Origin of the sequence: Candidatus Tisiphia endosymbiont of Xenochironomus xenolabis (assembly GCF_964264705.1) — a bacterium.
Lineage (GTDB): Bacteria > Pseudomonadota > Alphaproteobacteria > Rickettsiales > Rickettsiaceae > Tisiphia.
Genome location: NZ_OZ183473.1, coordinates 1,326,447 through 1,384,117, shown reverse-complemented (window position 1 = coordinate 1,384,117; position 57,671 = coordinate 1,326,447). Strand labels below are relative to the sequence as shown.

General features: G+C 33.9%; 49 protein-coding genes and 3 pseudogenes (1 of these 52 only partly in view). 31 read left to right on the top strand and 21 right to left on the bottom strand.

The genetic code is table 11. The annotated features are described in order from the left end of the window. The 6 genes from ACFELY_RS06755 to ACFELY_RS06730 all read right to left on the bottom strand — a co-directional run. Window positions 1-402, bottom strand: the 5' portion of a protein-coding gene (locus ACFELY_RS06755; RefSeq protein ID WP_375334003.1) for a hypothetical protein. 90 nt of this gene lie to the left of the window's left edge; the window shows 402 of its 492 coding nt (coding positions 1-402); the start codon lies at window positions 400-402; its stop codon lies beyond the left edge, outside the window. 83 nt (window positions 403-485) lie between these two features. Continuing rightward, a complete protein-coding gene (locus ACFELY_RS06750; protein ID WP_341748867.1) occupies window positions 486-1,154 on the bottom strand; it encodes a glutathione S-transferase family protein in 669 nt (222 codons plus the stop codon). Between the two features lie 15 nt (window positions 1,155-1,169). After that, complete coding sequence (gene ychF / locus ACFELY_RS06745; RefSeq protein WP_375334002.1) at window positions 1,170-2,267, bottom strand: redox-regulated ATPase YchF; 1,098 nt, start codon at window positions 2,265-2,267, stop codon at window positions 1,170-1,172. Window positions 2,268-2,516: 249 nt separating this feature from the next. Then, window positions 2,517-2,951, bottom strand: a complete 435-nt coding sequence (locus tag ACFELY_RS06740; RefSeq protein WP_375334001.1) for a GNAT family N-acetyltransferase — start codon at window positions 2,949-2,951, stop codon at window positions 2,517-2,519. 3 nt (window positions 2,952-2,954) lie between these two features. Beyond that, window positions 2,955-3,599, bottom strand: coding sequence for an aminoacyl-tRNA hydrolase (pth, locus tag ACFELY_RS06735; protein ID WP_094648827.1), 645 nt, complete (start codon window positions 3,597-3,599; stop codon window positions 2,955-2,957). Between the two features lie 294 nt (window positions 3,600-3,893). After that, entirely contained in the window at window positions 3,894-4,505 is a 612-nt protein-coding gene (locus ACFELY_RS06730) for a 50S ribosomal protein L25/general stress protein Ctc (RefSeq protein ID WP_375334000.1), read from the bottom strand. A 138-nt stretch (window positions 4,506-4,643) separates the two neighbouring features. Between ACFELY_RS06730 and ACFELY_RS06725 the strand changes: the two genes are divergently transcribed. From ACFELY_RS06725 to ACFELY_RS06705, 5 genes and pseudogenes are all read left to right on the top strand, one after another. Then, window positions 4,644-6,956, top strand: a complete 2,313-nt coding sequence (locus ACFELY_RS06725) for a WH2 domain-containing protein (protein ID WP_375333999.1) — start codon at window positions 4,644-4,646, stop codon at window positions 6,954-6,956. A gap of 170 nt (window positions 6,957-7,126) precedes the next feature. Then, window positions 7,127-7,579, top strand: a pseudogene (locus ACFELY_RS06720) (IS110 family transposase); the annotation flags it as partial. A 75-nt stretch (window positions 7,580-7,654) separates the two neighbouring features. Beyond that, window positions 7,655-7,954 carry a transposase gene (locus tag ACFELY_RS06715; protein WP_375333998.1) on the top strand — a complete coding sequence of 100 codons (300 nt, stop codon included), beginning with the start codon at window positions 7,655-7,657 and terminating at the stop codon, window positions 7,952-7,954. 7 nt (window positions 7,955-7,961) lie between these two features. Further along, window positions 7,962-8,378: an IS3 family transposase gene (locus ACFELY_RS06710; RefSeq protein ID WP_375333997.1), complete on the top strand. Its 417-nt coding sequence runs from the start codon at window positions 7,962-7,964 to the stop codon at window positions 8,376-8,378. Beyond that, window positions 8,335-8,781, top strand: coding sequence for a transposase (locus tag ACFELY_RS06705; protein WP_375334163.1), 447 nt, complete (start codon window positions 8,335-8,337; stop codon window positions 8,779-8,781). The genes ACFELY_RS06710 and ACFELY_RS06705 overlap by 44 nt, the downstream gene beginning before the upstream one ends. A 74-nt stretch (window positions 8,782-8,855) precedes the next feature. Here the strand turns inward: ACFELY_RS06705 and ACFELY_RS06700 are convergent. Beyond that, window positions 8,856-9,038, bottom strand: a pseudogene (locus ACFELY_RS06700) (transposase); the annotation flags it as partial. A gap of 593 nt (window positions 9,039-9,631) precedes the next feature. On the opposite strand from ACFELY_RS06700, the gene ACFELY_RS06695 reads away from it, so the two are divergent. The 7 genes from ACFELY_RS06695 (at window position 9,632) to ACFELY_RS06665 (ending at window position 22,414) form a co-directional block, all read left to right on the top strand. Continuing rightward, entirely contained in the window at window positions 9,632-10,153 is a 522-nt protein-coding gene (locus ACFELY_RS06695) for a hypothetical protein (RefSeq protein ID WP_375333996.1), read from the top strand. A 4-nt stretch (window positions 10,154-10,157) separates the two neighbouring features. Continuing rightward, on the top strand, window positions 10,158-11,816 hold the full coding sequence (locus ACFELY_RS06690) for a hypothetical protein (protein ID WP_375333995.1): 1,659 nt from the start codon (window positions 10,158-10,160) through the stop codon (window positions 11,814-11,816). 26 nt (window positions 11,817-11,842) lie between these two features. Further along, window positions 11,843-12,199 (top strand): ankyrin repeat domain-containing protein, encoded by a 357-nt coding sequence (locus ACFELY_RS06685; RefSeq protein ID WP_375333994.1) that lies wholly within the window; start codon window positions 11,843-11,845, stop codon window positions 12,197-12,199. Window positions 12,200-12,279: 80 nt separating this feature from the next. Further along, window positions 12,280-13,032 carry an IS5 family transposase gene (locus ACFELY_RS06680; RefSeq protein ID WP_375334093.1) on the top strand — a complete coding sequence of 251 codons (753 nt, stop codon included), beginning with the start codon at window positions 12,280-12,282 and terminating at the stop codon, window positions 13,030-13,032. Between the two features lie 428 nt (window positions 13,033-13,460). Then, window positions 13,461-21,737: a DUF3737 family protein gene (locus tag ACFELY_RS06675; RefSeq protein ID WP_375333993.1), complete on the top strand. Its 8,277-nt coding sequence runs from the start codon at window positions 13,461-13,463 to the stop codon at window positions 21,735-21,737. Continuing rightward, on the top strand, window positions 21,734-22,057 hold the full coding sequence (locus ACFELY_RS06670; protein ID WP_375333992.1) for a DUF6980 family protein: 324 nt from the start codon (window positions 21,734-21,736) through the stop codon (window positions 22,055-22,057). The genes ACFELY_RS06675 and ACFELY_RS06670 overlap by 4 nt, the downstream gene beginning before the upstream one ends. Before the next feature lie 99 nt (window positions 22,058-22,156). Beyond that, window positions 22,157-22,414: a hypothetical protein gene (locus ACFELY_RS06665; protein ID WP_375333991.1), complete on the top strand. Its 258-nt coding sequence runs from the start codon at window positions 22,157-22,159 to the stop codon at window positions 22,412-22,414. 349 nt (window positions 22,415-22,763) lie between these two features. Here the strand turns inward: ACFELY_RS06665 and ACFELY_RS06660 are convergent, their stop codons facing one another. Then, window positions 22,764-24,455 (bottom strand): IS1634 family transposase, encoded by a 1,692-nt coding sequence (locus ACFELY_RS06660; RefSeq protein WP_375333990.1) that lies wholly within the window; start codon window positions 24,453-24,455, stop codon window positions 22,764-22,766. A 736-nt stretch (window positions 24,456-25,191) separates the two neighbouring features. Here ACFELY_RS06660 and ACFELY_RS06655 point away from each other — a divergent pair. Continuing rightward, window positions 25,192-26,076, top strand: a complete 885-nt coding sequence (locus ACFELY_RS06655; protein WP_375333989.1) for a pentapeptide repeat-containing protein — start codon at window positions 25,192-25,194, stop codon at window positions 26,074-26,076. A 181-nt stretch (window positions 26,077-26,257) separates the two neighbouring features. Here ACFELY_RS06655 and ACFELY_RS06650 read toward each other — a convergent pair whose 3' ends face one another. Further along, window positions 26,258-26,797, bottom strand: a complete 540-nt coding sequence (locus ACFELY_RS06650; protein ID WP_094648877.1) for a demethoxyubiquinone hydroxylase family protein — start codon at window positions 26,795-26,797, stop codon at window positions 26,258-26,260. A 159-nt stretch (window positions 26,798-26,956) separates the two neighbouring features. On the opposite strand from ACFELY_RS06650, the gene rpmH reads away from it, so the two are divergent. Beyond that, complete coding sequence (gene rpmH / locus ACFELY_RS06645; RefSeq protein ID WP_094648876.1) at window positions 26,957-27,091, top strand: 50S ribosomal protein L34; 135 nt, start codon at window positions 26,957-26,959, stop codon at window positions 27,089-27,091. Window positions 27,092-27,094: 3 nt separating this feature from the next. Beyond that, on the top strand, window positions 27,095-27,481 hold the full coding sequence (rnpA, locus tag ACFELY_RS06640; protein ID WP_341759198.1) for a ribonuclease P protein component: 387 nt from the start codon (window positions 27,095-27,097) through the stop codon (window positions 27,479-27,481). A 224-nt stretch (window positions 27,482-27,705) separates the two neighbouring features. Here rnpA and ACFELY_RS06635 read toward each other — a convergent pair whose 3' ends face one another. The 4 genes from ACFELY_RS06635 to ACFELY_RS06620 form a co-directional block, all read right to left on the bottom strand. Then, complete coding sequence (locus ACFELY_RS06635) at window positions 27,706-28,608, bottom strand: hypothetical protein (RefSeq protein ID WP_375333988.1); 903 nt, start codon at window positions 28,606-28,608, stop codon at window positions 27,706-27,708. Window positions 28,609-28,633: 25 nt separating this feature from the next. Further along, a complete protein-coding gene (gene lpxC / locus ACFELY_RS06630) occupies window positions 28,634-29,494 on the bottom strand; it encodes a UDP-3-O-acyl-N-acetylglucosamine deacetylase (RefSeq protein ID WP_341759197.1) in 861 nt (286 codons plus the stop codon). 243 nt (window positions 29,495-29,737) lie between these two features. Then, the gene (gene gmk / locus ACFELY_RS06625) at window positions 29,738-30,370 is read right to left on the bottom strand and encodes a guanylate kinase (RefSeq protein ID WP_375333987.1); all 633 of its coding nucleotides are present in this window, start codon (window positions 30,368-30,370) and stop codon (window positions 29,738-29,740) included. A 150-nt stretch (window positions 30,371-30,520) separates the two neighbouring features. After that, the gene (locus tag ACFELY_RS06620) at window positions 30,521-30,697 is read right to left on the bottom strand and encodes a DUF465 domain-containing protein (RefSeq protein WP_341759195.1); all 177 of its coding nucleotides are present in this window, start codon (window positions 30,695-30,697) and stop codon (window positions 30,521-30,523) included. A 110-nt stretch (window positions 30,698-30,807) separates the two neighbouring features. On the opposite strand from ACFELY_RS06620, the gene ACFELY_RS06615 reads away from it, so the two are divergent. Together ACFELY_RS06615 and ACFELY_RS06610 are read left to right on the top strand one after the other, a co-directional pair. After that, entirely contained in the window at window positions 30,808-31,386 is a 579-nt protein-coding gene (locus ACFELY_RS06615) for a UbiX family flavin prenyltransferase (protein WP_094648801.1), read from the top strand. A gap of 100 nt (window positions 31,387-31,486) precedes the next feature. Further along, window positions 31,487-32,092: a carbonic anhydrase gene (locus ACFELY_RS06610; protein ID WP_375333986.1), complete on the top strand. Its 606-nt coding sequence runs from the start codon at window positions 31,487-31,489 to the stop codon at window positions 32,090-32,092. A gap of 86 nt (window positions 32,093-32,178) precedes the next feature. Here the strand turns inward: ACFELY_RS06610 and trpS are convergent, their stop codons facing one another. Beyond that, window positions 32,179-33,168 carry a tryptophan--tRNA ligase gene (gene trpS, locus ACFELY_RS06605; protein ID WP_375333985.1) on the bottom strand — a complete coding sequence of 330 codons (990 nt, stop codon included), beginning with the start codon at window positions 33,166-33,168 and terminating at the stop codon, window positions 32,179-32,181. A gap of 115 nt (window positions 33,169-33,283) precedes the next feature. On the opposite strand from trpS, the gene ACFELY_RS06600 reads away from it, so the two are divergent. Then, window positions 33,284-34,060, top strand: a complete 777-nt coding sequence (locus ACFELY_RS06600; protein WP_341759192.1) for a lysophospholipid acyltransferase family protein — start codon at window positions 33,284-33,286, stop codon at window positions 34,058-34,060. Window positions 34,061-34,168: 108 nt separating this feature from the next. Here ACFELY_RS06600 and ACFELY_RS06595 read toward each other — a convergent pair whose 3' ends face one another. The 3 genes from ACFELY_RS06595 to ACFELY_RS06580 all read right to left on the bottom strand — a co-directional run bounded on the left by ACFELY_RS06595 (window position 34,169) and on the right by ACFELY_RS06580 (window position 36,715). Continuing rightward, the gene (locus tag ACFELY_RS06595; protein ID WP_375333984.1) at window positions 34,169-34,795 is read right to left on the bottom strand and encodes a superoxide dismutase; all 627 of its coding nucleotides are present in this window, start codon (window positions 34,793-34,795) and stop codon (window positions 34,169-34,171) included. Window positions 34,796-35,591: 796 nt separating this feature from the next. After that, window positions 35,592-36,059 (bottom strand): transposase, encoded by a 468-nt coding sequence (locus tag ACFELY_RS06585; protein WP_375333983.1) that lies wholly within the window; start codon window positions 36,057-36,059, stop codon window positions 35,592-35,594. Next, a complete protein-coding gene (locus ACFELY_RS06580) occupies window positions 36,008-36,715 on the bottom strand; it encodes an IS3 family transposase (protein ID WP_375333982.1) in 708 nt (235 codons plus the stop codon). Before ACFELY_RS06580 ends, ACFELY_RS06585 begins: the two co-directional genes overlap by 52 nt. Before the next feature lie 296 nt (window positions 36,716-37,011). On the opposite strand from ACFELY_RS06580, the gene ACFELY_RS06575 reads away from it, so the two are divergent. The 11 genes from ACFELY_RS06575 to ACFELY_RS06525 all read left to right on the top strand — a co-directional run bounded on the left by ACFELY_RS06575 (window position 37,012) and on the right by ACFELY_RS06525 (window position 47,900). Then, window positions 37,012-37,287 (top strand): hypothetical protein, encoded by a 276-nt coding sequence (locus tag ACFELY_RS06575; protein ID WP_375333981.1) that lies wholly within the window; start codon window positions 37,012-37,014, stop codon window positions 37,285-37,287. 271 nt (window positions 37,288-37,558) lie between these two features. Continuing rightward, entirely contained in the window at window positions 37,559-39,367 is a 1,809-nt protein-coding gene (locus ACFELY_RS06570) for a DnaA N-terminal domain-containing protein (protein ID WP_375333980.1), read from the top strand. Window positions 39,368-39,438: 71 nt separating this feature from the next. Continuing rightward, window positions 39,439-40,086: a Panacea domain-containing protein gene (locus tag ACFELY_RS06565; RefSeq protein WP_375333979.1), complete on the top strand. Its 648-nt coding sequence runs from the start codon at window positions 39,439-39,441 to the stop codon at window positions 40,084-40,086. A gap of 585 nt (window positions 40,087-40,671) precedes the next feature. Continuing rightward, the gene (locus ACFELY_RS06560; protein ID WP_375333978.1) at window positions 40,672-41,208 is read left to right on the top strand and encodes a hypothetical protein; all 537 of its coding nucleotides are present in this window, start codon (window positions 40,672-40,674) and stop codon (window positions 41,206-41,208) included. Beyond that, window positions 41,186-42,616, top strand: coding sequence for a hypothetical protein (locus tag ACFELY_RS06555; protein WP_375333977.1), 1,431 nt, complete (start codon window positions 41,186-41,188; stop codon window positions 42,614-42,616). The genes ACFELY_RS06560 and ACFELY_RS06555 overlap by 23 nt, the downstream gene beginning before the upstream one ends. A gap of 58 nt (window positions 42,617-42,674) precedes the next feature. Then, window positions 42,675-43,061, top strand: a complete 387-nt coding sequence (locus ACFELY_RS06550) for a hypothetical protein (RefSeq protein WP_375333976.1) — start codon at window positions 42,675-42,677, stop codon at window positions 43,059-43,061. A 16-nt stretch (window positions 43,062-43,077) separates the two neighbouring features. Next, entirely contained in the window at window positions 43,078-44,256 is a 1,179-nt protein-coding gene (locus ACFELY_RS06545; protein WP_375333975.1) for a hypothetical protein, read from the top strand. Next, a complete protein-coding gene (locus ACFELY_RS06540; protein ID WP_375333974.1) occupies window positions 44,249-45,799 on the top strand; it encodes a portal protein in 1,551 nt (516 codons plus the stop codon). Before ACFELY_RS06545 ends, ACFELY_RS06540 begins: the two co-directional genes overlap by 8 nt. 4 nt (window positions 45,800-45,803) lie before the next feature. Continuing rightward, window positions 45,804-46,097: a hypothetical protein gene (locus ACFELY_RS06535; RefSeq protein ID WP_341749863.1), complete on the top strand. Its 294-nt coding sequence runs from the start codon at window positions 45,804-45,806 to the stop codon at window positions 46,095-46,097. Between the two features lie 23 nt (window positions 46,098-46,120). Beyond that, entirely contained in the window at window positions 46,121-47,104 is a 984-nt protein-coding gene (locus tag ACFELY_RS06530; RefSeq protein ID WP_375333973.1) for an Rpn family recombination-promoting nuclease/putative transposase, read from the top strand. Window positions 47,105-47,108: 4 nt separating this feature from the next. Beyond that, window positions 47,109-47,900, top strand: a complete 792-nt coding sequence (locus ACFELY_RS06525) for a hypothetical protein (protein WP_375333972.1) — start codon at window positions 47,109-47,111, stop codon at window positions 47,898-47,900. 317 nt (window positions 47,901-48,217) lie between these two features. Here the strand turns inward: ACFELY_RS06525 and ACFELY_RS06520 are convergent, their stop codons facing one another. Both ACFELY_RS06520 and ACFELY_RS06515 read right to left on the bottom strand, forming a co-directional pair. Next, on the bottom strand, window positions 48,218-48,787 hold the full coding sequence (locus tag ACFELY_RS06520) for a transposase (protein WP_375334162.1): 570 nt from the start codon (window positions 48,785-48,787) through the stop codon (window positions 48,218-48,220). 131 nt (window positions 48,788-48,918) lie between these two features. Continuing rightward, complete coding sequence (locus ACFELY_RS06515) at window positions 48,919-49,197, bottom strand: hypothetical protein (RefSeq protein WP_375333331.1); 279 nt, start codon at window positions 49,195-49,197, stop codon at window positions 48,919-48,921. A 612-nt stretch (window positions 49,198-49,809) separates the two neighbouring features. Between ACFELY_RS06515 and ACFELY_RS06510 the strand changes: the two genes are divergently transcribed. Beyond that, window positions 49,810-53,988 (top strand): autotransporter domain-containing protein, encoded by a 4,179-nt coding sequence (locus ACFELY_RS06510; RefSeq protein ID WP_375333971.1) that lies wholly within the window; start codon window positions 49,810-49,812, stop codon window positions 53,986-53,988. A gap of 144 nt (window positions 53,989-54,132) precedes the next feature. Here the strand turns inward: ACFELY_RS06510 and ACFELY_RS06505 are convergent, their stop codons facing one another. Then, window positions 54,133-54,831, bottom strand: coding sequence for a 50S ribosomal protein L11 methyltransferase (locus tag ACFELY_RS06505; RefSeq protein WP_375333970.1), 699 nt, complete (start codon window positions 54,829-54,831; stop codon window positions 54,133-54,135). A gap of 510 nt (window positions 54,832-55,341) precedes the next feature. On the opposite strand from ACFELY_RS06505, the pseudogene ACFELY_RS06500 reads away from it, so the two are divergent. Further along, a pseudogene (locus tag ACFELY_RS06500) lies at window positions 55,342-56,654 on the top strand (MFS transporter). A 123-nt stretch (window positions 56,655-56,777) separates the two neighbouring features. Here the strand turns inward: ACFELY_RS06500 and ACFELY_RS06495 are convergent. Then, window positions 56,778-57,464 carry an HD domain-containing protein gene (locus ACFELY_RS06495; RefSeq protein ID WP_375333969.1) on the bottom strand — a complete coding sequence of 229 codons (687 nt, stop codon included), beginning with the start codon at window positions 57,462-57,464 and terminating at the stop codon, window positions 56,778-56,780. Window positions 57,465-57,671: the final 207 nt, after the last annotated feature.

Genomic DNA, 57,671 nt, shown 5'->3' with positions numbered 1-57,671 from the left:
AATCTTATTATCTTTGACGGCATTAATGGGTGCCTCAAATATTTTTTCAACTTTTTTTAATTGTTCTGTAGCAAAATCTTTTAAGCGACCTGTAAGAGTTAGTGAAGAGCTTAATTTATCTAGAGGTTTTTTATGATCTACACTATCAGCGAATTCCTTGAGTTTTTCAAATGAACTCATAAATTCCTCAAACACCTTTCCTGCTTTCTCAAATTCTAATTTCTTTACCCCAGAAAAAGCCTTACTAGCAGTACCAGAAAAACATTTACGTGCTTCCTCCAGATTCTTTTTTACTTCTTCTAGTTGTCGCAAGGCTAGAAAAGTACCAGGCATTTCTCCTATATTACTCTTTAGCTCTTCTGCAGACAAACTATCTTGAACTTCATCTACTTTTTTACCCATAATTTCCTCTGATTATTTAATTAAATTTTTTATCCATGGACTTCACTAGAAATTGTAGCAGAAAATTCCCCTTATCTCAATCATTAAAAATCTAAATCGGCGTAGCATGTGGGTGGAGTAAAACCTGGGATTTTGTCTTGTAGTAGGGAGCGAAAGCTAGGTCTGGATTTGACTATTGCATACCAATGACGAATAGATGACCATTTATCCCAGTTAACTTCACCGAAATAATCTAGAACGGAGATATGACAGGCGGCAGCTATATCTGCACAGCTTAAGGAATTTGATGCAATAAAGCTACGTAACTCCAATAAATTGGACATATAGTTCAAGTGATGTGACAAATTAGTCTTTGCTGCTCTAAGAAAATCGGTTCTAGGTCCCCCTAATTGGCAGGATGGTCTTACTATTTTTTCATCGATAATAATTTTTGTTACTTCGCGGTAAAATTTTTCATTAAACCAACTGAGTAATCGACGGATTTCGCATCTAATATCAAAATCTTCGTCCATAAAATTAAAATTTGGATATTTTTCATGGAAATACTCAGTGATCGGATAAATTCCTGCTATAATTAAATTGGATGCCTCTTGTAAGACCGGTAAAGTACCCGCCTGATTTAAAGACAAAAATTCCTGATTCCTCTGCCAATAATCCTCTTTAACCATAGTAAATTGAGCATCTAGTTCTTTTAGCAACACCCGAACCTGACGTGATAATGGACAAATAGGATAATGGTATAATTTTCTCAATTAACTACCCTTGATTTAAACATTAAACCTAAAATGCACTACATCTCCATCTTGCATTTTATACTCTTTGCCTTCTAAACGCATTTTACCCATTTCTTTGGCTTTTACTTCCCCATTAAACTTTATATAATCCTGATAGCTAGTGACTTCAGCCCGAATAAAACCTTTTTCGAAATCAGTATGAATAATACCAGCTGCTTTAGGAGCCAGTGTACCATTACTAAAAGTCCAGGCATGGGTTTCTTTCGGTCCAACAGTAAAAAAGCTTTTTAGATCTAATAAATTATACATTTCTCTTATAATTTTACTCAGACCTGTTTCCGCAAGCCCTATACTATTTAAGAACTCAATTTTTTCCTCTTTACTTTCCAAAACTGCAATATCCGCTTCAATTTTCGATGAAATGAGGACATGTTTTGCCCCTTCTTCTTCAGCTTTTTTTGCTACAAGCTCGGTAAATTTATTACCAGTAATCGCCTCATTTTCCAAGACATTACAAGCATATAAAACTGGCTTAGAAGTCAATAATTGCAATTGATCTAACATTTCTTTGCTATAAGCCTTGCTGATGCTGCGTACTGGCTTACCTATCGCTAGAGTTGCTTGAATTTCTTTTAATAACTCTACTTGATCTTTTAAAGCTTTATCGCCTGTTTTTAAACGTTTCTCAGCATTCGTTAAACGTTTTTCTACCGATTCAAGATCAGCTAAAATTAATTCTGTTTCTATTATTTCAGCATCATATATTGGATCAATCTTATTATGTACATGAGTAATATCTATATCCTCAAAACAACGTAATACATGCAAAATAGCATCGACCTCTCGTATATGAGATAAAAACTTATTACCAAGCCCCTCACCTTTACTAGCCCCTTGTACCAAGCCAGCAATATCGACGACTTCTATATAAGTAGGAATAATTTTAGTAGAATTAGCAACAACTGCCAACTCATTTAGCCTAATATCCGGTACTGATACTATAGCCGAATTTGGCTCTATAGTGCAGAAAGGATAATTAGCCGCTTCTGCTGCAACACTGGAAGTTAAAGCATTAAACAAAGTTGATTTTCCTACATTTGGCAAACCAACAATACCACATCTTAATGTCATAAATCTAATATCATAAATTTCTATTCATATAGTTAACCCAATTGGTATTTACCATGGATTGCTTCGTTGCCACCAAAGTGGCTTCTCATAATGACGCTGGGGGTATATATACGTCTATTAGCGATATTATATTTAAACGTCATTGCGAGAAGGCGTAAGCCGACGAAGCAATCCATTTCTAACCATTTTCTTGGATTGCTTCGTAGCCACCAAAGTGGCTTCTCGCAATGACGAAGTAATGCTAGGAAGCTATAAATCTTTCCTTAAATAATATACTTCCGAATCTTTAGCATAGCCACTTCTTACAAACTCTAATTTAAAGCCTAATTTTTCATAAAATGGTCTGGCTTGCCAATCGGTAGTGCATACAGTCATAAATTTACAATTACGCTCTCGTGCTACATCTTCCACCTTTGCCATCAGTAAAGTACCATAATTTTGACCACGAAAATTCTCAGAAACCCATAACATGTCAACATACAAACAATCATAAAAACTCTTGCCATCTACACCAGCAACAAAGTTTTTATCATTATCAAAACAGGCAAAGGAAAATGATTTTATAACATCAAGCCCCTTCTTGACTTTAGCCTGCTCATTTAAACCATTCTCCATTACCTTCATATATTGTGCATCTATGCTATTATCTGCATAGACTATCTCTAAATGTGATTGTCTCTCCATAATTTAAACTACACTCCTGTTAAATTCTTCTACTTTGCCTGAAAGCAATAAATGGAAATTATTGGTTATTACATCAATGGAACTAATAATAATTTTATATTCTTCTTTAGAGAAAGGAGCTAAGACGTAATCCGATACATCATCATATGCCGCTGGTCTTCCTACCCCAATTCTGATACGGTGATAATCATTCCCTATACACTGATCCAATGATTTTAAACCATTATGCCCACCACTACCACCAGCTAATTTATATTTTATTCGACCAATTTCTAAATCTATATCATCATGTAAAACGAAAATATTTGGTGGGTTGATATTATAGTAAGAACATATGGCTTGTACTGCTTTACCGGACAGATTCATATAAGTTACAGGTTTTGCCAATAGTAATTTCTGTCCGTCCACTATCCCTTGTGCCAGTTCTGCATGAAGTTTGGATTTTGTATTCCAAGAAATTTTATAGTATTCTGATAAATAATCGACAGCTATGAAGCCAACGTTATGACGAGTATTTTGATACTCCTTGCCTATATTTCCCAAACCTACAACAAGTACACTCTTCTGATTTGAATATATATTTGAAGGCTTTGAAGAATTGGCTTCGCCAATAATTGAGGGATATTCATGCGTTTTTGATAATGTCATTATTACGACCTTTTGTCATTTCCACCCACTATTGTCATTCTCGCCCACTATTGTCATTCCCGCGTAGGCGGGAATCTAGACCCCGCACTGAAGCAGGGATGACACAAAAACGGATTGCTTCGTCGACCTACGACCTTCCTCGCAATGACGTTTGAGATGCATACACGTCATTGCGAGCGAACATATGTGAGCGTGGCAATCCATAAATTGTCATATGGATTGCTTCGTCGACCTACGGTCTTCCTCGCAATGACGGCTAAAGCTTACACACTTCTCGCAATGACGATTATATAATTATTTTGCTTTTACTTCTTCAGTTGCAGTTTCTTCAGTTTCTGCCTTACTACCCTTACGCCCAATGATAGTAGCAATAATAAAATCACTTTTACTAGCTAGCTGAGTTCCTTCAGGTAATTTAATGCCTTTAGCTTTTAAAGACTGACCTATTAGCATATTGCTAACATCAATATTAATATTTTTAGGTATATTATTGACATCGCATAAAAGAGTTATAGTTCTTTTTATAATATTAAAGAATCCACCCCTTTTAACTCCCAAAGCTCTTTCTTTACCTTCGTAAACCACTGGGACTTCCATTGTTTGGGTTTTTTCTTCTAAATGGACAAAATCAACATGCCTAACTATGTCAGTAATCGGATGCAATTCTATAGCTTTTGGTAATACTTTATGGGTTTTGTTCCCCACTTTAATTTGAACAATGGATGATATAAAACCAGGCTTTCTATAGTGCTTAGTTATTTCTTTTTCTTCAATAGAAACAGCAAGTGGCTGTTTATTTGCTCCATAAACCACAGCAGGAACCATACCTCTTCTGCGTAGGTCTCTTGCAGCTCCTGTCCCAAATTTCTCCCGCATTTCCGCTGCAAGTTCTAATAGTTCACTCATCTTTTTCTCCCAAGAGATTTTAATAATATGAGGTGATGATAGTACTAAATGCTAAAAAATTCAAGTATTAATTTGACAAGACGTTTGACTATTGTTTACTATAGATGCTCATATCTAAAGTTATTAAGAGGTTATCATATGTCGAAAGTTCAAGAACAAAAAAGCATAGACGCTGTATTATCAAGTGAAGCAAATTCATTAACAAAGGTGCAAAATGCTATAGGTAAACTCCTAGATGCTAATCAACAATTAAAAGGTAGCATAGAGCTAAAACAGGAAGTGGAACAGCTAAAGAAAGAAGCACCATCTTTACCTTGGTTTAAAAGATTCGTACAAATTATTCCTCAAGTGAAATATCTTTTTATAAAAAATGACGAGCAGATTGCCGCAGAAAGGAGAGAAATCAACAGAGAGATACTTACAGATGTTGACGATACATTAAAAAAAATAGGAAAAAAATCTTCATCGTTACAAGTAATCATCGATAAAGAATTACAGAAAGGGTTGGATAAGATTTTGCAAAAAGAGTTATCGGATGAACAAAAAAAAATAGCAGCAGAATTACAAGAACAGTTGAACAACTTAGCTGTATCCCAAGAAAATTTTAGGGAAATTGTACCAAAAATTTATAATGCTAATGAAGCTGTAGCATTAATGCACGAAAGAACACAACTAACCCAAATACAAAAAGACATCACCAAACTGGTAAATGCTAATGATAAAGTGCAAGGGCTGATTGCTATAAAACAACAATTAGCAAAATTGCAACAAGACTTACCCTCAACTTGGTTAGATGGTCTTAAACAAGTTGTAACAAAAATCAAGCATATTTTTGTAAGTACTCCAGAAAAAATTCTGGAAAACACCGTAATCAAAAACAATGAAACGTTACGTCATATTGATAATGCTTTAAAATTCACTGGTAAGAACATAGAGAGTTCAAAACTAGCTAGAAAAGATAAGTTGCATAAAGAATTAGAGAAGTTGACAGAAAGAAAGTTATCAAACGAGCAGTCCGATGCAGTGAAAGTTTTAAGTAGTAAAATTGATTTAGCTTTTTCCAGAACAGTTTCTATTTCAGAACCATTACTAACTACGATTGGTCAAGAGCAGACTCAGTCGCAAACCTTGCACTCATCAATGCCTAATCTACAGACGGTGCCACTACGTCAAGCCCCGCCACCACCTCCTTTAGCTAACGCTTCATTACCAAACCAAGCTGTTCAGCAACAAAACACAATACCACCAGCACCGCCTCTACCTCATGGGGGTATAGGTTCTCAGCAAGCAGCCGGCTCTATACCACGACCAACACGTCCAGCTCCAGCTCCACCTTCTACACATACTACTTCGTTGCCGGATATAAATGCTCCACAACCAGAAGAACATGCTAGACGAGCATCTATGCCATCGTCAACAAAACGGCATGCTCCAGCTCCACCTCCACCTGTACGTACTACGTCGTTGCAGAATCTAGCTGACCCACAACCAAATATTGCAACGGAAATACCTCCACCTCCAGCACCGCCGCCATCACCACCACTACATGTACCAGGCTTACAACAAGGGGCTCATCAAGAACCCCAAATAATACCACCGCCACCACCATTGCCACCGACAGCAGCCCAACCAGCTCCGCCGCCTCTACCAGGAGGGTTTGATCAACCGATACCACCACCTCCTCCACCACCGCCACCACCTGGTCAAACTAACAACCCGGCAGCAGCAAACCCAATAGTAGGGCAGGAGAATCGTGGGCAGCTATTAGATGAAATTAATAAGGGAATACAACTTAAATCAGTAGTAGTGCCTAAGGAGAAACAGCCGGCAGTAGCAGTGCCTGAGGAGAAAGATGAAAGAGGTACTCTATTAGCTGCAATTAGAGCTGGAGTAAAACTTAAAAAGGTAGATGATATAGATAAACAACACAAAGATGCTGTAGATAAAACTAAAGCAGGAGAGGAACCTTCTATTGTTACATCTCTGAGAGACGCAATACTTGCTAGAGGAAAGGCAATACACGATGATGACGATGATGAACAACCACATGCTGACCTTGTGGAGTTTATTAATAATAAAGATATCGATCAATCTGCTCTTATTAATAAACTTGGTGCTGAGGATGACAAAGATATTAATAGCAAAGAAAAGCTAATTGAATTTATTGGGAAAGATTTTTATTTTGGTGATGATGATAGTGAGGACAAACAAACAGATATCGTTAAAAAACTAAAGGAACTTAAAGAGAAATATGAGAACAATACTCTTGACTTATCAGCTAAGCCTGTTGTTGAAGTGGCAGCAAAAAAAGAAGAGCTCCCTAAAGAGCTTCAGGCAGAAGTAAAAGCTATTGCAGCCACTATCCCTAAACCCGAGAATGTTACAGGAGCCAATAAGCCCCCTCCACCACCTCTTCCCCCTAAAATTCGACCTGTAGGTGGTCGTGTATAAGGGCAGTGTACACTAGTGTTGGGGTTAAGTAGGTGTATCAAAACGACGTCATTGCAAGAAGCCACTTAGTGGCAACAAAGCAATCCAGGGAAGTAATTAGAAATAATGGTATGGACCTACCCTATATACAGAATGAGAAGCAAATGCTAATCTTCTAGGATAGGAAATGAATCCTAAAAAACAATAAGGAGGTCCGTACGGAAGTTACCACAATTGGTATAGATATTGCAAAAAAATTTTTTCAAATTCACGGTGTAGATAAAAATGGTAAGACAATATTAAAGAAAAAATTAATGAGAGAGCAGGTTCTAACTTTTATGGCTAACTTACCAAAATGCTTAGTAGGCATAGAAGTTTGCGGTGGTTCTAGCTATTGGGCAAGAGAATTAACAAAACTAGGGCATACTGTAAAATTAATAGCCCCGCAATTTGTTAAGCCTTATGTTAAAACTAATAAAAATGATCAAGCAGATAGCGAAGCAATATGCGAGGCAGTAGCAAGACCTAATATGAGATTTGTGCCTATCAAAACTGCAGAGCAACAAGATATTTTATTTATTCATAGGGTAAGGCAACGATTGGTAAAAAACCGTACAGCTCTTGCTAATGAGATCAGGGGGTTATAATGGTTCCAATATTTTGGACAGAAAAATAAGAAAAATGAGATAGAATTCTTTAGCAAACAAGGAGAGCTAGAGATGAAAAAACAAGTAAGGCAATATAGTGCTGAGGAGAAAGGCAAAATTGTCATAGAAGCAATTAAGGGAGAGCTAACAATAGCCCAGATAACCAGTAAGTATGGTGTTCATGCAACACAGATAAGTAACTGGAAAAAACAAGGTCTTGAGTTGTTAGTACAAGGTTTTAAGAATAAAACACAGAGTGCTGACCCAAATCAGCAGGGGTTAATCAAGAATCTATATGAGCAAATTGGTCAGTTAAGCGTTGAGTGTGACTGGCTCAAAAAAAAATCTGCATTGTTTGGAATTAAAGGTTAGGTGTAATATGATAGAGCCTAATCATAATAAGTTAACAATTGTACAACAGTGTAAGTTATTGGATATTAGCAGGTCAACCTATTACTATCAACCTACTGGTATTAGTGAACAAGATATCAAGATTATGGCAATAATTGATGAGACCTATACTATGCATCCATATTATGGTATGCGGCGGATGGCTAAATATTTACAAGCCCGAGGTTTTTCGGTAGGTCGTAAAGCTGTTAGACGTTACTACAAGATAATGGGTCTTGAAGCTGTTTATCCTAAAATAAATTTAAGCAAGAGGAATCAGGCACATAAAATATATCCTTATTTACTAAAAGGATTAGAAATAGTATTGCCAAACCAGGTTTGGAGTGCAGATATAACGTTATATAAGACTGAGCCAAGGGTTCGTATATTTAGTAGCTATTATTGACTGGTATAGTCGTTATATTCTAAGTTGGCGAATCTCCATTAGTTTGGAAAGTGAATTTTGTGTAACAGCCCTTGAAGACGCTATAGAAAAATATGGTATGCCAAAAATATTTAATACTGATCAAGGAGTACAATTTACCTCGGAGAATTTTATTAGTATGCTAAAGCTACATAATATCTTGATTAGTATGGATGGTAAGGGACGAGCCTTAGATAATATTTTTATTGAACGTTTTTGGCGATCATTAAAACAGGAAAAAATTTATCGGATTATTTTAACAACAGTAAAGGAGGCAAAGACAGCAATTAACGAATATATGGACTTTTATAATAGACAAAGGATGCATCAAACTTTGGATTATAAAACTCCAGAATGTGTATATTTTGAAAAAAATATTGTATAAAAACAACAATTTAATTTTTGTGAATTATATCTCTATTTATCTAAATTTTTGTCTAGACAAAGGGGACCACCTTAGAATCTTCTGTGTACATTCTTCCAATTGCCATAATCAGGAGGCAAATCTCTCCATGGAGTTCCCGTTCTAAATATCCACATCACTGCATTTATAAAAGTTCTATTGTCTCTTGCAATACCTCCCCAACAACCTTTCTGACCAGGTAAATTACTTTCTATCTTATTCCAAAGCTCATCGCTTATATCATGTCTTCTATGTGCTAAACTCGTTGCTTCTTATCGCCTATTTTTATTACTACAATTATAATAACAAATCACATAAAATTATGCAATCACAATCTCGTGACGACATACCCTAACTATTTATCAGTAAAAAATTATAAAATTTTTTAACTTCTTATCCAAAATTCGCGTAATAAAGTATTTTAGGGATTTTTTTGTCTAAGGAGTCGTAAGAAAATAATGTGTATAAATTAAATTCTACCTACAACTAAAATTATATAATCATTGCATAATTGCCACTAAACTAAATATTTCACTAATTTTTTATAAAATATACTTTACATACCAAAATATATTTTATACCTTATTAAAATATATGGATTTTTAGGAATAAAGGAATTTATTGTCAATACAAATTAGGTTCTTGATATTGTTACAAGTTCCTAAATGTCATTGCGAGGAGACATGAGCCGACGAAGCAATCCATAAAAGAGAGGATTGCTTCGTTGTGCTTCGATACTGCTCGCAATGACGGAAAAGCTATCTAGAACTTTAACAGGCAGCTATATAAGGAGTTTTGGATATTATTGAAGTAAAAAAATTAAAGAGGTTTTATGGTTAAAGCAAGATTGCAAACATTAAAGAATAAATTCTCTAGTTTAAGCAATAATCCACTGATGGATATTGATGGGAATTTGAGTAGTTTGCAGAGTAAGCTGAGTAGTGAAAAATCTAATAATAATAGCTATATATCGCAAAATAGTAGTTTATCGTCACAATTATCACAAGCTCAAAATGATCTTGCTAATGAACAAAGTAATCTTCGTAATGCTCAAAACGATCTTGCTAATAAGCAAAATACTCTTCGTAATGCCCAAAACGATCTTGCTAGTAAGCAAAGTACTCTTAGTAGCACTCAATATAGTCTTAGTAATATTCAATGTAATCTCACTAGTAAGCAAAATAATCTTGCAACATTACAAACTAAACTTAATGGTCAACAGGCTTTAGTAAGTAAAATACATGGATATTTGAGTGATTATCAGGATAATTCAGCATCTACCACAGGAATGGTGGAAAATGATCAGCTAGCTGCCAAGCTGATTGGTGAACTAGCACAATTAAATTTGGAGTAAATTTATGAGAATACGAGATTTTATCAGTAGTAAAATAAATGAAGTTGAAAATACCAAATTTTGGCGACCGTGGGAAGCTCGTAATTATGTAATGACAGGAGAAGAGGTCTGTGACAATGACCATTGGTGTACACAGGAGTCTGTGGCAGGTGCAAAATATGGAGTATTGCACATCTCAAATAATCCAACTGTCAGGGCTGAAGTAAGGCAACATATCGCAAATCGCTTAGGGATTAATATAGAGCATATCGATACAGATATTAAAATTCCAGTAGGGGATTATTATAATTGGCAAGGAACAGGTCACTTTAGAAAAGGCCCACTTAAATCACTTGCAATGCTACCATTTACATTCTCGTGTAATCGATGGGATATATACAATATTGGCTATAATTATCGAGAGCCTGCACCAGAAGTTGCGGATAGTATTCTAAATGAAATAGCCCCAATACTCGACATAATTTCGGAGATTAGTTCATATCAAAGTAGTAATAGTGGTTATCTAAGACAAATTCCCCAAAAAACCCAAGAAATAGCTCGAAATGAGAGTCAAGCTTCTCAAAAGGAACAGGAGATCGCTCAAAAGGAGCGGGAAGTTTCCCAAGCAAGTATGAAGGTTGCTCGAAAGGAGCAGGAAGTTTCTCAAAAGAACCAAGAAATCGCTCAGAAGAATCGGGAGATTACCGAAGTACAGCAAAAAATAGCAGGGTTGCAGTCACAGGAGAATAGTTTGCAAAGCCAGATAAATAGTTTCCAAATTGGTGATAATATTAAGGCATTAAATGCTAAACAAAAAGCTCATATTCTACAGAAACTTTGGGGCAATGGTGATGCAGATTCTGTTTCAGTAATTAATGCTATCAAACAATATGGTTTTGATCCGCATTATGTTCATAAAAATGGTCAATCTCTGACCCAACTGGCTTTAAGTAAGAATGATACTGCTTTATTTGATTTGTTAATAGCTAATAAAATTGATTTCAATATTAGCAATGCCAATCTAACTATCTTCAAGTTAGTGTTGGATTCAGGTAATAGTAATTTCATTAGTAAAATGTTTGCCACGGGGCAAGATTTTACTAAATCGCTGTTAGATGTGGTACTAAAAGATGACGCGGTGATGCTTGACAAAATATTTAGTCATAAAGCAGAATTAAGCCAGGTTAGCTATTCAGGTTACAGTCTATTACAATTGGCATTAAAGCATGGTTGCTATAAATCAGCAGAACAAATATTACGATCTAATCCTCAGGCGATCAATCAACTAACAACCAAGGGGTTGTCTGCGTTACAACTAGCTGTGCTAACGGATGATAAGCCAGGGATAGAGTTGTTGAAAAAGTTTGGAGCAAATTTTGAGCTTGAGTTAAAAAATGCTATTAGCCAAAATTATGGAAAGAACGTTACTAAGATATCAGAAACTAACCCGGAATTGCTAAATAAATTAGAAGCCCAAGGTAATAGTCCTTTATACCATGCTTTGTTACAAAATAAGCTGGCAATAGCAGAGTCTTTGTTGAATAAGGGAGCTGATAGTAAAATAGTTATACAAAAGGCTTTGGCAGAAAATAATTTACAGATGATTAAGGATTTAGTTGCTTTAAATGCTGATAGTACACAACTAATAATAAGTGATAGTAAAAATGCCCTATATCTGCATTAGAACAAGATAAAACAGAGATTGCTAAATTGTTGTTAAAAACCAGCGATTTAATATCAGTGGTAAGATTGTCAGCAGATAAGGCACAAGCCAATATTGCCATAAAACTAATTAAGTTAGAACCTAGTTTATTAGCCAATTTAGCTCAAATAGAGAATAGTAAGGTAATCGAGAAGTTGCTTGAGGATTCTGGGTTTATATCGCTTGTAGAATCTTTAGCAGACAATAATGGTAATAATTTACTACATCTTGCTTGTAAAAATAATAACCATCAATTAGCCACAGAGATTTTAGAAAAAAATCATATTGATGTTAATAAACAGAATAGTGAAGGTAAAACAGTTTTTCATATATTGTTAGGTTCTGTTGACAAAATTTTATGTTAAGTTATCAGAGTAGAATAAAGAAGTTGCAATAGTAAGAAGAAATGGTAGTTTCTAGTTATCGAAACCAAGAAACTACCGATATGAAGTATTACATAGAAGACCAAGCATGGGAAGCAATTTTATCATTTTTCAAGAAAAAAAAAGCTATACACAACAAGAATGAGGAAAAAATAAGACAGTTTATTGAAGCAATATGGTTTATTGCTAGAACAGGTTGTCAATGGCGTCTTCTGCCTGATTATTATGGTTGTTGGTACAGTGTTTATCGCAGATTTAAGAGATGGGTTGACAAAGGTATATGGGAAGCTTTAATGGATCATGTTAAAGTAGATGTAGATATTGAATCAATGATGATTGATGCAACTATTGTAAGAGCACATGCTTGCTCATCTGGATATATTAAAGGTAATCAAGAGGAAGCAGCTTTAGGTAGAAGCAAAGGTGGTTTTAGTACTAAAATTCATGCCCTCGTTGATGCATTGGGGAACCCACTGAAGTTTATACTAACTGCTGGGCAAAGAAATGATATCACTCAGGCTGAAAATCTTACTAAAGATGTTCAGAATACGACGGTGATAGGTGATAAAGGATATGATAGTAGTGCGTTTGTAGAAAGCCTAGAAAATAAGGGGTGTGAGGTTGTTATACCACCAAAATCTAATCGTAAAGTACAACGTGAATATGATAAACATATTTATAAAGAACGCCATTTAATTGAATGTTTCTTTGGTAAAATCAAACATTTTAGGCGTATATTTTCTAGGTTTGATAAAGCCCCAGCCACCTTTTTAGCCTTTCTAAATTTTGTTGGAGCTTTAATATGGTTACGTTAAAAATTTTGTCAACAGAACCTAGAGAATTCAGCAGATTTTGCAGAAAAATCCCAGTTAGCGGAGGTTCTTTTAAACCACCATCCTGATATTCATGTATCAGATACTAGCGGTCATACACCAATCGATTTAGCTGTAGAACATTATGCAGGGATACTAGCTATGTTCTATCAGCAAAATTTGATGGGGGATAGTACTCATACAGACCTTAATTAAATAAACTTCCTACATAAGTCAATCTAGTTGGTGATTTTGTCGTCGAAACTCGCCTCCGCTCCGTAACAATCGTTTATGTACGCTGCGGTACTCGGCTTCGTTTCTCCTAAAAACCCCTCAACTATCTTTGACTTATGCAGGGAAGTCTAATTTATAATTTATTCATATCTCAATAAGTAGTTTTATAACTTTTGAGATAGTGGGGTAGTAGCGAGATGTTTGATTTCTATGTAAGTAGCGACAAAGCAGTTTTAGAGTTACATAATGAAGATATTGATTATATAAGGATTTATAATAATTTAATAGACCCTACTGATACTATTTATTGTATCTTACCTTTCTCACGAGATAATAAGCCATTATATTGGCATAGTACTACTACACTTACAGGTCCTCCTGCCGATTTAGTAATTCTTACCCAAAACCTCAACCGTAGTAGTTTATCTGTTGAAGATGCAGATTTCAGGCAGTTTCGTAGTATTACAGTTAGTGATAATAAATTTTATCGGGATGGTGATAGGTTTTTGGTAATTCAACAAGACGAACATAATAACAATTCTGTTACTTTTAGAAATTGTCAGGCTTTGAATGCTGATTTTTTCTGTAATAAACTTACCTGGATAGGTGGTAGGGTAAAAAATAATTTATCTGTTGAATTACATGGTTTAAATAGTGAGCTAACAATAAAAGGTAATGATGAGACAAGAGCGGTCATCGGCACTCTAATTATACCAGAAAATATTAAGCCACTAAGAGTTTGTTTAGAAAATGTTGCTATTATAACTAATTTTTCTTGCGAAAATGTAAAAATCCTATCGCTTAAGAATGTTAAGTCTGGTAGTGGAGTTTGTAAATTAATAGCTGAAGAAATAGAAGAATTATCTAATTTTCAAAATCTCAGTACTGAGTTTATTGTTAAGTCAGAAATAGCTAATATTGGATCATTTATCTCCCCAATAGGCAAGGTCTATATTGATGTTTATTCATTCATTGAATTTAAGGCTGATGGTGATGGTAGGTTTCAAGGACTAGACCTAAATATTGATGTGAGTCGAGCAATCGAAAAAAAGATCGAAATGCCCTATGGTATCGTTAAATTTGACAAGATCAATATTAAAGGAGCCAGCGTCATTGATATTCCAGGCATTTTAATAGCTGAGCAGATGGAAATCATTAATTGCCTACAATTAAATCTCAACGAATCAAGAATAGGACATTTAAAATATCAAGCGGCTCAAGGAAAAGTATTTTTTGGTAAACATTCTGCTAAAACCACAACAATTGATAGTTTGTGGTTAATAGGTAATATCGTAGCTAATTTTCAAGGACCTACCGAACTATTTGATCTAGATAGTGAAGGAAGGAGTCATATAGTTATCCTCAGCGATTATAAAGGAAAATTTATCAAACTAAATCTTAATCTTGATGCCAGACGAGATAATATTAGTTCTGATAGAGATGGTTATTTTGGTTTGCATATTCAGAATGCTGGTAATAAGAAAGTTGAAATAGATGCAATTTTAACCAAGCTAAATAGTTTTAATATTAGTGGTAGTGTGAAACTTGGGCAGATTATTTGCCAGCCTATTGATAGTAAATATAATTTAATTCAAATTAATGTTCAGTATCTATCTCACATTAGCATTGATGGTTTTTTTGCTGGATTTGATCATAATATAGTTATTGAAAAAGCTACTGGAAAAATTAGCTTAGTTCAATCAATGGATAGAGCTTTATCTACTAGCCAAATTATTGCTGGTATTAATTGTGCGATGCAAGATTTTTTAACTATCAGGGCTGGTCAAGGTTTAAGCTTTCATGGCAATATTAAAGTTATCGATGGTAATATTGAATTATATAGCCTCTTTGGCGTATTATCAGCAAGAGGCTCACTCACAGCTAAACAAATCAAACTTTTAGCTATTGGGGGAAGTCTTGACATTAGTGCTCATCTTAATACCAATAGTTTAGTTACCTATTCTAAGACAGACTCTTACATACGAGATACTATCATCAATGCTATTCAATTTTTAGCTCACACAATAGGACATTATATCCAAACTGGTAGTAATGTTACCACCAGTAAGACTGTGATTGTCAGTGAGAATGGTGATATTATGCTGAGAGCTTCATCGGTGCAATCGGCTCTATTAGAAATGACCAGTGGTAAGGATATAGGAGTAGATAGATCTAATATCCAAGCAACTGATCAAAGGTATAGAAGTGATAATACTTATATAATGGATAGTAATATTTCTGGACATACTAGTAGTATCCAATCTCAGAAAGATATTGGTATTATTAGAACTAATATTATTGTTCAACAAGTTACTAATCAAACTGGTCAAGACTTAATGGTAGTGGCGTCTAATGTTACCAGCCATCAAATGGCAAATGTGGCGGGTAGAGATATTGCGGTTGGTGGTTCACAGGTAACTAGCAGCCTATTAGAGGTTGCCAGCGGTAGAGATATTGGAGTAGATAAATCTAATATCCAGGCAACTAACCAAGGCTATAGAAGTGATAATATTTATGTAACCAATAGTAGAGTTTCTGGGAGAGGTAGTAGTTTCCAATCTCGCCAAGATACTAGAGTAGATAGCTCTAATATCCAAGTAACTGACCAAAGTTATAGAAGTGATAATATTTATATAACCGATAGTAATATTTCTGGACAGACTAGTAGTCTCCAATCTCAGAAAGATATTGATATTGTTAGATCTAATATTATTGAACAACAAGTTACTAATCAAGCTGGTCAAAACTTAAGAATAGTGGACTCTAATATTACCAGTCGTCAAATGGAAAATGTGGCGGGTAGAGATATTGGAGTAGATAGTTCTAATATCCAGGCAACTGATCAAAGTTATAGAGGTAATAATGTTTATGTAACTGATAGTAATATTTCTGGACAAACTAGTAGTTTCCAATCTCAGAAAGATATTGGTATTGTTAGATCTAATATTATTGAACAGCAAGTTACTAATCAAGCTGGTCAAGATTTAAGAATAGTGGAGTCTAATATTGCCAGTCGTCAAATGGAAAATGTGGCAGGTAGAGATATTGGAGTAGATAGCTCTAATATTATTGTTCAGCAAGTTACTAATCAAGCTGGTCAAGATTTAAGAATAGTGAAGTCTAATATTGCCAGCCGTCAAATGGAAAATGTTGCGGGTAGAGATATTTCGGTTAGTGATTCATCTATCATTAGTAGATTATTAGTCAATTATGCTGATGGTAATGTAACGTTCAGCAACTCTCAAGTTTTTGCCTCTCAAATGTTTACCGATGCTCAGAAAAATATTACTATTGATGGTAGTAAAATTTTATCTGATAATAATTTATTTTTTAGAAGCATAGCTAATTATTTAGCAATTAATAGTGACATATCATTAAGCCAGTTTCCGACTAATTTATTCTTATATAATTCTAGTGCTAGAGATAGTAATGGCAACTTGCTAGTAAGATGTGGCTTCCCATTTAAAGAAATAGAAGCACTTGGTTTAGTAGATTCTAGAGGTTACAGTAGCCCTTCTTCTAATGAGTTTCAGTACCATTTAATTAATAGTAGTAAAATTGATCTTAGCATTTTTCAGGCAATAGCTGAGCAAAACCCTCAAAGCATTATTATTGATGCCCATACTGGGGCAATAATTGGTAGCAGATTAAGTGCTAAAGATCATCAGGTAATTATTAAGACGAAAGATGGTTTAGAATTACTGCCATTATCATTATACAATGCTACGATGTTTAGTGGTGGATTTAATGATCTTGGTATCAAATCCGTCATTAGCAAAATTGAAGCTGGAGCAATAGATATTGATGCTGGGAGTTATCTCAAAAGTGTAGGGGCATTATTAAGAGCTAATTCAGGTAGCTTAAAAGCAGATTACATAATGGATCAATCGTTTATTAAGGAATCAGCTGCTCGACATGCTAGTTTACAAGCATTAAAACCATGGCTTAGGGTACCAGAATTATATGATATGATTGTAAATGACCAAATAGTGCCTACTAGGTTAGAATTTTCAGAAATCACTAAAATTGATCTTGGTAAGGGTAAGATTGATTTATTCTATCCTTATAGCAGCAAGCGAGTAGATTTAAGGCAGAGAGAAGGTGATGTAACCATAGATCGTAACGTAGATTTTCCTTATGAAGTAATGGCTGTGCATGTAGATTCAGGGAAGATATTTTTTGGTATTCCTAAGGTAGAGCAGTATTTTATTAGAAAACTTTGGTGGTTTGGCAGTAAGACTAAAATGTATGAACGCCATGTTACTGATCATGTGCATGTTACTGGACAAAATTTATTTTTCGGGGCATCAGGTGACATTGAAGTACATGGTACAATTCAGGCAAGTGGTGAGTTAGGACTAAAAAGCAGTGATGGTGATATTAAGCTATCAGCTGACGAGATAGAGGTCAATAAAACTATCAAATGGAAATCCTTTTTTGGGAGAGATTTAACCTTTAACTTTAAAGAACCAGTCATCAAACAATCAGTTCTGAGAGCAGAAAATGCTTATATGATGGCAAATAATATTGAAGTTATCGGTAGCTTAATCACTATAAAAGATCATTTGCAAATAGTCAGTCAGAATAATATCAAGGTACTACCTATTGCCTTAATGACCAGCTATTGTCATCATGCTGGCAAAACTACTACCAGTGAGACCGCTATAAAACATGTAGTATCGGAAATTAATGCCGGCATATTAAATATAGACGCAGGTAGAGCTGTGGAATTTATTAGCACCTTAATTGAAGCAGAAGAGATGAATTTGCATGCCAAAGACTTAAAAATTGGTCATGTGAAAGATATATTTGATAAGCAGGTGGAATTTAAAGGTAAAAAGAAATTTTTTGGAGGTAGAACTCACTGGAGTAGTCACGATCACACTGAAACAGTTCTGCCAACAGTAATCAATGCTGGTAATCAAAGAATTGTTATTGATCAGGATGCTACTATAGAAACTGCTCAGATTTTTGCTGAACAGGATATATTAATGCAAGTTGGCGGTAACCTAACTGTCAAAGATGGCTATAATCTGCATATCCATGACTATCACAAGAAATCCTATAGTCTATGGTCATCTGATGGTAATTCGATGACATTTAATAACACCAAAAATGTCAGAGAGTTTAATGAAGGACGTGATAGCGTACCAACTATTATCTGTGCTGGTGGTACTTTCTATGGAATAGTTGGTGGGCAAATGCATATTCTGGGCAGCAAGATTATTGGGCAGGATATTCATCTAGTAGTACCCAATGGTTTAAAGCTAGAAGCCTCAAAATATACTGATAAATCACTAATTTTCTGTAGTGAATCTGGTTTTAAGATTGGTTTTTACCACAAAGGTAAGAATGAAGGTGGGTTTAGAGCAGCGGCAACTGTAGATAGTGATCAGCAAAAATTATGGGATCAGCATTTAAATTCTTCTGAATTAGTAGCCTCTAATGCCCTAACTATTATGGCAAAAGACGGAACATTTGAGCAAATTTCTTCGGATATATCTGCTAAAATTATTCAAGTAGAAGCACGTAACTGGCAAGCAAAAACCTATGATACTGAGACTATCACCAAACATATTGAGCAGCATGCTGAATTAGGAATAAAGCTTGCTGTTAAGCAAAATGTCACTAACGTTATAGATAAAGTTAAAATGTTGGTTACCAAGAAAGGTAGCCATGTTGTTGATAATCTTGATCGAGTTTTTAAAGCCTACGATGCATATAAATCATTAGCCATGTTACCAACTAATGCAGTAAATGTTGGGTTGTATGCATATTTATCTGCCAGTCAGAGTGAAGAAATGACCTGTTCTACCGTAGCCGTAGATAATATTATTAATGGTGAAACGATCATTGCCCATGTTAAAGATGATATTCGTTTTCAAGGCGTGAAGATGACAGCGAAAGATGTCGATTTTGCTGCTACTAATTTTACCTTTGAAACTAGTAGTGATAAATATAACTATCAATATGATTTTAGCTCTATTGATCTTGAGATTGATTTAGATACTGGGGTAAATAGCAGTTTATCGGCATCTACTCAAAATGTCGAATCAACTAGTACTATCCACCATCCTAATTACATCAAAGCCAGTGGTAATTTAAAAATCACCCTGTCAGGTGATGGCAAATTCAAAGGTGTCACTTTAGAAGGGATGAAAGTTGATATCAAAGCTAATAATCTAGTTGTTGAATCAGTACAAGATATAGTATCTGAGAGATTAATGGGAGCTAACCTAAATATCGGTTTTAACAAAGAATATAACTTTACAGGATTTGGCGGTGGAGTAGAGAGCGGATTTAAGGAAAAAGCTTGGACTAGCCAAGTAGCACGTATCATCGGCTCACAACTAGTAAATATCATAGTAAAAGAAACATTAGAAATTGCTGGTGGTTTGATTGCTAATGGTGAAGAAGATAAAAATGGTAAGCTGACTGATAAAGGTAATTTAAGTGTCAATTGTGGCAGGATGGTGGTTAAAACTATCCATGATTATGATCAAGGATTGACCCTGGGCATTGGGGCAAATTTTCAAGTAAAGCACACTGAGGAACAAACTGGTAAAGGTAAAAGAGATGTTTCTTTTCATCATGCACCGGTAAAAGTTCAGTTTAAAGATCATCAGCAAATTGTCAGCAGCACCATAGGTAAGGGACAAGTTACTAGTGGCTCTATCAGCGGTGATCAGTTAAACCGGGATATATCACAACATAAACAAATTACCAAAGAAGAGCAAGCCAGTTTTGATAGCACAGTGCATGGTGATATGTTGGAAACTGTGCTTGGTACCAAAGAAGCAGCAAAGAGACCACCAGATATTACAAAAATCCCTAAAGATGAATTAAGCAAGACTCTACCGAAAATGATAGGGCATTATTTTTCTGGTATATTTGATAATATCAAACAAGCAGCTAAGGATGTGATCATCAAAGGGGCGAAAACGGCAAATATCTTTGGGGCTGAAATAAATACCAAGCAGTTAGGAAAAAATCTTGATAGAGGGAATGATTGGCATTTTGGCTCAAAGCTCAGTCCAGCTGAGATTCAAGAGTTTGAGAAGCAATTTGCAGCAAACTACCAAAATCTGGAAGGATTGGAAGAGCTGGCACAAGATGGAGAAGATGAGCAGGTTACTAAAAATAAACAGAAATATTTCATTTTCTTCCAAAATTTAGAAGACGAAGTAATCCAGGCTGAGGCAAATGGTGGTAGTAAAGCTGATTTGCAAGCGATGTTACATATTTCGCAAGTACTTTACAAAAAGGAGCAAAGTGACGCCATCAAAGAAGGCAGACCAATAAAAGATTTTGGAGAATTTGTTGGACATCTAAACCAACATATCTACAACGATTCAATCTTTGCTGGCAAAGTCCACGATAATATAGTTAAAATTTTACTAAAAACCCAATTAGTGGTCGAGCAAAAATATGCTATAATAGGTGGGGGAGACAAAATTGAACAGACTAAGGGGGTTGAAGGTAAGGAACAACAAGTTGCTAAAACTAGAGACCACCCTGAACTGCCAGCTCATCCAGAACATAGTGAAGAACCTAGTCAAACTAAGGATAATCAACCATTCGACTCAGACATACCAGCTAGCAACAAGTCAGCTGCTGAATCAACTGAGTTTAAATGGACTGAAGATGGGATAACAAAGTTGCTTGCCACCAGTCAAACTAAGGATGAGCTAGATGTTAAGTTACAGAAGATTATTCAAGATAACCCAGAAATCAACCAGAAAATAGAGGAGCATGGAGGATATGATAATTTAAAACAACGATTGGTAGAAATAGCGAAAGAATTATTTGGTATATCAGAGGCACAGGCTTGTCCTGCTCCTATGATAGCAGCTGGGATAGCGACTGGTGGGGAGGGTGCTGTAGCAACTGGAACTGCTTTTGGCGGAATTGCGGCAGTTAATGCAATTACGGATATTCCTAAAAATGCATTGGTAGCATGGTTGTTTAAAAATATAGGTGATGGACCTTCCGGTCAAATTCTTAAAATTGCACTTACACTTGCTGTAAAGCCAGAAAGTGTAATGAATATAATGAACCCACAACAACAAAATGACTTTGAAAAAAGAAAACATGATGATAATAGTAATAAACCATCTACAAGCAAACAACAGCAGCAGGTGTCTGCTACTTCCTTTATGCCATCAGATCCAAATGATAATGATCCTGATGATGAATTCTCTCATTTTAAAAAGAAAGATGGGTCAAATCGTTATGAATGTGAAAAACAAGAGAGTCCTGAATGGAAAAACTCTCAAAACTTTAAAGATGAATTTAGAACTAATGGTGGCACAGGTAAAAATAAAGAATACTATCGTTGGGATATGAAACATAAAGATATTGAAGTGTACGACAATAAAGCACGGCTTATTGGTTCAAAAGATCCTGTAACTGGAAAAATATATAGACAAGGGAATATGATGAGAAATGAGAAATTATGGGGTATCATCAAATGATTTGGTGTTGTAATAAATTACAGGATGAATCCAGAGAACTTAAATCTAAGAATCGAAAAGTTGAGCATAGTGTTATTTATGATGCAGCTTGGAGAGATTTTGCAATAAAATGTATATACTGTGATATTGGTGGTGGTAACATGCTAACAGAAATTATGTTTTGTCCTTGGTGTGGTACACAATTGCCTGCTTCTTTAGCAGATACTTGGTATGATACATTGGAAAAAGAATACAATATTACTGATCCAACCCACCATGATAGAAAAAAAGTACCACCCGAATTCAAAACCGATGAATGGTGGAAGAAGCGGGGATTATAGTGCAGTAAGAAGCAATTTGCAACAAACCTCTTCCAAAATTTAGAAGACGAAATAACCCAGGCTGAGGCAAATGGTGGTAGTAAAGCTGATTTGCAAGCAATGTTACATATTTCGCAAGTACTTTACAAAAAAGAACAAAGTGACGCCATCAAAGAAGGTAGACCAATAAAAGATTTTGGGGAATTTGCTCAGCATCTAAACCAACATATCTACAACGATTCAATCTTTGCTGGCAAAGTCCACGATAATATAGTTAAAATTTTACTAAAAACCCAATTAGTGGTCGAGCAAAAATATGCTATAATAGGTGGGGGAGACAAAATTGAACAGACTAAGGGGGTAGCAGGTAAGAATTGACAAGGTGCTAAGTGTAGATTACAACAAATGATGATTGGTTATAAGATCAATGATTAATTACGAATAATATATGAAGGATTTATGGTATTATCATTAAACAAGGTAAGTATTGTATCTACAAGGATACAGACTGTAGAAGAAATAATTCCTACACTAATGAATAGTCAAGGAGATGTTTACCCTAGTATTAGTGGATTATATATCCCGACTTCAGTGTTGTTGTGCCAAAAAGTGGCTGACAGCTCAGGAAATGATAAAATTTCCATGCACAACAAATTATTTGTTCGAATATAAAAATTTCAAAATAATCCTATAATAATTATTAGCTTTACTACTTGATTATCGAGTTTTACTCTCCTGATGATATTAAATAAGGAATAGTACTAATCGGTAAATTCATTGCTTTATAAATAATCTTTGCCTCATCTGATACCGGCGATGGAATGCCAAATACTCTTTTATCTTTAATGTGTACTACACTGGTAATTTCCACCCCAATTAGTGCTTTACGTAATCGTTCCGGTGATAGTTTAATTGACTGTAAATTTACCCGATATTCTAAATGCCTGATACATACTAACGCCATAAAACATAAAGCAATATGTGCCTTGATTCTACTAGGACTCCAATGATAAATTGGTCTAATCTTAATATCGTGTTTACTAACTCTAAATGTTTCTTCAATTTGCCACAATCCTTTATAACGAGACAATATATACGCTACATCAACATTTTCTAGGTTACTAATAACTCCATGCAAACCGTCCCATTTGCTATCTTCCTCTATCTTTTGCTCGTTTACTGCAAACTTATCATTATTATTAATTATTAAATATTTTTTATAACCACTAGCAGAAATTAACGACTTAACTCCTTTACTTCTGTTCATTTTTTTCATTAATTTCTTCAATGCTTGCTCTCTATCTTGAGCATCTTTATAAGCCCTTTTGCTACTATAGCTCATAATCAGTTTGCGACCCTTTTCAGCTAGTTCAATTATTTTTCCCTTATATTCTTCTGCATCAACGGTTAATGGCTGATAATCATCACTATTTAAGATTTTAGCTGTAATATCCTTAGTCATATTCTTAATTTTAGCACCTACTATATATTGATAGCCAGCCTGTTCTAATAGAGCTAAATTTTCATTATTCAACATACCGCTGTCTGCTACAAACACTACTTTATCAATAGCAAACCTGCCTTTCAAGCTATCTAAAGCTTTCAATAAAGTATGACCTTCATAGGTCGCTCCAGGAAATATCTCATAACCGATTGGAATACCATTATCAGTAACAAAAATGCTCAGCATTACCTGTACTTCATTGAATTTATGATCTTTACTAAACCCCTTACTCTTCAACTCATCTTCAGTAAATGATTCAAAATAAAGAGTAGTTGCATCATAAAATAGTACATCGATTTTTTCTTTAAACAACTTTTGACTGCTAAGTAAAGCACACTGCTCGATTTTCTCAACCACCTTATCATCTATTTTATCCATAGTTTTGTATACCGAATCAAGCTTTAAATCTACTCCATAATTATTGACCAATAAATTGACTGTTTCACGCTTACTAGTTGGGTTAGCAATACAAGCTAAAACAACATTGCGTATTATGTTTATGCTCGACACTTCCCTGGCAGGGTTGGGTAAGATTTTATTAAAACCAAGTTGGTCATAAATTTTTCCATACACCTCATGAATGCCGATGATAGTGCTTCCTTGACTACGTAAATTGCTGATATCATCAATAGGTTGTGGTTGTATTTGCTCTTTCTCGCACCGCTGTCTAGATGACATTGCCATCGATACTATATCCTTGTCTGGGATAAGATTAGGTTGAGTGCTACTAGCGATTTCAACCTTAATGAATTCATCAAGCTCTATTAGTTTAGTTATTTCTTCTTGGTCTGATGCACTGCCAATATGTCGAACAACCCGTTGTCTTACTTTATTAGTTATGGGATCGCGTATCCCTTCTACTAGTTGAACAGCGTTAACATTACGGGTAGCAGATTTTTTGACTCTAACGAACATATCAGTAGCATATTTAAAACTAATTGTTGGTTAGTATATCTACTAAAATATTGTATGTCAATAATAAAAATATATGGAGGCACAACAAACACCCTCTAATTAACAAAACCTTTTTCTCCTGCTTTTTCTATACACTTATCTTTAACTATTTTCCGAAGTCAGGAGACTATAGCCATTCAACCTGATCTAAAAGATTAAATAATAATTTGTTAAACAACTAAATTAACTACTTATCACTATTTTTTAGTAAGAGTTGTTATTTTTTAGCATCACTTTTTCGACTATTAATGTTTTATTAATAGAGGAACTAGGGGGAGAATATAACCAAGTTGATTGGCTTATAATCTTAAAATATACTAAAAATACAAGGTAAAAATATCACGAAATATGATGCAAATTGTGATTTTTTATGGTATAATAATCCCCTCGAAATACTTATGCTACAGGGGATTTATATGAAAAAATTACTGTCAAATTTAAATGTTATACTATCAAAATTAAGACTACTAGTCTAACCAAAATAATTGCTATGAAAAAAATATATAAATTTTGCTTTCAAAAAATAAAATTTGCTTTGAGAATTTTGTTTAAAATTATCCAATGTGGGGTTATAGTTATTAGGCTAATTTATAGATTTCTCTTAGGATTAGTTGCCATAATTATTCGAGTTTGCTCCATTATTTTAAATAAATTTTATAAGTTCTTTTCTTTGCCAAAAGTAGTATTTTATAGAAACATGATAATAACATTATTACTATCTGGGTACGTAGTTTTATATACTATTGCTTTCGGTAGATATCAATTTCTTGTTCTAGCTTTAGATACTAAAATAGCTAGATTAGTTACTTTATCTGAAGGAAAAAACCCTAAATTTGTTTTTGAAAGAATTCCTTATTTACAACAAGAAACAGTTCCTGTTGAACCTAAAATTTTTCAACCATCAAGTGTATGGAAATCATTTAATCCCAAATATAATCAAGTGAATATTGAAATTTTCAATGAGTTAAGATTTTTGATTGCTAATAAAAAGCAAAATTTAAAAGATCTAAATCTAAGTGGTATTATTTTATTTGGTACAGGCAGTAATAAATATGATACTGATTTTAGTGAGTCCCATTTTTATAACATAAAATTTTTTAGAGCTAATCTCTCATTAAATAATTTCCAAAAAAGTGAATTTTCTAACGTAGATTTTTGGGGAGCAAAGTTACTAGGATGTGATTTTGCCCTTTCTAAATTTACTAATGAAACTTATTTAGAATCTGCTGATTTCTCAGGAAGTAATTTGTGTGGAGTAGAATTTATTAATGCTTCTTATAATACTGCAATTTTTAATAATACAAATTTGATAGGAGTTGATTTATCTAAAATGTTAGTTTTTAATGCTCATCAGCTTAATTTACAGGGGGCATATTATAACTCTAAGCCTTTGACGGCAATGAGTGGTTTACAAATGGAATTGATTAATAGAGTAAACCCCTCTTGTTCTCGATATATGTTTTCTAAAGGATTCCCTGCTACAAAATTTCCTGAAGACTTTAACCCTAAAGAACACGGTATGATTGATATTTTTGAGATACCTGATAATAAGATAAAAGAATTTTTAGAATCCTATCATTAAACAGTTAACACATCGTCTATTAGCGAAAAGCCACTTTAGTGGCAACAAAGCAATTCGGGAAACTAGGAATAGGTAAGGTAGGCAAGGTCTTGGGCTGACTTAAGCAGGATACTTATAGTAAATTAATGAGCAGTTGGTAACATCGTCGTTTAATGCTCGCCTATTACTTTTGATGATATCATTAAATTTTTTTACTCAAACTAATAGCTATATTACACATTAACTTGATAATTTTATTAATTAGGGGGGCAAATACTACTTCATTACTACCTTGCACTAGAGCTATATCCTTATGCTCCGTTTCATCAGACTGAAATTGCTTTATACTATCTAACAATTCTTTTTCTAAATTATATTCTTCGAGATAGTCTATTTGCTTCTGATAATGCTGTTCAATCACTTCTTCTACACTTTGGGTTAGTAGCATGGCAGTTTTTGTTCCTATTAATATCGATCCACTACCAAGTACATAACCAATAATATGCCAAAATGGCATTAAGATAGTTGGTCTAACATTACCTTGTAATAACAAGTTAGTAAAGTAGCTTAAATGCACTTCTTCTTGCTGCATCATATGTTTTATTGTAGGATAGGTTTGATGGTTTCTGCAATAATTTAATTGCCCCTCATAAATTCGTTTTGCACCATATTCTCCGGCATGATTCACTCTAATAATTTCTTTGATGATATTTCTTGAATTGGTAAAGTCTGGTCTTGCCATACGCCCTAGTTCATTTAAATAATGTTATTAAAATTTATTCTATCAAGAAATATAATACAGCAATCTATCAGTTCCTTAAAAGATAAATTTATATTTTATTGACAGTTTAGTGTCATTATTGTATAAGTAAATCTGTTCCTTTGTATTGGATATGAATTTATGAAACGCACATTTCAACCTAGCAATTTAGTAAGAAAAAGAAGACATGGGTTTAAGGCAAGAATGGCAACTGTTGGTGGTAGAGAGATTTTAAGGAAGCGTCGAGCAAAAGGCAGAAAAAAGTTATCAGCATAGTCAGTGCTTATTTTATCTCTAAAAAATCAGAAGGAATTTGACCTAGTTAATAAGTTAGGTAAAAAGTTCCATAGCCCTTATTTTATCACAGTAATAGCAAAAGATTTTACTAAGCTTCATCAAATACAGCTATGTAAAAAATCTAGAGAGATTTTAGATGATTCATCGAATATAATACTTTTTGGTATAAAAGCCGGAAGGAAATTAGGAAACGCTGTTATTCGTAATAAAATCAAAAGACGTATTAGGCATCTAGTTAGGCTTGTAAGTAAAGAGTCACAATTAAAATCCAATAGTTGGGCAGTAATAGTCATCCCCAAGAAAGGCTTTGAACAAATTGAGTTTGCAACTTTACTAAGCGAATTATACAGGATATTTTTAAAGACCTAATAGACTCGTGAGCGTTCACGAAAAAAAGTTAAAATACAAGACATCATTGCAAAGAGCTATTTTAGTAGCATTGAAGCAATTCAAAATAATGGATTGCTTCAACCACTATGTGGTCTCGCAATGACTCTTGGTGATCAGATTTTTTATTGATCATAGTCAATTGATTAGAAGTTGGTGACGTCGTCACTCCTAGCCCTAAATTCCCCTGAATTGACTATAATTACTTACTTCTTGTATATTTCTTTGCATTTTTTATCAATATGATATTCGCTTATTAACAATCCTATAGTATGTATTATAAAAATAGGAAAGAAAAACTTAACTTGCCACCAAGCAACAGCATATATTCTAATTGTATTAAAATTTTTTATTATCTCATCATCATCCCCTTGATAATCTAAGTATCTTTCATTCCAAATTGCAACAGATATACATATTAGCATACAGAAAATAGTATAGATCAATAGCAAAGATGGTTGGTAATATATCCACTTGTGATCATAAAGTTGCATAACACGTTTTATTGGTAAGGCTACATAGTCAAAAATAAACATTGTGATTAGAAATATCACTATTAATATAGAGGTAATATTAGTGTTTTGAACATCTTGGATATCTATTATATTAAATTTGATCATTAAAGAGTGAACGATAAGAGCTATGGCAAAGGTGAAGAGATAAATTACAATTAAACTAATTACAGCAATTTTTAAAAATTTATAAATAGTAACGATAAAGGGATAACGCATACCAACAAAACCAATAATAGATACCATAATGGATACAATCATAAATCGCATTTGTTCAGATAATATATAATTTTTTACAGCAGATACTAATTCAGCTCGATCATATATACAAGACATAGCTACTATAAATATTAATAGCAAAGAAAATAATAACGTATAAAAATATTGGTATATGAACTTAAATACAGGTTCAGCTTTGTTCGATAAAGGCTTTACATTTTTATGCAATAACGGCTCTATCTTCGAGAGTAAATTAGATACCAAGCCAGTTTTAAAAGATGCTGCACTATGCACATCTATTGCCGGTTGAACTTGCTTCTTTAATTGTCGAATTTGTTTCTCTAATCCCTTGATCTTTATATTTTCTTTACTAGCCATATATTAAACCTGAACTGCTGCAAGCCTAAATTTCTCTATTACTAACCCATTGATAGGCAGTAGGATCACTAAATACTTGTCGTAAAAATTGATTGTTCAGAGCATGGCTGGTTTTATAACCAGTGATGTTAGCTATTAGATGCCCTCCTGTAGTATATAAATCTCCGAATAGATCAAGAAGTTTATGCCGCACGAATTCATCAGTATATCTAAGTCCATCATGATTTATTATAATATCTTGATCTATACCTATAGCGTTATCGAGAGATGCCCCACGTGCCAGCCCTTTGCTTTTTAAATATTCAAGTTCATGGATAAATCCAAAAGTTCTGGCATCAGCAATATTATTTTTAAAAGATTCATTTTCTGAGAAGAGTAAGTTTTGCTTGCCAATAGCTTTACTAGCAAAATCTATTGTCATGTCAACTGTCATGCTATGAGCAGGGCTACACACTAACTCGCAATCTTTGTGAATTGCCCTAATTTCTTTTAAGATTTTTAGGTATTTTTTTGGAGCATTTTGTAATTGTCGCCCAGCACATTCTATCATAAAAACAAAAGCTTTACTGCTACCATCCATTATTGGCACTTCAGAACCATCGATTTCAATTATTAAATTATCAATTCCACATCCCCAAAGAGCTGCCATTAAATGCTCTATAGTTGAAATAGAAATATTATGTTCATTTTTTATGGTAGTAGAGAAAGAAGTCTCCGAGACATTCAAACAACTAGCTTGAATAAAATTTATTTCTTGCCGCACATCAGTCCTGACAAAAACAATGCCAGTATTTTCTGCAGCTGGTCTTAAAGTCAACTGAGTAATGTTACCGGAATGAACGCCCACCCCATAACAACTTACAGGGTTTAGTATTGATACTTGCATTGGTCAATTTTACTAATTTTAAAAATTAAATTGATTTTAGTATTTTAACCGCTTATATGCAAGTGACATTATGTTACAAAATATTACATTAATATATACTGATTTGATCTTAGAAATTGGCTATTATAGCAAAATAGCTTATATTAGCGAGAAAACCGCAGGTCGACGAAACAATCCATTTTTAATCACTTTTGTGGATTGCTTCGTTAGCTATGCCTCCTCGCAATGACACTTGGGTTGCAATTATAATAACGCATGTTGCCAATTACTATAAAACTTATCTAAATTAAGCCTTATTCTTTTCACGCGTTCAGCGATAATTATCGAATATATTGTTTTAAGAGTGATCTCAAAATCATCATTAATAACCACGTAATCATAATATTTAGCATATTGTACCTCTTTGGTTGCCAATTTCATACGCAACTCTATCGCTTCTTTACTATCTTGCCCTCTATTTTGAATTCGTTGTTGCAAAATACTAGGAGTTGGTGGCAGAACAAAAATTGTAATCACATTTGATAAGATTTTTTTTATGGATTTTGTACCTTGCCAATCTATATCAAATAAAACATCTAGCCCTTTATTTAGTAGCTCTTCTACAACTTTTTTAGGTGTTCCATAATAATTATTATAAATATTTGCATATTCAAGGAATGCATCTTGTTCAATTAATTTATTAAATTCCTCTTTGGTCTTGAAATAGTAACTTACTCCATCAATCTCACCTGTCCTAGGTGTTCTGGTGGTTGCAGAGATGGATAATCTAAGATTACTGTCTATTTTTAAAGCTGCTCTTGCTAAGCTGGATTTACCAGCAGCCGAGGGGGAAGATAAAATAACAGTTAATCCTTTACTTTTCAGAGATAGCACCATATTTATTATTCTTTTATAACAGTGACTCTGAATATACTCGAATAATCTTTTGATTGAAACGAAAAAGTAAACAGATTACCCTTACTAAAAAATTGTTTGTACACAAATCTTTTTAATTACAGCCTTCTGCTTTATAAAGAATCAATAAATTTAATTGCTGGTGATGTTCTTATATAACAACAAAATTTTATCTTTTAACATTAATTTTTGTTTCTTCAACTGTTTGATTTTAGTATCATCATGCAAATGTGAAAATGCAGCATTTATTAGTCTTTGTAAATCATCATGTTTTTTTTGTAAGCTTTGTATATGATTATTGATATTCATTTTTAAACTCCATAATCAGTTAAAAACTAGGATTTCTATAAGGTCAACTTTATAAAACCAAATACTATTTTAATACAATATAATATGCTTTAAAAGGAAAAAATATAACTATGACTGCTAATAATAAAAAAAAATTGCTTGTGGCAATCTCTGGAGCTTCTGGAGCCATATATGGTATAAGGTTACTTGAGATTTTACGGCAGTTAAATATTGAAAGTCATTTAATTATCTCAAAATCTGCCCATTTGACTATACTACATGAAACAGATTACTCTATACAACAAGTACAAGAGCTAGCAGATTATTATTATAATCTTTCTGATATTGGTTGTAGGATTGCTTGTGGTTCTTTTAGGACATTTGGTATGATCATAGCTCCATGTAGCATGAAAACTCTCGCCTCAGTTGCTTGCAGCATTGAGGATAATTTAATTAGTAGAGCAGCAGGTGTTATACTGAAAGAACAAAGAAAATTAGTCTTAATGATTAGAGAAACTCCTTTACATAGGGGGCATTTAGAGAATATGTTGAAAGTAACGAGTTATGGCGGGATAATTGCTCCTCCAGTGCCGGCTTTTTATAACTTACCAGAAACCTTGGATGATATAATAAATCACTCAATTACTCGAGTGCTTGATATTTTTGACATTGATGCTGGTTTAATAAAACGTTGGGATGGGTTAAAATAACCTATTAGTGTTTGAGAAATATATGCTATAATTTAAGGTTCTGTGAAGTTTTCTAAATTAGAAACCTTCACAGAACCTAGTGACGTTTTGAGGGTTAACAATGCAACAAAGTTTTAAAAAACTATTACAAGGCTATCAAGTCTTTAGAAAAAAATATGCTGATGGTAATAAATCTATCATGCATAGTCTATCCCGTGATGGTCAACAACCAAAGATTATGGTAGTTGCTTGTTGTGATTCTCGAGTAGATCCAGCGTTAATATTGCAATGTGAGCCAGGAGATTTATTTGTTGTCCGTAATGTAGCAAATATTGTTCCACCTTATGAAAAAGATGCCTCTCATCACGGTACGAGTGCTGCCTTAGAATTTGGAGTTTGTTTTTTGAGAGTTAAACACTTAATTATATTGGGGCATAGCCAATGTGGAGGAATTCAGACATTATTAAATAGTGATGATTCACAGCAAAATGATTTTATAACTAACTGGGTTTCTCTAATAAAAACCCCTAATTTTAGACAATATAATGCTGATGATTATACAAAATTAGCACTTAAACAATCATATCAAAATTGTATGATGTTTCCATGGATCAATGAACAAGTGAACAGAAAAGAACTGGTTATTCATTTATGGTTTTTTGACATAAAAACAGGGCAAATTTTTACTTATGCTGATAAACAAAGCTCATATATACCCCTTGCATAAGGTATAAGGTTCACAGTTTTTCTGCTATTTTCTTATGATGAATAAAAAATCCGCTTGCCAAGCGTCTATTAGCTATAAATCGTAATTTATATAACAAAGCCCATTAATTTCTTGAGTTCAATCAGAGTTTTAGCAGCGGTCATTCTAGCTTTATCCGCTCCGTTATATAATGTAGTTATCAAATAATCTTGGTTTTTCATTAACTCTGTATATTTACCATGAATGGGAGTTAGAGTCGTGATGATAATATCAGCTAGCTCCTCCTTAAATTTGGCAAAACCGGCATTTTGGTACTGATCAACTATTTTGTCAACATTAGTACCAGATAAACTGCAATAAATGTCAATTAAATTGCTAATTTCTGGTCTATTTTGAGGATCATAACTGATTTCCGCTAAATGATCTGTTTTAGCTTTTTTAATTTTTTGGTAAATTTGATCTGGGCTATCATTTAAATTAATACGAGATAAATCAGATGGATCAGATTTACTCATTTTTTTACGACCGTCTTTTAAGCTCATTATTCTTGATGAGCCTTGAATTAATGGTTCAGGTAATTTTAGGACATCCTGATTGAATTTCCTATTGATAATAGCCGCAATATCTCTGGTAAGTTCCAAATGCTGTTTTTGATCATCGCCAACAGGTACTATGTCAGCATTATATAATAATATATCAGCTGCCATCAATACTGGATAAGACAATAATCCTAAGCCAGCATTTTCCTGGTCTTTTCCAGCTTTGTCTTTAAACTGAGTCATACGTTTAAGCCAACCAAGTGGGGTAACGCAATTTAATATCCAAGCAAGTTCCGTATGTTCCTTCACCATACTTTGTGCAAATATGGTAGTTTTCTCTGGCACAAGCCCTGTTGCTATATATATGGCAACAGTTTGCAATATAGAAGAGTTTAGTTCTATGGGTGAGCGATCTATAGTAATAGCATGTAAATCGGCTAAAAAGAACAAGCAATTATACTCATCCTGAATCTTAGACCAATTAACAATTGCTCCGAGATAGTTCCCTAAATGTAGATCCCCAGTCACTTGACATCCGGATAGAGCTGTTTTTTTCATTGAATTTCTCCGAATAGTTACTAATTATAGCTATGTAAAAGTAATCTTATACTATATATTTATTATATACTCTGTTATATAATCTATTCATTATTAACAAATGAGTTAACCAACTATGTTTTGGCGTTTGAGAGTATTAACATTTTATGCACTACTTGCTATATTTACCATTACATTCTTCCTTATATGTTACATACCCGTAACATTTTTCAATGTCAACTATTATATACGATACAGGATAGGGTTTATTTTTTCCCATGTATTCATTTGGCTGGTTAAAATCTTTTGTGGTTTAAAATACCAAGTTGTTGGTCTAGACAAATTACCTTCATCTCCTTCCATAGTATTGTCTAATCACCAATCATGCTGGGAACAAATATTTGTACAATTAATTATACCTGAACATTCTTGGGTATTAAAAAAAGAGTTATTTAATATCCCGTTATTCGGCTGGGGGTTGAAAATGGTTAAGCCAATTGCTGTAGACCGTAACGCTAATATCTCGGTTGGTCAAATTTTAAGAGAAGGACAGGAAAAGATAAAAAGTGGTTTATGGTTGGTTATCTTTCCTGAATCTACCAGATTTAAACCAGACCAAAACGCTAAATTTAAACCTAGTGCAGTAAAATTAGCTTCATTGGCAAAAGTACCGATAGTGATGATGGCACACAATGCAGGGGTATATTGGCCAAGGGGCTTTTGGGTTAAGAAACCAGGGATAATTCAAGTAAAGATAATTGATGTTATCCCGGTAGAGGAAATAGAACAATCTGATGTTCGAGACCTTACTGAAAAGATAGAACAGGTGATTAATACCGAAAAGCAAATATTATTTGAACAAACTCATAAAAATAAACATGACCGTTCACAAATTTTTAAGAAAGTTGATTAATTAATTTCTGGCAAGGTAAACGTTCACGAAAAAGAGTTAAATACAAGACGTTATTGCTAGGCTCTTATATCACATTTTCAATATATAAGAGCCTAGTTAACGGTAGTTTCAAAGATTATTTTCAGCAAATTGCCAATTAATCATATGCTCTATATAAACTGAAATATAGTCCGGACGCTTATTACGATAATCTATATAGTAGGCATGTTCCCAAACATCACAATTAAGCAAAGGTTTCATAGACTTAGTAATAGGCGTTTCAGCATTACTAGTCTTTACTATCTGTAATTTATCATTATTAGAGACTAACCATGCCCAACCGCTAGCAAACTGGCTTATTGCCGCTTGTTTAAATTCAGTAGCAAAATTCTCATAACTACCAAAATCTTTATTTATCTGCTCCAACATCATACCAGTAGGTTTCCCACCACCTGAAGGCTTAATAGAATGCCAAAAGAAACTATGGTTCCATATTTGTGCAGCATTATTAAATATGGCTGCTTCATCTGGCTTGGTACTTGCGTAAATTATTAACTCCTCCAGACTCTTCTTTTGTAATTCCTGATTATTTTGCAACAAATTATTCAAGTTAGTTAAATATGCTTGGTGGTGTTTCCCATGATGGTAATCAAACGTTTCAGGGGAAAAATGTGGTACAAAATCACCTTTACCATAAGGAAATTCCGGTAAAACAAAAGGATAGGATTTTTGGTTAGATTGGTTGCAATATATCATAATTTCCTCACGTTTAGTATATAGTCAATTGATGAGAAGTTGGGGACGTTGTCACTCGTCGCTCGCCTATTACTTATAGGCGTCGCTCCATCGCTCCTAGCCCCAAATTCTCTTGAATTGACTATAAAAGGCTTACATTTTCAGTATAGCCTGTTTTAAAATCAATGTTCTTTATAATTTTTAGTATAGCACAAAATTTTCCAGTACTAAGAGATAGATTTAAAAAAATTAAAATTTTTTTCAAATCAATAGATTTAGGTATAGTCAATTAACCTGAATTAGTGCCGAATAAGCACCCATCGTGCTGTCATTGTGAGGAGGCATAGCTAACCAAGCAATTGTAAGTTATAAGTATGGAAATATGTAAATTGTAATGAACTATTGACCCCTTTAAAGGAAAAATTGTAATGAAAATTGCCCCCTAGGTTTGTTGACAAAATTTTTAACGTAACCATATTAAAGCTCCAATGAAATTTAGAAAGGCTAAAAAGGCTCTGTCCAAAAAACTGTGTAAATTTCCAAAAAAATATAATAATTTAGAGAAAACTATTATTAATCATCGAGGAATCAAATCAATCATTCATCTTCTGTATCGGTATGTCTTGCTATTAGCTCTTCTGTTGATTTACGGCAAAAACCACGCTCCTCTGCTTCTTTTTTATACCATTCCAGATATTCCCGGGTATTAATATCCATTTGTTCAATTACCCTTTTAGCTAAAGTAAGGTGGTCCCCTTTGTCTAGACAAAAATTTAGATAAATAGAGATATAATTCACAAAAATTAAATTGTTGTTTTTATACAATATTTTTTTCAAAATATACACATTCTGGAGTTTTATAATCCAAAGTTTGATGCATCCTTTGTCTATTATAAAAGTCCATATATTCGTTAATTGCTGTCTTTGCCTCCTTTACTGTTGTTAAAATAATCCGATAAATTTTTTCCTGTTTTAATGATCGCCAAAAACGTTCAATAAAAATATTATCTAAGGCTCGTCCCTTACCATCCATACTAATCAAGATATTATGTAGCTTTAGCATACTAATAAAATTCTCCGAGGTAAATTGTACTCCTTGATCAGTATTAAATATTTTTGGCATACCATATTTTTCTATAGCGTCTTCAAGGGCTGTTACACAAAATTCACTTTCCAAACTAATGGAGATTCGCCAACTTAGAATATAACGACTATACCAGTCAATAATAGCTACTAAATATACGAACCTTGGCTCAGTCTTATATACGTTATATCTGTACTCCAAACCTGGTTTGGCAATACTATTTCTAATCCTTTTAGTAAATAAGGATATATTTTATGTGCCTGATTCCTCTTGCTTAAATTTATTTTAGGATAAACAGCTTCAAGACCCATTATCTTGTAGTAACGTCTAACAGCTTTACGACCTACCGAAAAACCTTGGGCTTGTAAATATTTAGCCATCCGCCGCATACCATAATATGGATGCATAGTATAGGTCTCATCAATTATTGCCATAATCTTGATATCTTGTTCACTAATACCAGTAGGTTGGTAGTAATAGGTTGACCTGCTAATATCCAATAACTTACACTGTTGTACAATTGTTAACTTATTATGATTAGGCTCTATCATATTACACCTAACCTTTAATTCCAAACAATGCAGATTTTTTTTGAGCCAGTCACACTCAACGCTTAACTGACCAATTTGCTCATATAGATTCTTGATTAACCCCTGCTGATTTGGGTCAGCACTCTGTGTTTTATTCTTAAAACCTTGTACTAACAACTCAAGACCTTGTTTTTTCCAGTTACTTATCTGTGTTGCATGAACACCATACTTACTGGTTATCTGGGCTATTGTTAGCTCTCCCTTAATTGCTTCTATGACAATTTTGGCTTTCTCCTTAGCACTATATTGCCTTACTTGTTTTTTCATCTCTAGCTCTCCTTGTTTGCTAAAGAATTCTATCTCATTTTTCTTATTTTTCTGTCCAAAATATTGGAACCATTATAGCAGCATGGGATCCAAAAAATCCAAACAAAAAAATATATGTTAGGGAAGATGAGGTTTTAGCAAAGATAGAAGAGATTTTTAAGAAAATAGGTATAAGAGACCCAGAGCTATTAAAAGACACGCTAGAACACCTTAAAAACACTAATGAGCTAAAAAAAGATGAACATGATGAAGCGACAGCTAGTTTAAAGAAAGAACATACTGAAAACGAAAAAAGATTGAACTTATTAATAGATTTACGACTTAATGGTGAATTGAGTACAGAAGAATTTCAAGCAAAAAAACAACAATTAAAAGATCGTCAATATGAAATTAATCGATTATTGAAAATTTATGATGAAGCAGATGACAAATTTACTGATACCGTCTCAACCTTGATAACTCTAGCTTCTGAAGCCTATGAAACTTTTAAAGGTTCGACAATTGCTGAAAAAAGGGAATTATTAAATTTTATATTTTCGAACCTAACACTCGAGGGCTGTAAGCTGCATTAAGTTCTGGCTTTTCCATTCACAGAAATGCAAAAAGTAGCAAGTTGTGCCGAATGGCGGGAGTGACGGGACTCGAACCCGCGACCTTCTGCGTGACAGGCAGACACTTGGGAGGCGACTCATCCTCATCTAACCTATTACTTATTACCCTTTCATGTTTTTCTAATTTTACTAAGAGTTTCATATGTAATTCATATGTCACTTCTCAGACAAAAATCCTGAAATTTTACCTACAAAAAAATCTATTTTTAACCCTATTACAAGGGGAGAAAATATGACAAAATCACTAATTCCTCCTAACGCTTCAGTTGAAAATCCTGATGTTATCTTTTATAATTTTGTTGGTAATTTCATTCCACCTGAGTGGCGAAACCTTACCAATAATTGTGATAAACGATTAAGTACAACCTCTCGTCGGCTCCTGTCGTTGATAGTTTCTTGTATAAAAACTAATGGTTATAACAATACCCAGAAGTTACAAGAGTTACAAGAAGGCTATTATTTCTTCGAAAATAAACTAGGAGTTTGTCAAAGACGAGTTAGACAATGTCTACTAGAATTGCAAACAAGTGGGTTCATTGATTTTACCTTAACTACTCTGATCAAATATAACACAAAGTGCCGTAATATTTTATGTATCAAACTCCTTAAGGAATTTATAAGTTTTCGTAAAACTAATGATAATTCTCATTATCTTAATAACAGCAATATTCAGCATAACTATAAAAAAGTTTTGCCTCAACCTGAAACAAAATATAACTCAATCGAAAAAAAATCAAAAAAAAATACATCTATATATATATCTATAATATCTAGATGCGGTAAAAAGGATTGTTTTTGTGGACAAAATTGTGGACAAAGTTTGCCAGAGCTTGAATCAACTAAGGAGCAAAGCTTTAATTTGCCGCAGGAGGTAAAGGTAAAAAGAGGTGAACAGAATTTACCAGAGCTTGAGTCAACTAAGGAGCCAAGCTTTAATTTGCCGCTTGAAGTAACGGTAAGTTCAGGTGAACAAAATTCGTCAGAGCTTAAGTCAACTGAGGAGCAAAGCTTTAATTTACCTCAGGAGGTAACGGTAAGCTCAGTAAGTGAAACGTTACCTTACAATTCCCCAGACAGTAATTCCGGCGACGCATCTCCAACTGATGATGAGTCAGACTCAGATTTAGACTTAACAGGCGGTTCTTCAGGTAGCAATGAGGCTGAGCAAGAGCCGGAAGCTGCAAGTTGGATTAGCAATATTGCTAAAAAGGCTAAAGGTTGGTATTCGCCTAGGAAGCTAGAGGAATTTTACCCATTAACTGAGGAAGATGCGGCTTTGTTAAGAAGGAGAACAGGTCGTAACTACGAATTGAGTTATGTTAATAAGTTGTTGATTAAACATAGTGGAAACTCTCCTAATAATCGTTTTCCTAGCAAGCAAGCAGTACTAAATTACATGAAAAAAACTTTGATTCATGAAATGCGTCCACCATCTGTGGCAAATAACCCAAACTTTAACTTCAAGTTGGACAATGCTATTAAGGCAAGAGAGGCTTATTTACGGAAGATAGAAGCTAGTAAGGGTGTTAACCCACTGAATCAGTTGCAACGCAAGATTGTTGGAGCTTTTGAGCCTGATACTGCTTATAACTTGCTGACTAGATGTAGTTTTTTTGGAGTATATGACGATGAATACAAGATTGATCTAGCAGATATCTCTTTGTCAAAAACTGATAAAGACAAATTACTTAAGCAAGTGCAAGAGGTGTATGGCAAAGAGGTTCAACAATTACGAATTACTAACAAAAGATCCCCATCGGATTATTATTTAGAGCTAAGTGGACTAAACCCAGAGTCAGTGTGGTATAAAATACGGAAATACTTGTTAAAGTTATACGGTGAACTCATTGATAAAGCGTGGTTCAGCAAGTTAGAAGCAATTGAAGAAGATACGACTTGCAATAAGCTCATTCTTAAACCACCCAGTCCCTTTGTTGGGGATTGGATTATAAATCATTATGGAAGAGTTTTGGAGGAGGCTTGCAGCAGCCATAATTATACTTTTGAGTTTATGAAAGTCGATAGAATGCCTGGACTGTAATAGGGGTTCCCGAAATAAAATACGTTAATATTTTTTGTGTTATAACAACAAGGAGAGAGGATTTAAAAACTATGCAAACAAAAACAGAAAAAAGGGTATTAAGTTGTTTTGATGTAGCTAATTACTTTCTGGTCTTAGTCGATAGAGAAGCTCGAGATAGCATAACTCAACTAAAATTGCAGAAGTTGATTTATTTTGCTCAAGGGGTCAGCCTAGCCTTATTAGATAGACCCTTATTTAATGAAGAAATTGAAGCTTGGGAAAATGGGTCTGTAGCTAGGGAGTTACGTAGAACATTTGGTAATTTCAAAGGTAGTGATATCCCAGCCCCTGGTGAAATTGATTTTGACTTATATGCCAGAGAAGAAAAAGCATTGATCTATAAAGCGTATGCTGTTTATGGAGAACACACAGCCTCTTACTTACGCCAGCTAATTCACAAACATTCAATTTGGCGTGATGCTATGGCTACGGATAACAAGATTATTAGTAAACAAAAGATGAGTGAATTTTTTAAAAGATTGATTGACACTGACTTTTTATTAATGTCACAAGAAGACGAGTTAATAATTGAAACTGCAGAAGATCAGTGGTGGATGAATTATGATAGTGGAGTTTCAGCGGAAGACGTAAGGATTAATAAAATCTTGCAATCAATAGAGGAGATTAAAGAAGAAAAAGGGATTAGGCATAGAAAAATTAACCATTATGGCAAATAGAACAAAAGACTAATTGTATTAAGCAAAAAAAAAGAATAATTACAAAAAGATTAATAATAATCAACCAGTTACTGAAGGTTGAAAGGTGTATACAAATCACATATGAAATTGTAAGGGTTTAGAAAATAAGAGAGTAATGCGGCTTACAAAGGTTGAGCTTCTGTTGTAACAGCAGAGGCTCGACCCTAAGTTTATCATTTACAGCTATTTTGGTGAGATTTTTAGCAGTTTTTGTTACTTTTTTACATTTTTTGGCAAAAATTGCCCTTGAAATCACCCGGGGGGTGTCCGCGTTGCAAAATGGGGTATAGGGGGGCGTTTCGCGAAAATTTTTTTGAGGTAATTAATCTGTTGTTATTAAAAATTTTCACTTTTTTTAGTTTTTATTTTACAAGGATTAGCATTTTTATATTGCTTGAATAAAAATTTAACAATAATATAAAAAATAGAAAATAAGCTATTGACAACAATTGTTAGTTGTAATACTATGCAAAACATAAGAGGAATTTTAGTGAATCAACTGGCAAAAAACCTGAAAGTCAGGTATAATAGAGGTTATTACAAGGAATTTTTGAAGATATCTATATGATTAAAAATTATGGTTTGTTTGAAAAATATTTAGCAAAGATATCATCTAGTACCATCAGTAAGTTTGGTTCAATAGAGGATATCTCTAATTTCCTATTATATCTTTGTGAGCATGGTAACATAGTTATTGCCGCTAAGAAGGCTGGTTGTATCTCGCCACTTAGGTTGCATCGGATTATTAATAGCGATAAATATTTAGCCAAATGTGTCAATTTAGCTTTAGCAATTGCAGTAGATAGAGCAGAAGGGGTGTTATATGATAGGGCAATTAACGGTTATGAGGAAGTGACCTATAACAAGGATAATCAGGCAATTGCTACTAAGAAAAAATATTGTTCTAAGTCTTTACTGGAATATCTTAAAGCTAATTCACAGAAATACCAAACGAGAAAGTATGATACTAGTTATCATAGGAAAAATAGTGATGAAGCTGAACAAACAGCAAAAGCCCAAGAAATGGCAAAGATGATTGATGTGACTAATTTTGAAATAGAGTCGTATGAGGCAGAATATGCAATTGCCAAAGAACAGTAAGACAGAAGTGATAAAAACTATTAGTAAAGCTAAAGCCAGCAAAGAAGCTCCTAGTTCTACCTCAAAAAATCTTAAATTTCCGGTGGAGTGGTCACCCTATCCATTCCAATTACCTTTGTGGAGGTATTTATATGCGGGTGGTAAGAAGGCTATTGCTATTTGGCATAGAAGGGCTGGTAAGGATATTATGGGTATTAATTGGATCACTGCTAGTGCTATTCGGGAAGTTGGCATTTATTGGTATGTCTATCCTACCTATAATCAAGCAAAAATGAGTATATGGGATGGTATGACACTATCGGGGCGTCCCTATATGTCATTTATCCCCAAAGCTATTATTGCTCGTAGTCAGCAATATAAGCAACGAATATTATTTAAAAATGGCTCTGTGATTCAGTTTGTTGGTAGTGATCGTTATGCTACTATTAGGGGCAGTGGTATTAAGGGAGCAGTTATCTCGGAATATTCTTACCATGATCCACGAGCTATGAGCTGTGTTATAGAGCCGATGGTAATTCGTAATAATGGCTGGTTGCTTTATTTGTATACTCCTTCTGACAATCCAAAATTAACACATGGTGAAGAGTTATACCAGAAATACCAAGATAGCCCGGAAGTATTTTGCCAAATTAAAACTATTGAAGATACTACTGATCATGAGGGGCAACCATTAGTCGATAAGAGTAAGCTTGATTCTGTCGACATGAGTAACGAAGAAATTCAAAGAGAGTTTTATTGCGATTTTGCTGCCTATCGTTACAAGAGGGCTGATCAAGGCGGTACCTTTGTTGAACAATTACGACTAGCTGAAAGTCAGGGGCGTATTGGCTATGTGCCATTTGATGCAAGCTATCAAGTTAATACTTACTGGGATATAGGTATTGTTGATTATACAGTTATTTGGTTTGTCCAAGAAAAACAAGATTATATCGATATTATCGATTTTTATATGAATATGGGTAAAGATTTAGAGTTTTATCTTAATCATTTAAGAACTAGACCCTATCAATATGGGCGTAATGTATTGCCGCATGATATGAGTCGAAGACAAATGCCGACTTTGGATACTCGATTACAACAAGCTAACGAGATAGCCGAAAAAGTAGGCTTCCCGCCTTTTGCTATTGGTAGGAAATATTTGCGAGAAGAGATGATAACTAAAACTAGAAATCTGCTAGGCAAGTGCCGAATAGATGCCGAGAAATGTCAACGTGGTATTAACGGTCTCTATGAGTTTGATGCCACAAAAAGGGATGTGCATTCTAGCTCCTCAAGAGCTACTGATATAACTGAGAGTTTTTGTTATTTAGCAATGGACGTTAAGACTGGTAATGAGCAACAGCAATCACAATATAACATACTAAAATATCGTAAAGTAATGAATGATTATAATGCTTTGGAGAGGTAAAGAGGATGGGTGAAAATAGTATAAATATAAACAACAATAATATAGGCAAGGTAGTATAATGTTCTGGTTACCAGCCCTAGCAGTTGCAAGTATAGTTGGAACTTACTTTAGCCGGGATGTTTCTAATTTTGTTTCTAAGTATGTTCCTGGTGGCAAATATCTTACTGGTTCTGATACCAGAAAGTGCAAGCGTAACTATGAGGAATCGCAGGACCGCCATAATAATTATGCTCGTGAAGCACAAACTAATATCGATAATCTATCTCGCGAAATACAACAATCGATGCAGGGTTTACGTTCTCTAGAGGAGCAAAAATACCAACATAGCAATAGAAGCTATGCGATGGAAAACCAATTAAATCAGTATGCTAGCCAATATGATAGTGGTTTAAAGAACATAGAAACCCAAAGAGCTAGGCTATCTTCCTCAGCCGAACAACTTTAAACAATCTTTTGCAGCATTGCAACAGAAGGCTCCAGCTCTTGAAGCAAGAATGAGAGAGGTGGAACAATTACCAGGTGTTTTCCAAAATCTCTACGACCGAGTAGCCCAGCAAAAAGACAGTTTGCGAGGTTTAACTGAAGAAGAAGCAGGCAGTGCAATTGCCAAACATCAGCAAGATGTTGAATCGTTAAAAAGGCAACGTCAGGCAATAGAAGAGAAAATACGTCATTCTATGAATGATATTACCAGGGAACATAAAAATATAAGCAGCGAAAAAGCAGAGATTGAGCGTCAGTTAGGTAATTATCAAGCAAGTCAAGATCGTCTTTTGCAAGATACTAGTAATTTTGATCAGGCAAGACATCAATTAATTAGCTGCATCGAACAATATAAACAACAGCAAAACAGAGAAGAACAAATAGCGGCTGATTATGCTAGTAGACAATCGCATATTGAAGGTCTGCAAAACCGATTAAATGATTATGGTTCATCTGCTCAAAGACAGTTGGATAGCTATGCTCACGATGTAAAATGGCGAGCTGGGAAATATGAGGACTCAGCCGGCATTACAGGTTTGGTACAGGGGACAGCTCTTGCTGCCTTAACTTTTGGAGCTGGAATGGGACTCACATCACTAGGAGCAGGGGGAGCAGCAACTGTAGAGGGAGGAACTTCAACACTTGGACAGATAGGTTTTGGAGTAAAATGTTTAGCTCCATTGGTTGGTATTGGTCATTACTTGAATACATCAAATATTATGCATAGACTTAGAGGGGGAATTGAACCAGTTGATCTTGCTAATAACCATCAATATGATGGTATGTCAGGTGATTTAGACCAAATGGCAAGATATGGTAGATCAGGACTAGCAAAAATGCCGATAGCTGAACTTGGTGGTTTAAAACAAGCAGTGGAACATTTTAACATGCGGTCAGTACCAGAGTTAAAAGATTTACCACAATTATCTGAATCTCTGGGAAAAATAGTATCACTTAAGGATATTGAAGGGTTAACCCTTGGCTTACCTAGTATGACTGCTGCTAGCGGTAAGAAATATAATTATGAGGTGTTATACGATAACGAGTTCATCAAGAAACTCAAGAAAGTGTCAAAGAAGCTTGGTGAGCCGTATTTAAACCCAAACTCAACCATAAACCCAAACTCAACCCTTAACATGGTGACAGCTTATGGCTGATAATGATTTAAACAAAAAGATTGAATATTTTGACAATCTCAAGAGCAAGCGGGAGAAATGGCATCATATATGGGATGAGCTGAAGAAATATGTTTGTCCACAAACTGAGAGTAATAAGGTAATATTTGATTCAACTTCTATCTGGTCAAGAGAGCAATTAGCATCAGGTTTACAAAGCTTGCTAGTAAATCCAGCAATGAACTGGTTTAACCTTGCCATAGTTACTGAAAATGAAGAACAGCAAGAATATTTAACCACAGCTGAACGTAACATGTTAGCCCAAATGTTAGAAAAAACCTTAATGGATATATTCAACAATCCGGCTTCTAATTTTTATAATCAGATTCATCAGTTTTTTTTGAATTTATCAGCCTTTGGTACTGCAATATTCTATGTTGAAGAAGATTTAGAATTACCCCAAACTCTGTTTTTCCGTAATATTAATTTACAAGAATGTTATTTTGAAGAGGATAAGTTTGGTTTTGTTAAAACAATGTACCGACTCTTTAGCATGCCAATTAAAACCGCAGCAGCTAAATGGGCAGACTTTGCCCCTTTCAAGGAAAGACTAGCCCGAAATCCTGATGAGATAGTAGAAATATTGCACATAGTTAGCCCGCAAGCTCAAAATCAGAAAAATAAAGGCAGAAAAGCAACGGCAACACTTGAATATAATTCGGAATATATCTACTTAGCTGAGCAAAAAATTATTAGTCAATCAGGCTATTCTTATTTTCCGTTTTTTGTAACACGGTGGGTAAAAGAAGAAGGTGAAGTATATGGCTATGCTCCAGCTCATCATGTGCTACCTGATATTAAACTACTCAATAGTTTAAGACAAATCACCCTAAAAGTAGCCCAGAAGCAGCTAGACCCACCATTATTAGTGCCAAAAGACGGATATTACTTACCACTATATACTACGCCAGGCAGTGTTAATTTTTACCGTAATGGTATGGCAGATAAAATAATACCACTAACTGGTATGGAAAATATCTTGCCTACTGAGATAGAGCAAAATCAATGTCGCGATGCCATATACAAGGCATTCTATATCGATATATTCAGGATGCAAAAGGAAAACAAAGAAATGACTGCCACCGAGGTACAAATTAGGACGGAGGAACAATACCGTTTAATGTTTCCAATGGTTGGTAGAATTGAGAGTGAGTTGTTAAATCCGTTAATCATGGCTATATATCAAACGCTGATCAAATATAATAGAGTGCCAATTTTAGAAGGAGCAAATAGCCCGCCCGAGATAGAGATTGAATATGTTTCGCCATTATCCAGGGCTCAGAAAACATCAGCAATATCAAGCGTTGAGCAAGTATTAGGTTTCTTCCAACGAAGTGGAATCAGTAACTTTTTTCCTGAGATTTATGATAATATCAACTGGGATGAATGTTTTAAACTATTTTTTGAGCTGCGAGGTTCCCCAAACTCAATCCTCAAGAACGAGCAAGAAGTACTACAAATAAGGCAACAACGTAAGATGATGCAAATGCAACAGTTACAACAGCAACAGATACAAGGGCAATGATCAAATGAAACTATCAATTAACTCATCATCCCCACCAAATTTACTAACAAAAGAGCAATTAAAATCAATTTATTTGAAGCTTTTTAGTGGAGAAGATGGTAAAATAATATTAGAGGATTTAGCCCAAATGAGTGGCATATATCGTAGCAATTTTGTTCGGCAAGAAAGTGATTACACTGCCTTCCTTGAAGGGCATCGAGCATTGTTCCTATATATATGCTCACAGGCTTCAGAAGATGATGGAGTTAATAATATTGATGGTGCTAAAATGAACCAGATAAATAAAGGCAACATTTAGTAATAATTAAGAGGTTATATTATATGTTTTTATCAAAATTTCTTGACCCTAAAAATGATTTTTGTTTTCGCCAAATTTTTGGTACTGAAAAGAATAAAGATATACTTGTTCATTTTTTAAATGATGTCCTAAAATTTGAAGGTAGTGACAAAATAACTAATGTGGTATTTTTACCAACTATCCAAGACCCTGATATTGCTATTTACAGAAAGTCTATAGTTGATGTGTTATGCAAAGATCAACATGGTAATCAATTCATAGTAGAGATGCAGGTAAGTGAACATAAAGGATTTGAGAAAAGAGCTCAATATTATGCTGCTAAAGCATATTCTAAGCAAATACTCAAAGAAGATGAAAACCATAAAAAGTTGGCAGTATACGCTAAATTAAAAGGAGTAATATTTTTAGCAATAGCAGATTTTGTGATGTTTGACGATAAAAAACATTGGAAATCAAAACATTGTCTTTTAGATACAGAGAGCTATGCCAATGATTTAAAAGATTTTCATTTTGTTTTTTTAGAACTCGAGAAATTTAATAAAACTATTAATGAGCTGGAAACTATTGAAGAGAAGTGGATGTACTTTTTTAAGCATGCAGGGGATAGTACATTAACCTTAACAGATATAGAGCATTTAATAGGTAAGGATAAAATTATTAGGAGAGCCTTTGAGGCTGTAGACCAAGCTAGCTGGTCAGAAGCAGAACTTAATACTTATGAGGAAATAACTAAAGCCCGTCTTGATAATTTAGCGGTAGAGCAGCAAAAAATTGAAGATGCTGAAGCTAGAGGGGAAGCTAGAGGGGAAGCTAGAGGGGAAGCTAGAGGTAAAGCTGAAGGAAAAGCTGAAGGAAAAGCTGAAGGTATTAAAGAAAACGCTATAGTCATGGCAAAAAAAATGTTGGCTAAAAGAAAGCCAATAGATGAAATCATTGAATTTACCGGGCTAACTCTTGAAAAAATAGAAAAGTTAAAAGAAGAAATGGAAAAGCTAAGAGAAGAATAAGCAGATGAGCAAAGAATTAATTGCCAATAACTATGAAACTACTCCTACTTCCTCTGGTAATGACTGGCTAGCTAACATGCCTGAGGAAATACGTAAGTCTGAGTCACTTGGTAAATTCAAGGATGTCTCATCTTTAGCTCAGAGCTATTTAGAGGCAGAGAAGAGCTTAAATCAGCGAGTTGCTGTGCCAAAAGATGACAGCTCTGATGAAGAATGGCATAAATTCTATTGTCGGCTTGGATTGCCTGAAGATAAGAAATATACTGATAAACGATCCAAGGAAGATGAGGAGTATTTAACTCGTTATGAGGACATGTTTTACCAAAGCGGATTATCTAAAAGGCAAGGTGAAAAGCTGCTTAATTCTCTGTATGGTTTCTCGCAGGATTTGCAGAAACAGCAACAAAATGCTATTGAGCAAACACGTCACTCTCACATTGATTGGCTGAAAAATACTTATGGTAATGCCTTTGATAATAAAATGACAGTGATGCAGGCAGCCTTGTCTAAGTTTGGTAGTAAAGAACTGGCTGGATTAATTGAAGATTCGCATTATGCACCAGCTCTAGTAGATTTATTAGTACGAGTCGGTGAAACTTTAAAATCCGACTCGTTAGTAACTGGTAAAGAGCTGCCTACAATTAATAATCGGGAGGGGGCATTAGCAGAGATAGAAAAACTTGAATCTGATCCTGAGTTTGTGGTAAAATTAAGGAGTAAAGACCATACGGGACATGAGCAAGCTGTTAAGCGTAGGGAACAATTATACAGAATCGCTTATGATAAAAAACAATAGACTTCCTGCATAAGTCAATCTAGTTGGTGATTTTGTCGTCGAAACTCGCCTCCTAAAAACCCCTCAACTATCTTTGGCTTATGTAGGGAAGTCTAATAAAAAATAACGTAACCAACCAATCATTAAAGTTATGATGTAGGTGACAACTCATTTAAGGCTGCAACTTCGCAATAACCTAATCATAAAAGAGCCACTAATAGCATAATACTCTTCTGCTTTGAAGAATTGGCTTCGTAAAACTACGGGGAATTCGTGTACTCACGTACTAAACGTCACACTACTGGACAAAAATGCTAAGTTGATTGCAAATCATATAATTAAAGCAACTTTATAATAACTGAATCAAGAGAATATTTAAAACAACCATAAGATTGTTTAATTAATTTTATTCCTAATTGAAGTACGGAATAAGCCCTGCACCCTAATGTTTTCTTCGTTTTGACTGGTTGTTTTAGTTCTTCAATTGACCCTATTTTTATAGCTATCGCATAAGATATAAATATGCATTTAATAAAACTTTCAAATCTCACTTTGTCCTTTATATGGCTATCCTCCATTCGAAACCCATTACTCTTGCATCCTTTAAATGCTGACTCGATATCCCATCTTCGTCGATATATTTTAGCCCCGTTGCTCATATTTCTACTATATACTACCGATAAATATTCTCCGCTCTCTAATTTGATATGATCTAATTTTATTGGTATAGAATAAAACTGTGTTTCTAGATTTAGTATTTTGCTCTTTTGAAGATTAACAACTTTAATCCATTCTCCTTCCTTATTCATTATTCTATTTGTTTTTCTAATCCTTAAAGCATAATTAATAGATTTACTGTTTAAATAAGTTATTAATTTTTCATTATCAAACTCTCTATCTCCAGTAATTACATCTATTCTAGCTACCCCAAATTTTCGATAAATTTTTCAACTACTTCAACTTGATCATCAGCAGTACATTTACCTCTGTAAGGAATTATTTTATAGATTAACGGCATAGCAATTTTATCATAAGATACTTATAATACTAATATATTTCTAATCTCTTTTCCTAACTCCCAAGTAGTCCTATCTAATGATAATATGACTTTACCTTCAGGAAGAAGAGGGGTCATAAATTTGTAATAGTCATCAATATTAATAAAATCTTTTTCTAAAAATCTATATACAGATTTTATTTTTGAATCTAACAAAGCATTTCCTTCTATTTCCTCTGCCATATTTTTATATTTACTACCTCGACATAAAATTAACGATTTTATTATGCCTTTAAATGTATTAGATATTGAATTTATCATCTTAAAATGATTAAATAATAACTTGGCTAGCAAAATAGAATACCTAAGATTTTTTATGTATCCTATCTAAAATATTCTATTTGCTAGCCTTTTCAACCCTTCCTACATTTTTGTCCAGTAGTGTGATAAGTAATAGGCGAGCGACGAGTGACAACGTTCCCAACTTCTCATCAATTGACTATACATCAAAACTCTTTGGGCATTTTAAATCCACGCCATTGCTAAGGATAACAAACATTATCCGGTTAAAATCTTCTAGGACTAGCTATAGATGGAAATGCAAATCATATTTTTTGAATATGATTATTCAATTGTTAATTATTTCCAGGCAATTCTGATTTTATTAAAAATAAGTAATAGACATTTAAAAATTATTATTATACTCTTAATAATAATATTAAAATATTCATGTGAATTATTAATAATAGTATGAAGATTTTTATATAAATTAACTGGATTGGTGGGCATAAAATATATAGTAAACCAAAATCGGATAATTATTTAAAGTGTTATTAATCCAATGACATTCAATTTACAAGTGGAGTGATTCAGTAAAAATTAGGGCAAATTATACTATTATCAACAAAGCCATTCAATATATGGGGGTTATATATGAGTTTAAGAATAAGCATATTATTCAATATTGGGTTAACACAACTAGTATTAATCAGTACATGTAAAGGCGAAGGGGGTATTTCACCACATACAAAATTTGGTGAATCTAGATTATCACCGAAAATTCTTACTAGTAGCAATATTGTAAATACTAATACATCGTTTCTTAATAGAAAAACTGACTCAAAACATATTCTCTCTAAAGAGAACACTCCACCACTTAAAGATTCTGATAAATCTAACTCATCATCGGAAATTCTTGCTAGTAGCAATAATACTAATGCATCATTTACTGATGAAGAATTTGATTTAGAAAACATTCAACCACTTACAGGTTTGGGTAAATCTAAATCATCATCGGAAATTCTTACTAGTAGCAATATTATAAATACTAATGCATCGTTTCCTAATAGAAAAACTGACTCAGAAAATATTCCACCATTTAAAGGTTTCGGTAAATCTAAATCATCATCGGGAATTCTTACTAGTAGCAATATTGTAAATACTAATGCATCGTTTCTTAATAGAAAAACTGACTCAAAACATATTCTCTCTAAAGAGAACACTCCACCACTTAAAGATTCTGATAAATCTAACTCATCATCGGAAATTCTTGCTAGTAGCAATAATACTAATGCATCATTTACTGATGAAGAATTTGATTTAGAAAACATTCAACCACTTACAGGTTTGGGTAAATCTAAATCATCATCGGAAATTCTTACTAGTAGCAATATTATAAATACTAATGCATCGTTTCCTAATAGAAAAACTGACTCAGAAAACATTCAACCACTTACAGGTTTGGGTAAATCTAAATCATCATCGGGAATTCTTACTAGTAGCAATATTGTAAATACTAATGCATCGTTTCTTAATAGAAAAACTGACTCAAAACATATTCTCTCTAAAGAGAACACTCCACCACTTAAAGATTCTGATAAATCTAACTCATCATCGGAAATTCTTGCTAGTAGCAATATTATAAATACTAATGCATCATTTACTGATAAAGAAATTGATTTAGAAAACATTCTCTCTAAAGAGAATACTCCACCACTTACAGGTTTCGGTATTTCAAATCGAAATCAATCTAGATATTTTGCATTTGGAGCAGATGAGAATAGAAGCCCGTCATTATTAACCCAAGAATCTAAGGAATCAACGCCAGAGTTACCTACAATTGCTCGACGGAAAGTGTATAGAGTAAGACTTCCATCTCAAAAAGGGAATCAATCATTAGAAGAAAAAAAGCAAATTGAAATAATAGCACAGAATCCTAACACAATGGTAAGTGAATCATCAAAAGAGGATGTATTAGGTACTGTTGCAGCAACATCTAGTACAGAAGTAAAACAATGGGATGCAACTAGTCCATTGCCCTCACATCAAAGTAGTGGCACTAATCTTGGTGGTTCTCCAACTACTAGCCTTGCTAAATACGCTACATCAACACCTACTGAAGTTTCAGCAAATCTCGTACTATCACCTTCTAATAATTCTAAATCAGATACATTTAGAGATTATAGAGATGGTCGTGATCCTGTCCTTAAATCTCCTATTAAGGATATAACGAGTACTTCTAATAAACAAAACAATCCATCTAATATAAGTAGAGCATTAAAACCATTATTCGATAATAATGGCTTAAAGAATACAGATTTACTGAGTACAGATAATCAGCTTCAAAAAATACAACCTTGCGAGGATGAAGAACAAGGATTAATTTCTGAATTCAAAAATCTTAGTATTACTAATTTTCCTGACTTAGAAGCATCAAGCTCAGGGACAACCCAACTGACATTGCCAACAACAGCAATGATGCCCAATACCACCAATCACCGGAATAAATTGAAGAAATTAAAGCAAAGGCATAAAGATAATGAGTTTAAACAAGCAATGAAAAAACAAGAACAAAGGAAGAAAGAAGAAGCTAAAATAACAGCAGATAAGAAGCAGTTGTTGGATATGGTAAAACAAATGAATAAGGAGAGGAGAAAGCAGGCACGAGCTGAGCAAAATAATAGAGCAATTGAGCAACAGGCTATTGTTCAGCTGACAGCCCAACAGCTATTAACTCCTGAAACTAATAAAGTTCCTGATGTTGCATTGGTTCAAAACAATATTGAACCAACCATAGTGCCAGATGAAAATGGAGGAGAATGGCAAGAAGTATTAAGTAAAAGGCAAAAGAGACTTAACAAGAAGAATATTGCTAAATCAATAGAGGTACATACAGAGTTAGTAGTGAAGCAAAATAATGGAATAATTGATCAACAGTCTATTGTTCCTAAGACATTTACCCAACAACCATTAACTCTTGAAACTAATAAAATTCCTGATTATGCATTTGCTCAAGACAAAATTGAACAAAGCATAGTGTCAGATGAAAATGGAGGAGAGTGGCAAGAAGTATTAAGTAAAAGGCAAAAGAGACTCAACAAGAAGAATATTGCTAAATCATTAGCAGTACAGCCGGAACCGCCACCAATCCAGTCGGAACCGCCACCAATCCAGCCGGAACCGCCACCAATCCAGCCGGAACCGCCACCAATCCAGCCGGAACCACCAGCAATCCAGCCGGAACCGCCACCAATCCAGCCGGAACCACCAGAAACAAATTTAGATTTAGAAGGGGAAGAAGACTATGGACTTACTCTACTTTTTAAGGAGGAAGAATCTGCAACATCGCAAACGTTAAGCTCAGTATTAGTGCCAACATCAACGTCAACTTCAACACTATCTTCAGAATTAAGAGCAAATTCTTTAGCTAATTCATCAAGTACACGGTCAAATTCAACACTAGAAAACTCAGACTCAAATTCAGACTCAGAACTTGACAACAACCAAGACTCAAAATCAGAAACACCATCAACGTCAACTTCAACACTATCTTCAGAATTAAGAGCAAATTCTTTAGCTAATTCATCAAGTACACGGTCAAATTCAACACTAGAAAACTCAGACTCAAATTCAGACTCAGAACTTAACAACAACAAAGACTCAGATCAAAATTCAGAATTAAAAGAAAAAGAAGAGCAAAAACCAAATTCAAAATCAGAACTTGACAACAACCAAGACTCAAAATCAGAAACACCATCGAGTCCAGTATTAAAGCCAAATATATCAGCTGACAACGATATTGCCTCCCGCAATAACAGTGATGCATTAATATTGCAAGAACAGGTAAAAGCATTAGAACAACAAACAGTAGAGGTACAAAAACAAGTAACTTCAGCAACAATAAATTCAGTAGCATCAGTTTTTGATTTTATAGAACAGTCTGTTCAATCAAGATTCCACCAACTTGATCTTGCAGCTCTTGCTTCTGGTGATGAAGATAATATTGTGTCTAAAAATGTCTGGGTTAGTGGTACGATTGGTGTGGCTAAGTATGAGGGGGGTAACATATTAAGTAGATATACCGGCAGAACTAGGGCTGCAACTATTGGGGGTGATATAGAACTGCAAGGTGGTAGGATTATAGGAGGAGCTTATAACTATGTCATTTCTAACTTTAAATACAAAAATCGTACTGACAAAGTTGCTGCCCACGCCCATGTAATATCTATATATGGTCAAACTAATCTGTCTGATAAATTAATACTACAAGGTGTTTTTTCCTTTGCCCTTGGTAATGTTTCTGCAAAAATACCAGTGCAAAACCAGATGGCTAAGGCTAAATTTGATAATACTTCATATAGTAGTAAGATAGTAGTTGCTCACAAGTCACAATTTGGTAAAGTACTAATTACCCCAAATATTGGGTTAAAGCATGGAGGATACAATATTGCTGGATATAATGAAAGATTTGAAGCACAGAGTCTATCGGTCGCTGCTACTAATGACAGAAGAGCTTCTGGAATTATAGGATTTGAAGCAGTTATACCAATAAAGATTAGTGATACTACCCAGGTAATTCCTGGATTGCACATGGAAGGTGAAAGATTTTTGCATAATAAGCAACAGAAGGTTCGTATGCAGATAACGTCAGGTTCCAACAAAAGAGAAGAAGTATTGCTACTTGAAAAACCGGCTAAATATAACTACAAAGTTGGTGGGACTATTACTATAAAACGTGGAGTGACAGAAATTATGGTAGTATATGATTATTTAGCTTCTAATAATAAATACTCTAGCCATCAAGGTTCGATAAAATTGAGAGTATCGTTTTAACCTGGGCTAGTAGGGGGAGGAGCAGCCATCATGTTGTAAATCTAGCAAAGTGAAACTTCAGTGGGTTACCCAATGCATCAACGAGGGAATGAATTTTAGTACTAAAGCCAGAAGTGGATGTCAATGGCGTCTTTTACCATATTCTTAACGGTGGGTTATTTCTAATACATAATGTATATTACCATCATTATGTAGGTCAGCTTCTTTAACTATTTTATAACTTAATTGATACTTTAAGCATAATTGTTGTATTCGGTCAATGCTTCTCATTGATGAAGTAATAAATATTCTACCTTTATGTGACAGTAACTTAAACCCTTTTAACATAATAGCTGTTATGAGTTTATTATCAACATCATAAAAAGTATGGCTAATTGCTCTTCTTTCAGGTGGTATAGTTTTAAATTCATCCTTTGATAAATTATCCCAAGGAGTCCCTGAAACAATTATATCTATCTTACCTACAAAATTTGGCAGTAAAGGAGATACCCCCTCTCCTTTAAATAAATACACATTTTTTGTAATACCATTAAGTATCAAATTATCTGTAGCACATTGTATCGCATACTTACTGATATCACTTCCAATAATTGTATCGGCACCATTTTTTGCAGCTATTATACCTAAAGCAAAGCATCCAGCTCCTATATCTGCAACCACCTTACTTTCTACTAAATTGTTATCTATTAAAAACTCTGCAAACATTTCAGTCAACTTTCCAGGAGGATAAACATTAACATTCTTGATAATAAAATTATTGTTAAGAACCTTTACCTGATATGGTACCTCTTTATCAATTATACTTGATATATATTTTTCTGCCTCTGGATTTATTTGTGCCATAGATTTCATACTTAATAACCATAAAACTTTAAATTAGTCTATCATCTTTTTAACTTCCTTCTATGACACATTTAGAGTTTTTTACAATATCATCAAATTTTGGATTATAAGGGATTGTTCATGTACAACAGTTTTTACATTATAGTAACATTTTTACAGGTGTTTATAATTAACACCTTGATGCTTTTAGGTTATAGAGAATAGACCTATCCAATTTACAGAATGAAAAGCATTTACTAATCCTCTAGAATTAAGAATAAACATAAAACAACAAATTGAATATCTAAAGTGTAGATTACTACAATTGGCATAGATATTGCAAAAAGAATTCTGCAAATTTACCTATGTATAAGAAGTCTCCTCTATAATATTTATACTTTTATTTGAGTACCGTGATATTGTTACAAGCAAAAAATTTATTATTTCAATTTTCTACATTATTTTTTCTTGCTATCATTAAGCCAAACTATCATTATATGTATAATATAAAGTATGAAGAACGGGGGAGAAATGATAGAGTACCAGCAAGAACACAGGAGTTTAACTAGGAAACAGAAGGAAGCTATTGGTCTACTATCCATAGGCACCTTTTTAGAGTATTTTGATCTAATGCTCTATGTTCATATGGCGGTACTTCTTAATGAGCTTTTTTTTCCAAAAGCTGATCCTTACACTTCAGCTATTTATTCTGCAACAGCGTTTTGTGCTACTTTTGTTTTTAGACCAATTGGAGCATTAATTATTGGCTGGATTGGTGATAATATTGGTCGTAAAGCAACAGTAATTATCACCACTTCTATGATGGCTATTTCCTGTATTATTATGGCTAATCTACCAACTTATGCTCAGATAGGTATTACTGCTACCTGGATAATGACTATATGTCGTATTGCACAAGGTATGTCTTCGATGGGAGAAATAATGGGGGCACAACTTTACCTAACTGAAATTACTAAACCACCTGTACAATATCCAGTTGTAGCATTAATAGATGCTTTTGGTGCTATAGGTAGTGCTACCGCTTTAGATATTGCATCTATTGTTACCTCTTTTGAGTTAAATTGGCGAATAGCATTTTGGATAGGAGCAGCAATTGCTTTAATAGGAGTGATAGCTAGGACTGCACTTAGAGAAACACCAGAATTTGCTGATGCAAAACGACGAGTTAAAAAAATATTGGAAAATACTGATATGAACAAAAAAATATTAGAAGACGATCCAATTTGGCAAGATAAACCTGACAAAAAAACAATTTTTGCTTTGTTTTTAATAGATTGTAGTTGGCCTTTAACTTTTTATTTTGCTTTCATTCATTGTGGAAATATTCTTAAAAATCAATTTGGTTATAAACCGGAAGAAGTAATTAATCACAATTTTCTAGTATCAATTGGTACAATTATTTATATGTTATTTATAATATATTTAAGTTATAGAATATATCCACTAAAAATACTAAAAGTAAAAATAATTATTATGCTTATTTTTATCCCCTTTTGTCCATATCTATTGGATTATGGAATAACAACACCGTTTTATTTGATGTTATTCCAACTATTTATTTTGGTATTTGGGCCCTCTAAAACACCAGCGTTTCCGATTATCTTTAGGAACTTTCCGATCTTTAAAAGATTTACTTATAGTAACTTTTCATATGCCTTGTCACGTGCAATTATATACATAATTACCTCTTCGGCATTGTTTACTTTATAAAATATTTTGGTAATGGGGGAGTATGGATTATGATGATTCCAATATATGTTGGATATAGTTATGGATTGTCTCATTTTGAACAGTTGGAAAAAAAAGCTGGTAATTATCCTTAAAGATCATTTTTTGGTTCTGTAACAGATAGTGTTTGACAGGTAAATTTTGATAACATAATTCAGTTATTCTTTTTTCTATTTTTAACACTCCATCTATTTGATCTTCAAGATAGATACTAAGAGTTATAAATCTTTTAAGAGTTTCTTCGACAATTTTTTTCTTTTCTCAGAAGATTTAGAGCCTATAGTTTGCATATTATGAAGCCGATCAAATATCTTAATAACCAAAATATCACTTTTCTTCTGTCTATACAAGGTTTCTACTATTTCAGCAGAACTAATTTTGTGTTCACCTTTAATTCGGGTTAGGTCTTCTACTTGACTAGCAACCTGATCACCAAAAATACTAGTTATCATAGTTTGTGTAAGTTCCGTATCCTCGATAGTATCGTGTAGTAATGACGTAACAATCATATCAGTTCTAAAATATTTTAAAATTCCTAATGCTGTATGTTCAGCAACCATGTATGCTACTTCTATAGGGTGAGAGTAATATGGCTCGCCGGATTGTCGCATCTGTGTGCCATGATATTTTTTGGCGTAATATATACCTTTTTTAACCTCCTCAATATCTATTGGTTGCTTTACTTGTTTGTTTAGTAAAATTAATTTACTGAGTAACCTTTCAGCATATTTACAAGATTCAAACTTTGATTGCCAGTTATGAATATCTTCCATTAGATACACATTATTTTTAATTATGAAGTAGACTATAACTAAAAATAAAAATATTTCCAATATATTATCTTCTAAAGATAAATATTTTCTAACCTTGTTGTAGGATAAGCAGTATCCATTACTGAGTTCCACTTTCCTCAATAGTCTTCGGTTAAGAAAATCCAATGATTAACCAAGTAAGGTGGTCCCCTTTGTCTAGACAAAAATTTAGATAAATAGAGATATAATTCACAAAAATTAAATTGTTGTTTTTATACAATATTTTTTTCAAAATATACACATTCTGGAGTATTATAATCCAAAGTTTGATGCATCCTTTGTCTATTATAAAAGTCCATA

Excerpts from the sequence above, each read along its gene's own strand:
- ychF (WP_375334002.1), bottom strand. The coding sequence starts at position 2,267 with ATGACATTAAGATGTGGTATTGTTGGTTTGCCAAATGTAGGAAAATCA.
- ACFELY_RS06740 (WP_375334001.1), bottom strand. The coding sequence starts at position 2,951 with ATGGAGAGACAATCACATTTAGAGATAGTCTATGCAGATAATAGCATA.
- pth (WP_094648827.1), bottom strand. The coding sequence starts at position 3,599 with ATGACATTATCAAAAACGCATGAATATCCCTCAATTATTGGCGAAGCC.
- ACFELY_RS06730 (WP_375334000.1), bottom strand. The coding sequence starts at position 4,505 with ATGAGTGAACTATTAGAACTTGCAGCGGAAATGCGGGAGAAATTTGGG.
- ACFELY_RS06725 (WP_375333999.1), top strand. The coding sequence starts at position 4,644 with ATGTCGAAAGTTCAAGAACAAAAAAGCATAGACGCTGTATTATCAAGT.
- ACFELY_RS06715 (WP_375333998.1), top strand. The coding sequence starts at position 7,655 with ATGAAAAAACAAGTAAGGCAATATAGTGCTGAGGAGAAAGGCAAAATT.
- ACFELY_RS06710 (WP_375333997.1), top strand. The coding sequence starts at position 7,962 with ATGATAGAGCCTAATCATAATAAGTTAACAATTGTACAACAGTGTAAG.
- ACFELY_RS06695 (WP_375333996.1), top strand. The coding sequence starts at position 9,632 with ATGGTTAAAGCAAGATTGCAAACATTAAAGAATAAATTCTCTAGTTTA.
- ACFELY_RS06690 (WP_375333995.1), top strand. The coding sequence starts at position 10,158 with ATGAGAATACGAGATTTTATCAGTAGTAAAATAAATGAAGTTGAAAAT.
- ACFELY_RS06680 (WP_375334093.1), top strand. The coding sequence starts at position 12,280 with ATGAAGTATTACATAGAAGACCAAGCATGGGAAGCAATTTTATCATTT.
- ACFELY_RS06675 (WP_375333993.1), top strand. The coding sequence starts at position 13,461 with ATGTTTGATTTCTATGTAAGTAGCGACAAAGCAGTTTTAGAGTTACAT.
- ACFELY_RS06670 (WP_375333992.1), top strand. The coding sequence starts at position 21,734 with ATGATTTGGTGTTGTAATAAATTACAGGATGAATCCAGAGAACTTAAA.
- ACFELY_RS06665 (WP_375333991.1), top strand. The coding sequence starts at position 22,157 with ATGTTACATATTTCGCAAGTACTTTACAAAAAAGAACAAAGTGACGCC.
- ACFELY_RS06660 (WP_375333990.1), bottom strand. The coding sequence starts at position 24,455 with ATGTTCGTTAGAGTCAAAAAATCTGCTACCCGTAATGTTAACGCTGTT.
- ACFELY_RS06655 (WP_375333989.1), top strand. The coding sequence starts at position 25,192 with ATGATAATAACATTATTACTATCTGGGTACGTAGTTTTATATACTATT.
- ACFELY_RS06650 (WP_094648877.1), bottom strand. The coding sequence starts at position 26,797 with ATGGCAAGACCAGACTTTACCAATTCAAGAAATATCATCAAAGAAATT.
- rpmH (WP_094648876.1), top strand. The coding sequence starts at position 26,957 with ATGAAACGCACATTTCAACCTAGCAATTTAGTAAGAAAAAGAAGACAT.
- ACFELY_RS06635 (WP_375333988.1), bottom strand. The coding sequence starts at position 28,608 with ATGGCTAGTAAAGAAAATATAAAGATCAAGGGATTAGAGAAACAAATT.
- lpxC (WP_341759197.1), bottom strand. The coding sequence starts at position 29,494 with ATGCAAGTATCAATACTAAACCCTGTAAGTTGTTATGGGGTGGGCGTT.
- gmk (WP_375333987.1), bottom strand. The coding sequence starts at position 30,370 with ATGGTGCTATCTCTGAAAAGTAAAGGATTAACTGTTATTTTATCTTCC.
- ACFELY_RS06620 (WP_341759195.1), bottom strand. The coding sequence starts at position 30,697 with ATGAATATCAATAATCATATACAAAGCTTACAAAAAAAACATGATGAT.
- ACFELY_RS06615 (WP_094648801.1), top strand. The coding sequence starts at position 30,808 with ATGACTGCTAATAATAAAAAAAAATTGCTTGTGGCAATCTCTGGAGCT.
- ACFELY_RS06610 (WP_375333986.1), top strand. The coding sequence starts at position 31,487 with ATGCAACAAAGTTTTAAAAAACTATTACAAGGCTATCAAGTCTTTAGA.
- trpS (WP_375333985.1), bottom strand. The coding sequence starts at position 33,168 with ATGAAAAAAACAGCTCTATCCGGATGTCAAGTGACTGGGGATCTACAT.
- ACFELY_RS06600 (WP_341759192.1), top strand. The coding sequence starts at position 33,284 with ATGTTTTGGCGTTTGAGAGTATTAACATTTTATGCACTACTTGCTATA.
- ACFELY_RS06595 (WP_375333984.1), bottom strand. The coding sequence starts at position 34,795 with ATGATATATTGCAACCAATCTAACCAAAAATCCTATCCTTTTGTTTTA.
- ACFELY_RS06580 (WP_375333982.1), bottom strand. The coding sequence starts at position 36,715 with ATGAAAAAACAAGTAAGGCAATATAGTGCTAAGGAGAAAGCCAAAATT.
- ACFELY_RS06570 (WP_375333980.1), top strand. The coding sequence starts at position 37,559 with ATGACAAAATCACTAATTCCTCCTAACGCTTCAGTTGAAAATCCTGAT.
- ACFELY_RS06565 (WP_375333979.1), top strand. The coding sequence starts at position 39,439 with ATGCAAACAAAAACAGAAAAAAGGGTATTAAGTTGTTTTGATGTAGCT.
- ACFELY_RS06560 (WP_375333978.1), top strand. The coding sequence starts at position 40,672 with ATGATTAAAAATTATGGTTTGTTTGAAAAATATTTAGCAAAGATATCA.
- ACFELY_RS06555 (WP_375333977.1), top strand. The coding sequence starts at position 41,186 with ATGCAATTGCCAAAGAACAGTAAGACAGAAGTGATAAAAACTATTAGT.
- ACFELY_RS06550 (WP_375333976.1), top strand. The coding sequence starts at position 42,675 with ATGTTCTGGTTACCAGCCCTAGCAGTTGCAAGTATAGTTGGAACTTAC.
- ACFELY_RS06540 (WP_375333974.1), top strand. The coding sequence starts at position 44,249 with ATGGCTGATAATGATTTAAACAAAAAGATTGAATATTTTGACAATCTC.
- ACFELY_RS06535 (WP_341749863.1), top strand. The coding sequence starts at position 45,804 with ATGAAACTATCAATTAACTCATCATCCCCACCAAATTTACTAACAAAA.
- ACFELY_RS06530 (WP_375333973.1), top strand. The coding sequence starts at position 46,121 with ATGTTTTTATCAAAATTTCTTGACCCTAAAAATGATTTTTGTTTTCGC.
- ACFELY_RS06525 (WP_375333972.1), top strand. The coding sequence starts at position 47,109 with ATGAGCAAAGAATTAATTGCCAATAACTATGAAACTACTCCTACTTCC.
- ACFELY_RS06515 (WP_375333331.1), bottom strand. The coding sequence starts at position 49,197 with ATGATAAATTCAATATCTAATACATTTAAAGGCATAATAAAATCGTTA.
- ACFELY_RS06510 (WP_375333971.1), top strand. The coding sequence starts at position 49,810 with ATGAGTTTAAGAATAAGCATATTATTCAATATTGGGTTAACACAACTA.
- ACFELY_RS06505 (WP_375333970.1), bottom strand. The coding sequence starts at position 54,831 with ATGGCACAAATAAATCCAGAGGCAGAAAAATATATATCAAGTATAATT.